Annotated in this window: 53 protein-coding genes and 1 other annotated feature (2 of these 54 cut by a window edge); of the genes, 44 read left to right on the top strand and 9 right to left on the bottom strand. The window is 34.0% G+C overall.

Annotation, left to right across the window (positions count from 1 at the left end; all coding sequences use genetic code 11):
• On the bottom strand, positions 1–369 hold the 5' portion of the coding sequence (locus tag ACFWM3_RS01950; RefSeq protein WP_390309908.1) for an IscS subfamily cysteine desulfurase. Its footprint begins 786 nt before the window's first position; 369 of the gene's 1,155 nt are visible here — the first part of the coding sequence; it begins with the start codon at positions 367–369; its stop codon lies beyond the left edge, outside the window.
• Positions 370–483: 114 nt separating this feature from the next.
• Here ACFWM3_RS01950 and nadB point away from each other — a divergent pair, with 114 nt between their 5' ends.
• The 8 genes from nadB (at position 484) to ACFWM3_RS01990 (ending at position 9,497) form a co-directional block, all read left to right on the top strand.
• Positions 484–1,965 carry an L-aspartate oxidase gene (gene nadB, locus ACFWM3_RS01955; protein ID WP_390309910.1) on the top strand — a complete coding sequence of 494 codons (1,482 nt, stop codon included), beginning with the start codon at positions 484–486 and terminating at the stop codon, positions 1,963–1,965.
• Between the two features lie 12 nt (positions 1,966–1,977).
• Positions 1,978–2,805 carry a carboxylating nicotinate-nucleotide diphosphorylase gene (gene nadC, locus ACFWM3_RS01960; protein WP_390309911.1) on the top strand — a complete coding sequence of 276 codons (828 nt, stop codon included), beginning with the start codon at positions 1,978–1,980 and terminating at the stop codon, positions 2,803–2,805.
• A 25-nt stretch (positions 2,806–2,830) separates the two neighbouring features.
• The gene (gene nadA, locus ACFWM3_RS01965; RefSeq protein WP_390309912.1) at positions 2,831–3,940 is read left to right on the top strand and encodes a quinolinate synthase NadA; all 1,110 of its coding nucleotides are present in this window, start codon (positions 2,831–2,833) and stop codon (positions 3,938–3,940) included.
• Positions 3,941–4,159: 219 nt separating this feature from the next.
• Positions 4,160–6,538, top strand: coding sequence for a LysM peptidoglycan-binding domain-containing protein (locus ACFWM3_RS01970; protein ID WP_390309914.1), 2,379 nt, complete (start codon positions 4,160–4,162; stop codon positions 6,536–6,538).
• 241 nt (positions 6,539–6,779) lie between these two features.
• Positions 6,780–7,550, top strand: a complete 771-nt coding sequence (locus ACFWM3_RS01975; protein WP_390309916.1) for a YhcN/YlaJ family sporulation lipoprotein — start codon at positions 6,780–6,782, stop codon at positions 7,548–7,550.
• Positions 7,551–7,769: 219 nt separating this feature from the next.
• Positions 7,770–8,351, top strand: a complete 582-nt coding sequence (locus tag ACFWM3_RS01980) for a TetR/AcrR family transcriptional regulator (RefSeq protein WP_390309918.1) — start codon at positions 7,770–7,772, stop codon at positions 8,349–8,351.
• 27 nt (positions 8,352–8,378) lie between these two features.
• The gene (locus tag ACFWM3_RS01985; protein WP_286131711.1) at positions 8,379–8,837 is read left to right on the top strand and encodes a GNAT family N-acetyltransferase; all 459 of its coding nucleotides are present in this window, start codon (positions 8,379–8,381) and stop codon (positions 8,835–8,837) included.
• A 150-nt stretch (positions 8,838–8,987) separates the two neighbouring features.
• Positions 8,988–9,497, top strand: a complete 510-nt coding sequence (locus tag ACFWM3_RS01990; protein WP_056472605.1) for a BofC C-terminal domain-containing protein — start codon at positions 8,988–8,990, stop codon at positions 9,495–9,497.
• A gap of 107 nt (positions 9,498–9,604) precedes the next feature.
• Here ACFWM3_RS01990 and ACFWM3_RS01995 read toward each other — a convergent pair whose 3' ends face one another.
• Complete coding sequence (locus ACFWM3_RS01995) at positions 9,605–10,180, bottom strand: GNAT family N-acetyltransferase (RefSeq protein ID WP_390309977.1); 576 nt, start codon at positions 10,178–10,180, stop codon at positions 9,605–9,607.
• Between the two features lie 194 nt (positions 10,181–10,374).
• Between ACFWM3_RS01995 and ruvA the strand changes: the two genes are divergently transcribed.
• The 6 genes from ruvA (at position 10,375) to yajC (ending at position 14,769) form a co-directional block, all read left to right on the top strand.
• The gene (gene ruvA, locus ACFWM3_RS02000) at positions 10,375–10,992 is read left to right on the top strand and encodes a Holliday junction branch migration protein RuvA (protein ID WP_056472609.1); all 618 of its coding nucleotides are present in this window, start codon (positions 10,375–10,377) and stop codon (positions 10,990–10,992) included.
• A gap of 5 nt (positions 10,993–10,997) precedes the next feature.
• The gene (gene ruvB, locus ACFWM3_RS02005) at positions 10,998–11,999 is read left to right on the top strand and encodes a Holliday junction branch migration DNA helicase RuvB (RefSeq protein ID WP_056472613.1); all 1,002 of its coding nucleotides are present in this window, start codon (positions 10,998–11,000) and stop codon (positions 11,997–11,999) included.
• On the top strand, positions 11,996–12,193 hold the full coding sequence (locus ACFWM3_RS02010; RefSeq protein ID WP_056472616.1) for a DUF2905 domain-containing protein: 198 nt from the start codon (positions 11,996–11,998) through the stop codon (positions 12,191–12,193). Before ruvB ends, ACFWM3_RS02010 begins: the two co-directional genes overlap by 4 nt.
• 87 nt (positions 12,194–12,280) lie before the next feature.
• On the top strand, positions 12,281–13,309 hold the full coding sequence (queA, locus tag ACFWM3_RS02015) for a tRNA preQ1(34) S-adenosylmethionine ribosyltransferase-isomerase QueA (protein ID WP_056472619.1): 1,029 nt from the start codon (positions 12,281–12,283) through the stop codon (positions 13,307–13,309).
• Positions 13,310–13,329: 20 nt separating this feature from the next.
• Positions 13,330–14,469: a tRNA guanosine(34) transglycosylase Tgt gene (gene tgt / locus ACFWM3_RS02020; protein ID WP_056472622.1), complete on the top strand. Its 1,140-nt coding sequence runs from the start codon at positions 13,330–13,332 to the stop codon at positions 14,467–14,469.
• 27 nt (positions 14,470–14,496) lie between these two features.
• Entirely contained in the window at positions 14,497–14,769 is a 273-nt protein-coding gene (yajC, locus tag ACFWM3_RS02025) for a preprotein translocase subunit YajC (RefSeq protein ID WP_286131712.1), read from the top strand.
• A gap of 114 nt (positions 14,770–14,883) precedes the next feature.
• On the opposite strand, the gene ACFWM3_RS02030 is transcribed toward yajC, so the two are convergent.
• The gene (locus tag ACFWM3_RS02030; protein WP_056472625.1) at positions 14,884–15,267 is read right to left on the bottom strand and encodes a TIGR04086 family membrane protein; all 384 of its coding nucleotides are present in this window, start codon (positions 15,265–15,267) and stop codon (positions 14,884–14,886) included.
• Positions 15,268–15,490: 223 nt separating this feature from the next.
• Here ACFWM3_RS02030 and ACFWM3_RS02035 point away from each other — a divergent pair, with 223 nt between their 5' ends.
• Positions 15,491–16,141: a DUF421 domain-containing protein gene (locus ACFWM3_RS02035; RefSeq protein ID WP_056472628.1), complete on the top strand. Its 651-nt coding sequence runs from the start codon at positions 15,491–15,493 to the stop codon at positions 16,139–16,141.
• Between the two features lie 563 nt (positions 16,142–16,704).
• Here ACFWM3_RS02035 and spoVB read toward each other — a convergent pair.
• Complete coding sequence (gene spoVB, locus ACFWM3_RS02040; RefSeq protein WP_390309921.1) at positions 16,705–18,261, bottom strand: stage V sporulation protein B; 1,557 nt, start codon at positions 18,259–18,261, stop codon at positions 16,705–16,707.
• A 156-nt stretch (positions 18,262–18,417) separates the two neighbouring features.
• On the opposite strand from spoVB, the gene ACFWM3_RS02045 reads away from it, so the two are divergent.
• From ACFWM3_RS02045 to ACFWM3_RS02105, 13 genes are all read left to right on the top strand, one after another.
• Positions 18,418–18,696, top strand: coding sequence for a post-transcriptional regulator (locus tag ACFWM3_RS02045; protein ID WP_098860227.1), 279 nt, complete (start codon positions 18,418–18,420; stop codon positions 18,694–18,696).
• Between the two features lie 102 nt (positions 18,697–18,798).
• On the top strand, positions 18,799–21,036 hold the full coding sequence (gene secDF / locus ACFWM3_RS02050; protein ID WP_390309923.1) for a protein translocase subunit SecDF: 2,238 nt from the start codon (positions 18,799–18,801) through the stop codon (positions 21,034–21,036).
• Between the two features lie 661 nt (positions 21,037–21,697).
• Positions 21,698–22,609, top strand: a complete 912-nt coding sequence (locus ACFWM3_RS02055) for a cation diffusion facilitator family transporter (RefSeq protein ID WP_390309925.1) — start codon at positions 21,698–21,700, stop codon at positions 22,607–22,609.
• Between the two features lie 39 nt (positions 22,610–22,648).
• Positions 22,649–25,000, top strand: coding sequence for a single-stranded-DNA-specific exonuclease RecJ (recJ, locus tag ACFWM3_RS02060; protein WP_390309926.1), 2,352 nt, complete (start codon positions 22,649–22,651; stop codon positions 24,998–25,000).
• A complete protein-coding gene (locus ACFWM3_RS02065) occupies positions 25,000–25,512 on the top strand; it encodes an adenine phosphoribosyltransferase (RefSeq protein WP_056472646.1) in 513 nt (170 codons plus the stop codon). Before recJ ends, ACFWM3_RS02065 begins: the two co-directional genes overlap by 1 nt.
• A gap of 162 nt (positions 25,513–25,674) precedes the next feature.
• Positions 25,675–27,870, top strand: a complete 2,196-nt coding sequence (locus ACFWM3_RS02070) for a RelA/SpoT family protein (protein ID WP_056472649.1) — start codon at positions 25,675–25,677, stop codon at positions 27,868–27,870.
• Between the two features lie 15 nt (positions 27,871–27,885).
• Complete coding sequence (gene dtd, locus ACFWM3_RS02075) at positions 27,886–28,326, top strand: D-aminoacyl-tRNA deacylase (RefSeq protein WP_056472654.1); 441 nt, start codon at positions 27,886–27,888, stop codon at positions 28,324–28,326.
• A 132-nt stretch (positions 28,327–28,458) separates the two neighbouring features.
• A complete protein-coding gene (locus tag ACFWM3_RS02080) occupies positions 28,459–28,638 on the top strand; it encodes a hypothetical protein (protein ID WP_390309928.1) in 180 nt (59 codons plus the stop codon).
• A gap of 307 nt (positions 28,639–28,945) precedes the next feature.
• The gene (locus tag ACFWM3_RS02085; RefSeq protein WP_088013656.1) at positions 28,946–29,119 is read left to right on the top strand and encodes a hypothetical protein; all 174 of its coding nucleotides are present in this window, start codon (positions 28,946–28,948) and stop codon (positions 29,117–29,119) included.
• Positions 29,120–29,190: 71 nt separating this feature from the next.
• Positions 29,191–29,418: a binding site (T-box leader), on the top strand.
• A 66-nt stretch (positions 29,419–29,484) separates the two neighbouring features.
• Positions 29,485–30,750, top strand: a complete 1,266-nt coding sequence (gene hisS, locus ACFWM3_RS02090; protein ID WP_056472657.1) for a histidine--tRNA ligase — start codon at positions 29,485–29,487, stop codon at positions 30,748–30,750.
• Positions 30,751–30,769: 19 nt separating this feature from the next.
• The gene (gene aspS, locus ACFWM3_RS02095) at positions 30,770–32,539 is read left to right on the top strand and encodes an aspartate--tRNA ligase (RefSeq protein ID WP_390309930.1); all 1,770 of its coding nucleotides are present in this window, start codon (positions 30,770–30,772) and stop codon (positions 32,537–32,539) included.
• A gap of 165 nt (positions 32,540–32,704) precedes the next feature.
• The gene (locus ACFWM3_RS02100; RefSeq protein ID WP_056472661.1) at positions 32,705–33,472 is read left to right on the top strand and encodes a tRNA threonylcarbamoyladenosine dehydratase; all 768 of its coding nucleotides are present in this window, start codon (positions 32,705–32,707) and stop codon (positions 33,470–33,472) included.
• A 91-nt stretch (positions 33,473–33,563) separates the two neighbouring features.
• The gene (locus ACFWM3_RS02105; protein ID WP_056472663.1) at positions 33,564–33,812 is read left to right on the top strand and encodes a hypothetical protein; all 249 of its coding nucleotides are present in this window, start codon (positions 33,564–33,566) and stop codon (positions 33,810–33,812) included.
• 67 nt (positions 33,813–33,879) lie between these two features.
• Here the strand turns inward: ACFWM3_RS02105 and ACFWM3_RS02110 are convergent, their stop codons facing one another.
• Positions 33,880–34,098: a hypothetical protein gene (locus ACFWM3_RS02110; protein ID WP_390309931.1), complete on the bottom strand. Its 219-nt coding sequence runs from the start codon at positions 34,096–34,098 to the stop codon at positions 33,880–33,882.
• Positions 34,099–34,197: 99 nt separating this feature from the next.
• Positions 34,198–34,632, bottom strand: coding sequence for an SANT/Myb-like DNA-binding domain-containing protein (locus tag ACFWM3_RS02115; RefSeq protein ID WP_056472667.1), 435 nt, complete (start codon positions 34,630–34,632; stop codon positions 34,198–34,200).
• 137 nt (positions 34,633–34,769) lie between these two features.
• Here ACFWM3_RS02115 and ACFWM3_RS02120 point away from each other — a divergent pair, with 137 nt between their 5' ends.
• Entirely contained in the window at positions 34,770–36,059 is a 1,290-nt protein-coding gene (locus tag ACFWM3_RS02120; RefSeq protein ID WP_056472670.1) for a replication-associated recombination protein A, read from the top strand.
• Positions 36,060–36,102: 43 nt separating this feature from the next.
• Here the strand turns inward: ACFWM3_RS02120 and ACFWM3_RS02125 are convergent, their stop codons facing one another.
• Both ACFWM3_RS02125 and ACFWM3_RS02130 read right to left on the bottom strand, forming a co-directional pair.
• On the bottom strand, positions 36,103–36,735 hold the full coding sequence (locus tag ACFWM3_RS02125) for a DUF2306 domain-containing protein (RefSeq protein WP_056472673.1): 633 nt from the start codon (positions 36,733–36,735) through the stop codon (positions 36,103–36,105).
• Positions 36,736–37,392: 657 nt separating this feature from the next.
• Positions 37,393–39,153: a hypothetical protein gene (locus tag ACFWM3_RS02130; protein WP_390309933.1), complete on the bottom strand. Its 1,761-nt coding sequence runs from the start codon at positions 39,151–39,153 to the stop codon at positions 37,393–37,395.
• Between the two features lie 308 nt (positions 39,154–39,461).
• Between ACFWM3_RS02130 and ACFWM3_RS02135 the strand changes: the two genes are divergently transcribed.
• Both ACFWM3_RS02135 and ACFWM3_RS02140 read left to right on the top strand, forming a co-directional pair.
• Positions 39,462–39,794 (top strand): DUF4257 domain-containing protein, encoded by a 333-nt coding sequence (locus tag ACFWM3_RS02135; RefSeq protein WP_056472677.1) that lies wholly within the window; start codon positions 39,462–39,464, stop codon positions 39,792–39,794.
• A 43-nt stretch (positions 39,795–39,837) separates the two neighbouring features.
• Positions 39,838–40,050: a hypothetical protein gene (locus ACFWM3_RS02140; protein WP_056472680.1), complete on the top strand. Its 213-nt coding sequence runs from the start codon at positions 39,838–39,840 to the stop codon at positions 40,048–40,050.
• A gap of 71 nt (positions 40,051–40,121) precedes the next feature.
• Here the strand turns inward: ACFWM3_RS02140 and ACFWM3_RS02145 are convergent, their stop codons facing one another.
• Positions 40,122–44,243 (bottom strand): S8 family serine peptidase, encoded by a 4,122-nt coding sequence (locus tag ACFWM3_RS02145; RefSeq protein ID WP_390309935.1) that lies wholly within the window; start codon positions 44,241–44,243, stop codon positions 40,122–40,124.
• A 449-nt stretch (positions 44,244–44,692) separates the two neighbouring features.
• On the opposite strand from ACFWM3_RS02145, the gene cymR reads away from it, so the two are divergent.
• The 13 genes from cymR to ACFWM3_RS02210 form a co-directional block, all read left to right on the top strand.
• A complete protein-coding gene (gene cymR, locus ACFWM3_RS02150) occupies positions 44,693–45,109 on the top strand; it encodes a cysteine metabolism transcriptional regulator CymR (protein WP_056472685.1) in 417 nt (138 codons plus the stop codon).
• A 54-nt stretch (positions 45,110–45,163) separates the two neighbouring features.
• Positions 45,164–46,309 (top strand): cysteine desulfurase family protein, encoded by a 1,146-nt coding sequence (locus ACFWM3_RS02155; protein ID WP_390309936.1) that lies wholly within the window; start codon positions 45,164–45,166, stop codon positions 46,307–46,309.
• Positions 46,310–46,337: 28 nt separating this feature from the next.
• Positions 46,338–47,456 carry a tRNA 2-thiouridine(34) synthase MnmA gene (gene mnmA, locus ACFWM3_RS02160; protein ID WP_056472690.1) on the top strand — a complete coding sequence of 373 codons (1,119 nt, stop codon included), beginning with the start codon at positions 46,338–46,340 and terminating at the stop codon, positions 47,454–47,456.
• Between the two features lie 207 nt (positions 47,457–47,663).
• Positions 47,664–48,323: a tetratricopeptide repeat protein gene (locus ACFWM3_RS02165; protein WP_390309938.1), complete on the top strand. Its 660-nt coding sequence runs from the start codon at positions 47,664–47,666 to the stop codon at positions 48,321–48,323.
• Between the two features lie 33 nt (positions 48,324–48,356).
• On the top strand, positions 48,357–50,714 hold the full coding sequence (recD2, locus tag ACFWM3_RS02170) for an SF1B family DNA helicase RecD2 (protein WP_390309940.1): 2,358 nt from the start codon (positions 48,357–48,359) through the stop codon (positions 50,712–50,714).
• A 112-nt stretch (positions 50,715–50,826) separates the two neighbouring features.
• Positions 50,827–51,015 (top strand): hypothetical protein, encoded by a 189-nt coding sequence (locus ACFWM3_RS02175; protein WP_056472699.1) that lies wholly within the window; start codon positions 50,827–50,829, stop codon positions 51,013–51,015.
• A gap of 13 nt (positions 51,016–51,028) precedes the next feature.
• Complete coding sequence (locus ACFWM3_RS02180; protein ID WP_082459514.1) at positions 51,029–51,163, top strand: DUF3918 family protein; 135 nt, start codon at positions 51,029–51,031, stop codon at positions 51,161–51,163.
• 723 nt (positions 51,164–51,886) lie between these two features.
• Complete coding sequence (locus tag ACFWM3_RS02185) at positions 51,887–52,441, top strand: GNAT family N-acetyltransferase (protein WP_390309942.1); 555 nt, start codon at positions 51,887–51,889, stop codon at positions 52,439–52,441.
• Positions 52,442–52,481: 40 nt separating this feature from the next.
• A complete protein-coding gene (locus tag ACFWM3_RS02190) occupies positions 52,482–53,549 on the top strand; it encodes an AI-2E family transporter (RefSeq protein WP_390309943.1) in 1,068 nt (355 codons plus the stop codon).
• A 356-nt stretch (positions 53,550–53,905) separates the two neighbouring features.
• Positions 53,906–56,557: an alanine--tRNA ligase gene (gene alaS / locus ACFWM3_RS02195; protein WP_390309945.1), complete on the top strand. Its 2,652-nt coding sequence runs from the start codon at positions 53,906–53,908 to the stop codon at positions 56,555–56,557.
• 114 nt (positions 56,558–56,671) lie between these two features.
• The gene (locus tag ACFWM3_RS02200) at positions 56,672–56,938 is read left to right on the top strand and encodes an IreB family regulatory phosphoprotein (protein ID WP_056472706.1); all 267 of its coding nucleotides are present in this window, start codon (positions 56,672–56,674) and stop codon (positions 56,936–56,938) included.
• A 3-nt stretch (positions 56,939–56,941) separates the two neighbouring features.
• Entirely contained in the window at positions 56,942–57,358 is a 417-nt protein-coding gene (gene ruvX / locus ACFWM3_RS02205; RefSeq protein ID WP_056472707.1) for a Holliday junction resolvase RuvX, read from the top strand.
• A gap of 123 nt (positions 57,359–57,481) precedes the next feature.
• A protein-coding gene (locus ACFWM3_RS02210) for a DUF1292 domain-containing protein (protein ID WP_056472710.1) crosses the window boundary here: on the top strand, positions 57,482–57,671 show its 5' portion. It continues 101 nt past the right edge of the window; only the first 190 of its 291 coding nucleotides appear in the window; the start codon lies at positions 57,482–57,484; the stop codon falls past the right edge of the window.

Consider the following 57,671-nt stretch of genomic DNA (forward strand, 5'->3'; position numbering starts at 1 on the left):
TACTTCATAGCCTTGTTCTTCCAATACTTTTAAATAATTACCAATAGAAGAATGCTCTAATGTTGTAGTTAAAATATGTTTTCCGACTTTTTTTGTACTCTTTAAGAGGGTTTGGATCGCAATTAAATTTGATTCAGTTCCTCCACTTGTAAAGTAAATTGAAGCGGGGCTAGCATTTATAAATCCCGCTAATTGTTTACGGCATGCTTCAAGTAGCAGTGAAGCCTTTGAGCCAATATCATGTAAACTTCGCTCATTCCCAAAGTAATTTTTAGAGGCAGTGACAAATGTCTCAATTGCTTCTTCACTCATTGGAGTCGTAGCAGCATAGTCTAAATAAATCAATTTAAAGTCTCCTTTTTTACTCATTAAAAAAAAATTTCTTGTCATTAGTTTAAATATATGTAAATATAGGTGTCAAGACAGCTTTTTTATCTATAAGATAAAATTTAAATAGAGGTACTGTAAATGGAGGGGGCAACTATGCGAACTGCAGACGTTGTCATTATTGGCAGTGGGATTGCTGCTTTAATGGCTGCTGAGGAAATTTGTCAGTCTAAAAATGTGATTCTATTCACAAAGAAAAAAATTTGGGACAGCAATTCGATGCTTGCACAAGGTGGAATTGCAGCAGTAATGTCAGAGGATGATTCTTGGGAACTTCATAAACAAGATACGCTCGAAGCGGGTTGTAATGTAAATAATATAGATGCGGTAGAAGAGCTAGTAAAGAACGGAACAAAGTCTATGAAAGATCTTGTTTCTATTGGTATGGAATTTGATAAAGATGAATCTGGCCAGTTTCATCTTGGTAGAGAAGGAGCCCATCGCAAAAATAGAATTTTACATTCTGGCGGTGATGCCACTGGAAAGCATCTAGTAGAAACTGTATATGCTCGGATAAAAGATAAAATAACGATTATTGAACATGAAATGGTAATTGATTTAATAATACATGATGGTATATGCAAGGGTATTTATATACTTAATGATAATGGTGAATTAGAATCTTGTTTTGCAAACACGACACTTCTGGCAACGGGCGGTATTGGGGCAATGTATCAATTTAGTTCTAATAATAGGGCCATAACCGGAGATGGAATTGCTATGGCATATCGAGCGGGTTGTGAGACCACTGATTTGGAATTTATCCAATTTCATCCTACCATGCTTTACATTAATGGAGCATGTAAAGGTCTAGTATCAGAAGCTGTTAGAGGTGAAGGAGCTTTTTTAGTAACGAAAACTGGTCGTCGCATTATGAAGGGAATCCATCCTTTTGAAGATTTAGCACCAAGAGATGTTGTTAGTAGGGCGATCTTTAATGAAATGCAAAACGGTGAAGAAATCTATTTATCGATCGAAATGATAGATGGATTTGAACAGCGTTTCCCAACAATTACTACAAATCTTATTAATAATGGGATTGATCTACAAAAAGGATTGATTCCAGTTGTTCCAGGTGCACATTTCCACATGGGTGGGATAAAGACATCTGCAAATGGAGAAACGACAATTCCAGGATTGTATGCAGTAGGTGAGGTTGCTTGTACCGGTGTGCATGGTGCAAACCGACTTGCTAGTAATTCTTTATTGGAAGGGATTGTGTTTGGTAAAAAGGTTGCGAAATTTATTGCTGACCTTCCTTTAGCTAAAATAGATGGGAATCAACCGAAATACATGATACCAAGATTTAGAACGTTACCTACAAAAGATGAAATTAAAGAAATAATGATGAAGTATATCGGCATTGTAAGAAAGGAAGAAGATTTAAATAAAGCAATCACATATTTTTCTTACTTTTTAGAATCTAAAACAGTAGATTCACGCCCGATGAACAAAGAGGAACTAGAAAGATACAATATGCTAATTACTGGAAAACTAATTGCAGAAGCTGCTGTAAGAAGAAAAGAAAGCATCGGCTCACATTTTATAGAATATATAGATCAACCAGCTAATATTTGAGGAGAGAAATTCATGAATACTTTAAAAGCTAAAAAAATGATTGAGCAATTTTTACTAGAGGATATTGGAGAAGGGGATTTATCCTCAATTCATATTTTCCCAATGCATGAAAGAACAACGGGAAAAGTACTTGCAAAGGCAGATGGAGTAATAGCGGGTACTGAATTAATTGAAATAACTTATAAATTACTTCATGAAGATATTAAAGTAACACTTCACGTTAAAGATGGTGAATCTGTTGTGGCAGGGCAACTACTTGCAGAAGTAGAGGGACCAGTTCAAGTGTTATTATCAGGTGAAAGAGTTATGCTTAATCTTTTACAACGTATGAGTGGAATTGCAACACTTACTTCAAAAGCAGTTGAAACACTAAGCGATGAGAAAATTAAACTAGTCGATACAAGAAAAACGATGCCAGGTTTACGTTTATTTGATAAATATGCAGTTACTTGTGGTGGTGGAGCGAACCATCGTTTCGGTTTATATGATGCAGTGATGCTTAAAGATAATCATATTGCTTACGCAGGTTCAATAAAAAATGCAGTTGAGTCATTACGAAATAAATTAGGTCATATGGTCAAAATTGAAGTCGAGACGGAAAACAAAGATCAAGTTCTTCAAGCTATTGAAGCTGGTGCAGATGTCATTATGTTTGATAATCGTACGCCAGATGAAATAAAAGAATTTGTTAAACTTGTTCCAGAAACGATCGTAACGGAAGCTTCTGGTGGAATTACTTTAGATAATTTAGCAAGTTTTCAAAACTGTGGTGTAAATGTTATTTCTTTAGGCTGTTTAACACATTCAGCAAAAGCATTAGATATAAGCTTCTACTTGTAAAATAGTAGGGATTGGAGTGGGGACAATGAACGTTTTAGATATGATACAAAAAAATGAAGGATATCAAATTCCTGATGAGTACTATACATTATCAACTGAGGAAATGGAAAAAAGAGTAAAAGATATAAAAGAGAGATTAGGTGATGCTCTTTTCATTCCAGGTCATCATTATCAAAAGGAAGAAGTTGTAGTTTTCTCAGATTCGACAGGAGATTCTCTACAACTTGCTCAAGTTGCCGCTAATAATAAAAAAGCGAAATATATTGTATTCTGTGGTGTACATTTTATGGCAGAGACTGCAGATATTTTAACGGAAGATGAACAAATTGTTATTTTACCTGATATGAGAGCAGGCTGTTCAATGGCAGATATGGCAGATCATCATCAAACTGATCGTGCATGGGTAGAGTTACAGAAGCTTTTCGGAGACACAATTTTACCGTTAACATATGTTAATTCAACTGCTGCGATTAAAGCGTTTGTCGGTAGAAATGATGGTGCAACCGTAACATCATCTAATGCTAAAAAGGTAGTTTCTTGGGCTTTCACACAAAAAGAACGTATATTGTTCTTACCTGATCAACATTTAGGCAGAAACACAGCATTTGAATTAGGTGTACCGTTAGAGCATATGGCGATTTGGAATCCAATAACGGACACTTTAGAATTTGAGGGAGACCTAAATAACATCAAAGTAATACTTTGGAAAGGTCACTGCTCTGTTCATGAGAATTTTACTGTGAAAAATATTGAGAATGTACGAAAAAATCATCCTAATATGAGGATTATTGTGCATCCAGAATGTTCTAGAGAAGTTGTAGCAGCAAGTGATGACAATGGATCTACAAAATATATTATTGACCAGATTGAAGCTGCTCCTGCAGGAAGTAAATGGGCAATTGGAACTGAGATGAATTTAGTTCAAAGAATTATTAAAAATCATCCTGATAAAGAAATCATTTCATTAAATCCATTTATGTGTCCATGCTTAACAATGAATCGTATCGATTTACCACACTTATTATGGTCTTTAGAAAATATCGAAAAAGGTAACATCCAAAATATTATTACAGTTGATAAACAAACTGCAAAAGATGCAATTAAGGCATTAGATAAAATGCTTGAGCTTGCTTAAAAATAAAATAAAATATCATAAAAAATTTAAAATCATCTAGTTCAACTTGAGCTAGATGATTTTTTTATAGAAAAAACAAGAATAAAGTAAATACTTATACAAGCTTACTCGTCATAAATTAAAATACCTTCTATCATAAATACAAATATTCAGACATACATTGTTGTGAGGTACTAATGTACAATCCAACGTAGAGGCAATTGGTCAGGAGGGGAAAAGGTGAGAATTCACATAGTAATAAAGGGCGATACCCTTAAGAGCATTGCTCAAAAATATAATATCGACTATGAAGAGATAGTTAAATTAAATGCCCAACTAAGTAATCCAGATATGATCTATCCTGGCATGAAAATAAAAGTGCCAGAAAGGGGAGAAAAACCAGCCCCATTAGGTTCTAAAAAGGAGGTACAGCAACTTAAGCCAAGTGTTGCTTTGGAGGTAGAAGAAGGAAATGTTCAACCTGTAGCTCAGACACAACCTGCTGTCATGCCGAATACAAAGCCAGTTGATAATAATTTGAATATTAATGTAGAGGTTACACCGACAGTAAAACCTGTAATTCAGATACCTATTCCACCTGCGAAACCGACTGTATCACCTGCGACAAATAATGCGAATCAACAAGTATCTCCTGTTCAAACTGGAAAACCAAATGCGAACATACCGCAAGTTGTTTCGCCAGTGGCAGTTAAAAATCCGATAAATGATAATAAATCAAATGTGAACACCAAGGGAGGACAAAGCATGTCAGAGAAAAAGAACTACTTCCCAGGATCATTGGTTTCTCCATCAACACCAAATACGCAAGTATCTCCTGTTGAAACAGGGAAACCAAATCAACAAGTATCGCCAGTAGCAACAGGCAAACCAAATCAACAAGTATCACCGGTAGCAACAGGAAAACCAAATGTGCAAGTATCACCAGTAGCAACAGGAAAACCAAATGTGCAAGTATCGCCAGTGGCAACAGGAAAACCAAAAGAGCAAGTATTACCTGTAGCAACAGGAAAACCGAATATGCAAGTATCACCAGTAGCAACAGGAAAACCGAATATGCAAGTATCACCAGTAGCAACAGGAAAGCCGAATATGCAAGTATCACCAGTAGCAACAGGAAAGCCGAATATGCAAGTATCACCAGTAGCAACAGGCAAACCAAATATGCAAGTATCGCCAGTGGCAACAGGCAAACCAAATATGCAAGTATCGCCAGTGGCAACAGGAAAGCCAAATGCGCAAGTATCACCAGTAGCAACTAATAAAGCTCAAACATTACCGGCGTATGTGGGACCAAATAATGCACCACAAACATTACCAGCGTATATGGGACCAAATGCACCACAAACACTTCCAGCATTTGCAGGACCGAATGTACCTCAAACACTACCAGCGTATGTAGGACCGAATCCAAACGCAGCCCAAACGCTACCAGCATATGTAGGACCGAATCCAAACGCAGCCCAAACGCTACCAGCATATGTAGGACCGAACGGAAACTTCCCGCAAACATTACCGGCATATATGGGACCGAACGGAAACTTCCCGCAAACATTACCAGCATATATGGGACCAAATGAAAACTTCCCAGCAACAATGCCAGCATATATGGGGCCAAACGCAAACTTCCCAGCAACAATGCCAGCATATATGGGACCAAACGCAAACTTCCCAGCAACAATGCCAGCATATATGGGACCAAATGAAAACTTCCCACAAACATTACCAGCATATATGGGACCAAACGCAAACTACCCATATTATCCACGAGGAGAAGGAGGGACATTACCAACTTTACCGAGTTTTGGAGCTATGCCGATGATGCCAGGAGTAACTGGAGAAGCACCAGTTCCGCCAACTGCGATGCCAACGCCATTACCAGCACCAGTGCCAACACCATTACCAGCGCCAATGCCATTACCTGCACCAATGCCAGGAAATAATATGCAAACACTACCAGCATATATGGGACCGAATCCAAATGTAGCACAAACTTTACCAGCATACATGGGACCGAACGGAAACTTCCCACAAACATTACCAGCATATATGGGACCAAATGAAAACTTCCCAGCAACAATGCCGGCATATATGGGACCAAATGAAAACTTCCCAGCAACAATGCCAGCATATATGGGACCAAACGCAAACTTCCCAGCAACAATGCCAGCATATATGGGACCAAATGAAAACTTCCCAGCAACAATGCCAGCATATATGGGACCAAACGCAAACTTCCCAGCAACAATGCCAGCATACATGGGACCAAATGAAAACTTCCCAGCAACAATGCCAGCATATATGGGACCAAACGCAAACTTCCCAGCAACAATGCCGGCATACATGGGACCAAATGCAAACTTCCCAGCAACAATGCCAGCATATATGGGACCAAATGAAAACTTCCCACAAACATTACCAGCCATGGACTATCCAAAGTTCCAAGGCGGTCCAGTTGTTTCACCATATGCTACTGGACCGACTCCAATGTATCGCGATTCATCTGAACCTTATTTTGATCCAAATTCGCAATTATTTACTCCTTATGCACAAAATCAGTCTTCCTACGGAGTACCATATTTTGAGGAAGATGAACAATAAAGAATTTTATTTAAAAAGGCGATTAATTACTAATCGTCTTTTTTTTATTTAGTTATTTTAATACAGGAATTAATTGGATTAGAAATTATTTCTCATGTAACAGCCTTTAAAGAGCACTTTTTTACTTAAAATGAGTTTCAAACCATCAATTAACAATTTAAAATCCACCTAAAAAGGTCAACCTAACTTTGTAATACATTTTAGTATTACAATTGGCTGTAATTAAAGGGAGGGTTTTATATTGAATAAAAAAGGTCTTATCGTTGCTACAGGTGTGCTAACAGCTTTAACATTATCTGCTTGTGGAACAAACAATAATGCCATGAATGACCATAAAAGAAATGTTGGTTATGAAAAAGTAAACTTCAATAAACCGACAAACCCTTACGCTGTTAATTATCGTTATGAAAACGTAAACTATCCTAATAACCAAGATTATTTCACAAAGAAAAATAATCACTACGGAAATGATCGTATAAATGAAGGTTTAAGTAGTGAATATTCTAATGATGGCGTAATCCATGACGGAACATATGGAAGAAATGTCAATTATACAAATAGAAACTACACGATGGATCAAGTTCGTTATAATAACGATTTAAACACAGCTCCTCTTGTACCATATACAAATATTAGTACAAACACTAATATGAATGCTGGTGAACGAAAGTTTGCGGACCAAATATCTAAACGAGTAGAAGAAATTTCAAATGTATCCAAAGCAAGCACGGTTGCTGTTGGTGATCAGGTTCTTATTGCAGTAGATCTGGTAAATAAAAATGTTGATGAAAGCGCATTTCGATCAAAAATCAAAGACGCTTTATCACCATACACGAGTGGTAAAAAAGTATATGTAACATTTGATGGAACAATTAGAAATAATTTAAATAACATGACAAATAATGTTCCAAATGCCACTAAAAATGTATTATACGATACAAAAGAAAATGTTAAACATATGTATCGTAATGTAAAAAATGATGTTAAGGATGCAACTAATCCAAACCGATAATAATCAATTTTTTACACTGAAAAGGAAGAAGCTCTTGCTTCTTCCTTTTTTAGAGCTTGTTTCTTTGTATTTACATTTTTCTTAATTCGGTGATTAAGATCCTTTTAGTTCTTAGAATAGTTTAACAATTCGTTTGATGAGGGTTAAACAATATGGTAAAGTGATTTTTATATTGACCAGAAGTTCGAAGTGGTCAATTGGTTAATAAGAGAATTTGAGGTGAGTTTTTTGAAAAAGCAAAATATTTTACAAGCTGCCACAAAGTCATTTACCATTTTTGGCTATAAAGCAACTACAATGAGTCAAATCGCAAAACAGGCAAATGTTGGAAAAGGAACGATCTATACTTTCTTCAAAAATAAAGAAGAATTATTTGATGAAATCATCAATAATTTGATTACTGAAATGAAATTTTTAGCAGAACAATCGATTCATGATGAAGATTCATTCATTGAAAAAGCTCATAAAGGAATTGAAGTATTTATTGCTTTTCATAATGAACATGAATTAACAATAAAGTTGCTTCAGGAACAACAAGAAATTGGAACGACTATAGTACATGACGCATTAAAACGATTGAATCAATCAATCATTCTATACATACAGAAAAAAATTGAAGAAGCAATAGCAAAGAAAGAAATTGTTGAATGTGATCCCAAAATAACAGCTTTGGTAATGTTTCGACTGTATACAACACTTAAAATTGATTGGGAGAAAGAGCACGAGGCGCTAAGTCCTAAAAAAATTACTGAGTTATTTAACTTTTATATCCTAAATGGTTTATCAAAAGGACTAGATTAAGTATCAGGGGATTAGGAGGAGAAAATTTTGATTTTTAAATTAGACAATAAAGATAAAAAAATGGCAAATTTAATTTTAAATGTACAGTTACCCGCATATAAGGTAGAAGCAAAGTTAATCAATTTTGAAGGAATACCACAATTAAAGGACAATGTCGAAAGCATTAGAGATTCCAAAGAAATTTTTATCGGTTATGTGATTGAGAATGAATTAAAAGGATTTTTGGCCTATACAGAAGACGATAACGAATTTCAAATATGTAGATTGGTAGTACATCCTAGTTGCTTTAAGCGGGGCATTGCAAGAAAATTAGTTAATTATTTTTTAAATGAAGTTGCCAAGAAGAAAAAAGTAATTGTTTCAACAGGATCAGATAACCTACCAGCCATTAACTTATATAAAACTTCTGGTTTTAAATTTCATAAGAAAATTGAAGTGGCACCTAATTTTTTTATATCTCTATTTGAAAATACATATGGTAATTAACCCCCTTTCCTAAAGACAACTCTTTAGGTTTTTTTGTTTAGAAGATTAATGGCCATTTACATATAAAAATTATAAATATGTTGGATAAAGATAAAAGGAATGGTCAAACTAAAAAAGCTTGTATGAATTTGTCTAAAGGAGTGGATGTTTGTGAAAAAGTTCATTTTAATATTTGTTTGTTTACTAGCTTTATTAATACCGGCACAAACTGAAACATTGGCAGCTCATAATGAACTTCAACATAGTTCTAACAAAAAGGGAATTACAATCATTTTACATAAAGTATATATAAACGGTGAAGTGATTGAGGAAATTTACATTAATCAACACAAAACGTTGGGTCAAGTAAAAAAAGAATTTAAGGGTTGGAAAGTCATAGAAGAAAATGATGATCAAATCGTACTAATGAAAAAAATTAATGATCTTTCACCTACTTTAAAGGCGAAAGGTTACTTCGGAATAAATTCAAATGGGGTTTTGAATTTATATATTGGAGTGCCAAGCGGTAATAATATTATCGAATCTTTTTTTCAAATAGATACGAATAAATTAGAAGTAAATAAACAAAAGCAACTTGAACAAGGGATTAAAATTTCGACGAAAGATCATTACGATTATCTATTACATTACTTAAAAGAGTATGAAAGAATCGTAAATTAAATTTCGGAATTTAACTGTGATCAATCGGACGTCTATCTAAAATGTCATATAAAAAAGAATCCACAAAGTAATTTATTTTCCTTGTGGATTTTTTGTATTTGGATGGTTCAAGTCATTTTTCTATCTCGAACTTCCAATTCCTCTATTCTTTCCCATTCACTTCGTAAAATTGAATAAACATAAGTATCATGCACTGTACTACCTTGTATTAAATACTGACGTAGTAGACCCTCATTCGTAAATCCTATTTTTTCAAGAAGTTTTTGGGAAGGTAGATTTTCCGGATAAACGATTGCTCCTATTCGATTTAGTTGAAGAATATTAAATCCATAAGATAATAATGCTTTTAAAGCTTCTGTCGCAAAACCTTTTCTCCAATAGTCTGGGTGTACCTCATAGCCAACTTCGGCCCTTTTGTTTCGTTCTTGGTAGGCAGTAAATCCACATGTTCCGATTAATTTGTTTGTTTCATTATCAATCATCCCCCAACGGATGCCATTGCGCGCTTCATACATTTCTCTAAAATAATGAATTACGTCCAATACTTCACTACTATTTTTTAGTGCATCTAGTCCATAATATTTGGTGACATCTTCTCTTGATAAAATATTGAACATTCGATTAAGATCAGTGACTTTAATTTCTCTTAAATAAAGTCGCTCTGTAGTTAGAATTGGAAACATGTTCAAATCGAATGGCCTCCTTATGGATTTTCTTAAGTACCGATTTTTTAAACTTTCGCTAAATTTATTAGTCATTTTTATGTAAACTTTTTCGTTAAATCATATGTATAAAATTTTTATTTTCGACAGCCGACTATTTTTTTCCTTCTTCTTTCTATGGTACAATGGAATACATGTAAAAAGGGGAGAAAACCATGTACGAATACATAATTGGAAAGATAGAATGGGTTGGACCAGAATATATAGTAATTGATCATAATGGAATGGGCTATCAATTATTTACACCTAATCCATATGTTTTTAGACCTTCAAATGAAATCTTAAAAGTTTATACACATCATTATGTAAGAGAAGATGTTATGATGTTATATGGTTTTAAAACACTAGATGAACGTACTTTATTCCAAAAATTGTTAAGTGTGTCAGGAATCGGTCCTAAAGGTGCCTTGGCAATTGTTGCGACTGGAGAACCAAATCAGATAGTTCATGCGATCGAAGAAGAGGACGAGGTATTTTTAACAAAATTTCCTGGTGTTGGTAAAAAGACAGCAAGACAAATGATCCTTGATTTAAAAGGAAAACTTGAAAAAGTCTTTGGAGCAGTTCAAGTCGATTTATTTACTGACCTAGATGCTATTGAAGAGAAAGAAAGTGCAGCATCTTCATTAGATGATGCAATTGAAGCATTAAAAGCATTAGGCTATGCAGAAAAAGAAGTTAAAAAGATCGTACCGTTATTAAAGAATGAGAAGCTTTCAACGGATGAATATATTAAAAAAGCACTTCAATTACTATTGCAAGCTAAGAGGTGATGAAAATGGATGACCGAATTTTATCTGGTGAAAGTAGTGGCGAGGAATTTGATCAAGAGCTTTCACTAAGGCCTCAATCATTAAGGGAATATATAGGGCAAGATAAAGTCAAAAAGAATTTGCAAGTTTTTATTGAAGCTGCAAAGATGCGAAATGAGTCTTTAGATCATGTTCTATTATACGGTCCTCCTGGATTAGGTAAAACCACTTTAGCAGCGATTATTGCGAATGAACTAGGTGTTGGATTCAAAACGACTTCAGGACCAGCGATTGAGCGTCCTGGAGATTTAGCAGCTATTTTGACTTCACTTCAACCTGGTGATGTATTGTTTATCGATGAAATTCACCGATTGCCTCGAACAGTAGAAGAAGTGCTTTATCCAGCAATGGAAGACTTTTTCTTTGACATCGTAATTGGAAAGGATGCAACTGCTAGGTCGGTAAGAATTGATTTGCCTCCATTTACATTAATAGGTGCAACAACAAGAGCAGGTCTCCTTTCCTCACCACTTAGAGATCGTTTTGGAGTATTAAATCGATTAGAATTCTATACTGTTGAACAACTTGCATTGATCGTGAAAAGAACAGCAGAGTTATTCGGAATGGAAATTGAAAATGACGCTGCTTCAGAAGTAGCTAGAAGATCTCGAGGTACCCCTCGAATTGCAAACCGTTTATTAAGAAGGGTTAGAGATTTTGCTCAAGTTCAAGGAAGTGGAATCATTACCTTTGAAATAGCTAAAGACTCTTTAATTCAAATGCAGGTAGATGAAGCAGGTCTAGACCATATCGATCATAAATTGTTACTAGCTATTATTGAGCGATTTAGAGGTGGTCCTGTTGGGGTTGATACGATTGCTGCTTCAATCGGGGAAGAGTCACAAACGATTGAAGATGTATATGAGCCATATTTACTTCAAATTGGCTTTCTTCAGCGGACTCCTAGGGGACGAATTGTTACTGATTTAACATACAAACATTTCGGGTTGCAGGTGCCGGAGCAATGATTGATTTGTCAAAAATTTTAATTACGTTAGGAATTATCTTACTAGTTGTTGGATTGTTTATTCGATTTGTTGGGAAACTTCCAGGCGATATTTTTATAAAAAAAGGAAATGTATCGTTTTACTTTCCGATTGTAACTTGTATTATCATAAGTATTTTATTATCACTTATTTTTTCATTATTTGGGAGAAAATAAGTGAGTAGAAATAAATAGAGTTTGGAAAAGGGAATTGTGGATAATCTCCCTTTCTCCTTACTCCTGAAATTTATGAGGTGTATAGAAATGGATGTAAATTTATTTGATTTTGATTTACCTGAAGAGTTGATTGCTCAGACTCCTTTGTTGGACCGAGAAGCATCGAGACTAATGGTATTACATAAAGAGTCAGGAAATGTAGAGCATAAACAGTTTCCTGATGTGTTAGATTATTTACAAGAGGGCGATTGTTTAGTTTTAAATGAAACAAAAGTAATGCCTGCTAGATTATTTGGTGTGAAAGAAGATACAGGTGCTCAAATTGAAGTATTATTACTTCAACAAGAAGAGCAGGATGTATGGGAAACATTAGTAAAGCCTGCTAAAAGAGTCAAAGAAGGCACAATCATTTTATTTGGAGATGGCAGATTAAAGGCAGAATGTGTAGGTTCTAGTGATCAAGGTGGAAGAAAATTAAAATTCCAATACGATGGGATTTTTTATGAGATCTTAGACCAACTAGGTGAAATGCCACTACCTCCATATATTAAAGAAAAGTTAGAAGATAAAGATCGTTACCAGACAGTATTTGCAAAAGAAATTGGTTCAGCGGCGGCGCCTACTGCAGGTTTACATTTTACAAAAGAACTTTTAGCTAAAGTTCAAGAAAAAGGTGTAAAGTTAGCATTTATTACATTGCATGTAGGTTTAGGTACATTTAGACCAGTAAGTGTAGAATCGATCGAAGAACATGATATGCACTCAGAATACTACTATATGTCTGATGAAACGGCTAAACTGTTAAATGAAACGAAAGCAAACGGTGGTAGAATCATTACTGTCGGAACAACTTCTACTCGTACAGTTGAAACGATTGCTACAGCTAATAATGGTAAGTTTGAAGGGTCTAGTGGTTGGACGTCTATCTTCATTTTCCCAGGATATAAATTTATGGGAATTGATGGGATGATTACGAACTTCCATTTACCAAAATCAACTCTAATTATGCTGATTAGCGCTTTAGCTGGAAGAGAACCAGTTTTATCTGCTTATAAAGAAGCAGTAGATCAAAGATATCGCTTTTTTAGCTTTGGCGATGCAATGTTAATACTTTAAGAATTGAAAGGAATCGAAAAATGACAGCAATTCGTTATGAACATATTAAAACTTGTAAGCAAACAGGTGCGAGATTAGGAATTGTCCATACTCCACATGGTTCATTTGAAACTCCAGCATTTATGCCTGTTGGAACTTTAGCCACTGTTAAAACAATGGCTCCTGAAGATTTAAAAGCAATGGGATCAGGTATTATTTTAAGTAATACTTACCATTTATGGTTAAGACCTGGTCATGAGATTATTAAAAAAGCTGGTGGCTTACATAAATTTATGAACTGGGATCGTGCAATTTTAACAGATTCAGGAGGGTTCCAAGTATTTAGCTTGAGTCAATTCCGAAAAATCGAAGAAGAGGGCGTACATTTCAGAAATCACTTAAATGGCGATAAATTATTCCTTTCACCAGAAAAGGCGATGGAAATTCAAAATGCATTAGGTTCTGACATCATGATGGCGTTTGATGAATGTCCACCATACCCTGCTGAGTATGACTACATGAAACGTTCAGTTGAGAGAACAAGTAGATGGGCAGAGCGTTGTTTAAATTCTCACCAAAGACCAGAGGATCAAGGATTATTTGGAATTGTTCAAGGGGGAGAATACGAAGACCTTCGTAAACAATCTGCAAGAGACTTAGTTTCTTTAGATTTCCCAGGTTATGCAATTGGTGGATTATCAGTTGGAGAACCAAAGGATGTAATGAATAGAGTTTTAGAGTTTACGACACCTTTCCTACCAACGGATAAACCAAGATATTTAATGGGAGTGGGTTCTCCTGACTCATTAATTGATGGCGCAATTCGAGGAGTGGATATGTTTGACTGTGTACTTCCAACGCGTATCGCTCGTAATGGTACATGTATGACTAGCGAAGGACGATTAGTTATAAAGAATGCAAAATATGCAGAGGACTATTCTCCGCTTGATCCTAATTGTGATTGTTATGCATGTAAAAACTATACAAGAGCATATATCCGTCATTTAATCCGATGCGAAGAGACGTTTGGAATGCGTTTGACTACTTACCATAACTTACATTTTCTGTTACAATTAATGGAACAAGTTCGCCAAGCAATCCGCGAAGACCGTTTAGGTGATTTCCGAGAAGAGTTTTTTGAACAATACGGTTTTAATAAGCCGAACGCTAGGAACTTCTAAAATTTACATATTGAAAGGAAGATTAAGATGGGTAATGGTTTAATGGGGATTTTACCTCTAATATTAATGTTCATAGTTTTCTACTTCTTACTAATTCGTCCACAACAAAAGCGTCAAAAGCAAACAGCTTCTATGCAAGCTGGAATTAGCAAAGGCGATATGGTTGTAACAATCGGTGGATTACACGGATTAGTTGATGCTGTTAACGAAGAAAATAATACAATTACATTAAAAACTGCTGATGGATCACGTATGGTATTTGAAAAAAACGCAATTCGTGAAACAAGAAATCAAGCTTAATTTTACTTAATTGTAGCGTAAGAAACGCTAGTTCCTTTTGGGAACTAGCGTTTTGTTTATTTTGTAAGAAATTTAAATTAAGTCTAAAGTGATTTAGATATAACTCAAAAAACTTTATTGATTATAAGATTTATTACTTGCCGCATTCACTCCAAAAATTGACCCTAACATACAAACACCTAAGAAAATACCATGATACATTATTTGTTCCTGTGAAAAAGTTCGATCATAGCCAAGAAACTGTACAAAAAATACAAAAATAGAATACGCTCCACTCGTTAATAATCCAAGAATCCAACCTTTTTCTTTCCCTTTCGCTCCTGTAACAAAACCACCAATTAACATAACGATAAATGAGAGGATAAGAGTAGTTGTTGTGACACTTGCTTCTGTAAGTGAAGTTAGTTTAAGTAATAATGATAAAATCAAACTAATTGACAATACTAATAATAGAATAGTTAAAAAGCCAAAAGAGACAGCTACAGCTGTTTTTTTCATTCATATTCCCCCTTGTACACTCTTTTAATACAAGCATATTCATGAGATGAATTTTTAGAATACTTATAGGGCAATTACAAATAGTAAAATTATGAACAAAATTCTACTATTATTTTCTTTATGGGAAATTAGTAGGGTTTGGATTCATATTTACAGGTGTCAGTGCTAGCTTAAGATCAATTTTTTTGAAAATCAACAAGTTTTGGATGTGAGGGTAAGTAAAATGGAATTAGGTTCTATGACGATTCGTACCATTTTAATCTATTTAATTATTGCATTTTTCTTTCGGATAATGGGTAAGAGAGAAATAGGTGAGTTAAGTTTATTAGATCTAGTCGTTTATATTTTATTAACTGAAATAGCAGCAATCGGGATCGAAAACCATAATGATCCGATCGTAAAAGTAATCTATCCAATGTTTTTAATTGTAGTTATCCAAATAATTTTTTCTTTAATTTCGCTAAAAAGTGTTAAATTTAGAAAAATATTAGATGGACATCCTGTATTAATCATTAGTAAAGGTAAAGTTTTAGAGAAAGAGATGAAAAAACAAAGATACACATTTGACGACCTATTACTCCAACTAAGAGAAAAGGATATTGGAGATGTACGGGATGTTGACTATGCATTACTAGAACCTACAGGAAAATTATCCATATTTAAAAAGGAAATAAACGGTGATATAAATTATAGCTCACTCACATTTCCACTAATATTAGATGGCATCGTACAAGAAGATAATTTAAATCAGTATCATAAAGATAAACAGTGGTTATTAGAAGAGTTAAAAAAACATGGATATGATGAATTCAAACAAGTATCTTATTGTAGCTTACGAGGCGGAGAAATATTTTTTGATAAGAAAGACGAATAATTTAGGATTTAGAAATATCAGTATCCTGTAGTGGAAATTAACTAACATATACATAAAAGAAAATTAATAAACCACAAAGAACATTTAATTACTTTGTGGCTTCAGAGTTTTGAAATATAAAACGGTCAGTAACAAGCCGTACATTAAGTGAACATTTTAATGATTAAATTACGTATAGAAAAACAATTTCAAATGATTATTATAATACGTTGGTGTTCGATCTTAATTGACCTACAAATTGATTAACAAACTTTTATGCTACCCTTAGTAAAGGATTTTAAATTAGATTTTTTAGTGTAAACTTTTTTTGATGAAAAAGTTGATTGGAGCTGATGTTGCTCGACTCCTATGGGATTAGCGGGAAGGCTGAGACCCCGCAGGCTTGCCGAGGAGGCTAAAGAATCTCGCCCCATGGAAAGCGAGCATCCTGTAGTGGAAATCAACATCAATCAACTCCTTTACGAAAATTTGATAACTAGTTTACAAAAGTGTTTTTCAACAGAGTGAAACCACAAAGTACGTTAATTACTTTGTGGTTTTGTTATGATCTATTCTATTGTCCATTATCTTGTAATTAACTTTTTAAAGAATGGGATTCGAATGATCTCATCTTTCTTAACTAGATTAAATAATAGAATTAATAAGATATACATTAAAGTGACAACCGAAATACTTGCTAAGGTTTGTACTAATAATGAGGATGAAAAAACTACGTATTCTTTGATGAATTTTCCGACATAAATACAAATTCCTAAAATGACTAGACAATAAACATAATCCTTAACGAAAATTGAAAAGTTGATGGCTTTTAATACAGTGAAATAGTGAAGTACCGTTATTGTTACAATACTAATATTCATAGCTAACGCAACGCCGTTAATACCAAACTTTGGATTTGTAGCTAGTAATAAAATACTAGCAATTTTAACGACCGAACCGACAAAGCTATTAATCATGGCTGAATTTGCAAGATTAAGTGCCTGCAATACAGCTTGTAGTGGTCCTTGGAAATAGTAAAAAATAAAGCAAGGTGCTAAAAGTAATATAAAATTTGTAGCTTGGTCACTTTTGTACATTAGTGTTAAAATCGGTGAGGCAAAGACGTATAAAATAACAACAGACCAACCACCCGCAATCATTGAGTAGCGTAGTGCTTGCTGCAATCTTCTTTCAACAGTTACACGATCTTTTTTGGCCATTGCTTCACTAATCGCTGGCACAAGTGCTGTAGATAGTGCATAAGTAATAAACGCTGGTAAAAGTAATAGAGGTAAAGCATATCCTGCAAGCAATCCATATTGTTTAGTTGCAACAGCTGCGGTTACCCCTGCAATCGCTAAACTTTGTGAGACAACTATTGGTTCTAAAAACATTGATATTGAACCAATTAAACGACTTCCAGTTGTTGGTAGAGCAATACTTAATAGGTCGCTAAGAGTTTTTCTTCCCTCTTTAATATTGTTCTTAAATCCAGAAATGAACTTTGCATTTTTTTCTTTCTTAAAAACATAAAGCATATAAATTAAAGAAGCTAATTCCCCTAATACAGAAGAGATAATGGCGCCACTAGCGGCAAATTCAACTCCATATGGTAAAAAAGTTTTAGTACAAACTGCAACTAGTACTATACGAACAACTTGTTCAATAACTTGGGAAAAGGAAGAAGGTCGCATATTCTGAACGCCTTGAAAATATCCACGTAATACTGATGAAATAGCAATAATTGGAACAACTGGTGCGATGGCAATTAGTGGGTACATAGTCCTTTCGTCCGTTAATAAGTTTTTAGCAATATAAGGGGATAAAAATATCATTGCTGTTGTAAAAATAATACTTAATATGCCAGTTATTGACATTGATACAGCTAAAATCTTTTTTATCCGATCTTGTCTATTTTGAGCAACTGCTTCTGCAATTAATTTTGAGATGGCAATTGGTAAGCCGAGCTGTGTAAGCGTCATGACCAAAAATAGTGTCGGGACTGCCATCATAAATAATCCTACGCCTTCTTCACCCATTATTCTTGCTACAACAATACGATTAAAAAACCCTAAAATTCTTGTGATGAGCCCTGCAATAAGTAAAAAAAACGTTCCTCTTAAAAACGTTTGCTTTGTCATTACTTTTACCACCTTCTCAAACAGCCTAGAATGATTTACAATTATATATATGCTATAAATGTAGGCAAGCATGACAAGTTAGTTCAACATCTAGGAAATGAATATGAAGGTCTAAAATCATTTTTCTAAAAATACAGAAAATTAGGGGGGAAGAGTATGTCGACTTTTCATCAACAAGCTGCAGAATTTAAACCTAAGCTACAGGTAGTAATTGAAAGTAAACTGGATGAATTTAGAATGCTTGGATTCGATACTGTCAGTGAGGATGAATTATGGGAATGCCTCGAAAGAACCATATGGCGAAAGAAAGAGGACGAACCAAAGCTTTTTCAACTGGTAGAAGACATACTCTCATTAACTGTAAACGATTATATGAATTATATTCGAATCGAAGCATTTAAATCACCTACTTGGCAGTTTGGGGAGTCAGTTTAACCATTAATTGACAATAAAAAAATTGCATTTGTATAATATAAGAATGAAAACATACCATTTTCGTACTAGAACTTGAACTAGTTAGAGGAGGAAATTCACAACATGGTGAAGCGTAACAGAATTGTTGCCTTCTTCTTAATTATTGCTGTATTAGCAGCAGTAATCGGCACAACTGTATTTGGTACCGCGAATAATATTAAGCTTGGTCTAGATTTACAGGGCGGGTTTGAGGTGCTTTACAAAGTTAAGCCGATTAAGAAAAGCGACAAAATTAACAAAAATGTTTTAGTAAGTACAGCAAAAGCTCTTGAAAAACGTGTAAACGTATTAGGAGTAAGTGAACCAAACATTCAAATCGAAGGGAAAGATCGTATTCGTGTACAATTGGCTGGTGTAAAAGATCAAGCTAAAGCACGTGATATTCTTTCTACTGAAGCGAACTTAACAATTCGTGACGTAAATGATAAGGTTCTGATGACTGGAGCGGATTTAAAAGAAGGCGCTTCAAAGCAAACATTTGACCAAATGGGTAAACCTAGTGTATCAATCACATTTAAGGATGCCTCTAAGGTTAAAGATGTTACAAGTAAAGTATTAAAAATGGGTGCTCCAAATAATATGATGGTTATTTGGTTAGATTTCAAAGAAGGACAAGACTCTTTCAAAAAGGAATCTGCAAAAGCGAAGCCTAAATTCTTATCAGCAGCTAGTGTAAATCAAGTATTTACAGACGATTCACTTTCTATTGTAGGCTCTACATTTACGGTTGAAAGTGCAAAAGAACTATCAGACTTATTAAATGCAGGGGCACTTCCAGTACACCTTAAAGAAATGTATTCAACATCAATCGGTGCAAAATTTGGTACAGATGCTCTTCATGAAACAATTTTTGCTGGAATTATTGGTGTGGCAGTAATTTTCTTATTTATGCTTTATTTCTATCGCTTACCAGGTTTAATCGCAAGCATCATGTTAATGGCATATACTTATGTAACATTACTAGTATTTGACGGCATGAATGCAGTATTAACACTTCCGGGTATAGCTGCATTAATACTTGGTGTTGGTATTGCAGTAGATAATAATATCATTACCTTTGAGAGATTGAAGGACGAGCTAAAACTAGGAAAATCAGTTGCATCGGCGTATCGTGCAGGTAATCAGCGTTCATTTGGAACGATTTTTGATGCTAATATTACAACTTTACTTGCTGCTGTAGTATTGTTCTCATTTGGTACAAGCTCAGTAAAAGGATTTGCAACAAGTTTAATTGTAAGTATTTTAGTAAGCTTTTTAACTGCAGTATTCGGTACTCGTTTATTACTTTCTTTATTAGTTCAAAGTCGTTACTTAAATAATAAGAAAACATGGTTTGGTATTAAACAAAGTGAAATTCTTGGTTTAAATCATAACCTAGCACATCCTCCTACAAAATATGATAAAGTCGATTTTGTAAGCGTAGGTCGAAAATTTGTTTATTTTTCAATTGTTACAGTAGTTGTCGGGGTTATTCTACTTTCTATTTTCCGATTAAATTTAGGAATTGATTTTGCAAGTGGTACACGTGTAACATTTGAATCAAAATCAGTAGTTACAAAACAAGTTGTTAATGATGAAATTTCAAAAATGAACTTGAAGCCAGAAAGTATTACTATTTCAACAAATGATGCAAAAACAGGTTCAATCGTATTTAAAGGCGTATTAACAAAAAATCAAATTAATGATTTGAAAAAAGATTTTACGACTAAATTTGGGGTAGAACCAAACGTAAGTACTGTTGATCCAGTAGTTGGTAGAGAATTAGCAGCTAATGCCGTTAAAGCATTGATTATCGCGTCAGCAGGTATCATTCTTTACGTATCATTACGTTTCCAATTCTCATATGCAATTGCTTCAGTAATTGCCCTACTACATGATGCATTCTTCATTGTTGTAGTGTTTAGTATTTTTAGATTAGAAGTAGATATTACTTTCATCGCAGCGGTTCTAACGATTGTTGGTTATTCGATTAATGACTCGATCGTTACATTTGACCGAGTACGTGAAAATATGAAGCTTAAGAAGAAAATTCGTTCTAGAGAAGAATTGAAACAAGTTGTAAATGAATCAATTCGTCAAACTTTAGGCCGATCTGTTAAAACAGTTCTTACTGTACTATTAGCAGTACTTGCATTGCTTATATTCGGAAGTCATGCAATTCTTAACTTCTCACTTGCATTATTAATAGGTTTAGTTGTTGGAACATATTCTTCAATCTTTATTGCTTCACAAATTTGGTTATTTATTAAAGGTCGCCAACTTGATAAAAACCAAGTAATTGATGTTGAAGAAGCTAAATAATTAAAAAGAGTATAAGCTCATGCTTATACTCTTTTTTTCATGTTAGCGAAAAAAAGAATTTATCAATTAAAAAAGTAAGGTCTTTTTGATTTCCACTACAGAATGCTCGCTTTCCGTGGGGCTAGATTCTTGAGCCTCCTCGTCACGTACGTTCCTGCGGGGTCTCAGCCTTCCCGCATCTCCCACAGGAGTCGAGCACCCTTTCGTTCCAATCAACTCCTCATCAAAAAAAGTTTATCTTTAAGAATTTTGGAATAATCTTTTAGAGAAAGTGCAAATAAAAGAACATTTCTTTAATAATTAGGAAAACTATAAATAAGGCCATTGAATCATGAAGAAAGAGAAAAAACAAAGGAATAGAAGAAATTACATAAAATCAAAAAATAAAAATAAATCTTCTTCTTAATTTGTGTTCATAGATTGGTTTAAACTTTTTAACAAACAATATTACATAACTAAAATCAACCCAACATATCAAAAAATTTTAGTGTTCCATTTTTCAATTGAATATATTTTATTTATAAACGTTGAAAAATAGTATAGGCGCATGCTTATACTCTTTTTTGTATTAAATTCATTATGATTTGAAGATAATAATATAATGTGTTAATAATGATTAGTGTATTTTTTAGAGTTAGAAAAAGGGAAGTAGGTAAAGTATATGGAACAGGAAGAGCGTTATAAGGAAGCCAGGAAAGGGGCTTATATCGGAATATATGGAAATTTACTTCTAGCAATTGTTAAAGCAGTTATAGGATATATTGGAAATAGTAAAGCGTTAATGGCAGATGCGGTACATTCTGCGTCAGATGTGGTCGGTTCGATCGCGGTTTTATTTGGTTTAAGAGCTGCTAAGATGCCTCCAGATGAGGATCATCCTTATGGACATGGTAAAGCTGAATCAATTGCTGCAATTATTGTTGCTGTACTATTATTTATTGTTGGAATTGAAATAACTAAATCCTCTATAACTGCATTTTTTAAACCAGTGCATCCACCAGAGCTAATCGCTTTATTAGCAGCTTTTATATCAATATTTTTAAAAGAATGGATGTTTCGCTATAAATATGCTTTAGGGAAAAGGTTAAATAGTGACGCAATCATCGCTAATGCATATGAACATCGCTCCGATGTATACTCATCTGCTGCAGCTATGGTTGGTATTGGAATTGCAATTCTAGGTACTAAATTTAATATGCCAGTACTTTTATATGCAGACCCTGCCGCTGGTCTTATTGTAGCAATTATGATTTTAAAAATGGCTTGGGATATAGGTGCAGAATCAATACATACGACAATGGATCATGTCCTTCATGAAGAAGATATTGAACCTTATAAAGAAATTGTTAGTAACGTAGAAGGAGTTAAAGAAATAAATTCTCTCTATGCAAGGGAACACGGCTATTACGTCATAATCGATATAAAAGTCTCAGTAGATCCATATATAACGGTTGAAGAAGGACATAAAATCGGTAAAAATGTTAAAGCACAGTTGATGGAACAAAAAGATGTGGAAAATGTTTTTGTCCATATTAATCCATATAATGATAAAAATAACTCTTTCATCCAATAAGTTTACTTTAGTATAATAGTACAGTTAGGGGTGAGAGTATTGTTAAAGTCAAAAGCACGTTGGAAACCGAAATTATCGAATCACCAAGAAGAGCAATTATTAAGTAAAGAATTACAGATTTCCCCTCTATTAGCTAAACTACTTGTTACTCGTGGATTTAATAAAGTAGATGCAGCAAGTAAGTTTTTATATGAAGATCAAATGAGCTTTCATGACCCGTTTTTATTAGAGGGTATGGATATTGCAATTGACAGAGTATTTCAAGCGATTGAAGAAAATGAAAAAATATTAATTTTTGGCGATTATGATGCAGATGGAGTTAGCAGTACTTCAGTATTGTATTTAACATTAATCGAACTAGAAGCAAATGTAGATTTTTATATACCAAATCGTTTTACTGAAGGATATGGTCCAAATAAGAATGCATTTAAATGGGCGAATGACCAAGGTTATTCATTAATCATTACTGTAGATACAGGTATTTCTGCAGCAGAGGAAGTTAATTTTGCAAATGAACTAGGTGTGGATGTAATTATTACGGATCATCATGAACCACCAGAGGAATTACCAAACGCTATTGCGATTATTCATCCAAAGCTAAGTCCGAGCTATCCTTTTAAAGAACTAGCTGGTGTAGGAGTTGTGTTTAAATTCGCTTCCGCATTATTAGGTAGAGAACCAGAGGAATATTTGGAACTAGTTTCAATTGGTACAGTTGCTGATTTAGTACCTTTGGTTGATGAAAATCGTTTAATCGTAAAAAAAGGTGTAAGGCAACTAAAGCAAACTAAGCGTGAAGGACTAAGAGCTCTTTTAGAAATTAGTGGAACTACAACAGATTCAATTACCGAAGAAACAATTGGATTTGCAATTGGTCCTAGAATTAATGCAGTTGGTAGACTTGGTGATGCTAAGCCTGCAGTAGAGTTAGTTTTAGAAAATGATAGAGCACTTGCTAAAAAAAGAGCAGAGCAAATTGAAATTCTAAATAAGGAGCGACAAGAATTAGTTTCACGTATGACAGAAGAGGCAATTAAGCAAGTAAAAGAGCTTGATTCATCTTGTTCAAATAAAGTGATTATTGTCGCAAAAGAAGGCTGGAATGCAGGAGTAGTTGGGATCGTTGCTTCGAAATTAGTTGATCGCTTCTACAAGCCAGTAATTGTTCTAAGTATCGATCGTGAAAAAGGAATAGCAAAAGGTTCAGCAAGAAGCATTGAAGGTTTTTCTCTATTTGAAAACTTAACAAAATGTAAAGATATTTTACCTCATTTTGGAGGTCATACACTTGCTGCTGGTATGACATTGGCAATTGAAGATGTCGAGCTATTAAGACATCGTTTAAATGAATATGCAGATCAAATTATGACAGATGAAGATTTTATCCCGTTAAAAGAAGTCGATTTAAACTGTGAGGCTAGTGAAGTTTCAATCTCATTTATTAATGAATTAAATATGCTAGCACCTTTTGGGATGCATAACCCAAAACCTGTTTTAGAAATAAACGAGGTTGATGCTCTAAATATTAAACAAATCGGTAATGAAGGTGCACATCTTAAAGTACAACTAAAAGATGAGGTTACATTCCTTGATGCCGTAGGGTTTGGATTTGGACATGTTGCTAATGAAATTGCAAGTGGATCAAAAGTATCATGCTTAGGAATGGCTTCTATTAACGAATGGAATGGTAAACGAAAGCCGCAGTTAATGATCCATGATATTAAAGTAAATCATTGGCAGTTATTTGACTTAAGAGGTCAAGAGCCACATCGATTAACTTTACCTTCAACCGAAGAAAAATTCATATTTTTACATCAATCATCAAATGAATATGAAAATTTAAAGTCTAAATATCCTATTTCTAAGTTTGTTGCATATGAAGATGTACTAAACTTAGATGTTAATATACAAAATAACTATGTGATCCTACTTGATTTACCTAGTTCTGAAAATGATTTGAAAGAAGTTTTTCGTAATGGGTTATCAGAACGTATCTACTTAATTTTTAATCAAGAAGAATTACATTTCTTCTCACCAATACCAAGTAGAGAAAGTTTTAAAAAATTCTATTCGATCTTAGCAAATACAAATCCATTTGACATGAACATGTATGAAGTGGCATTATGTCGTAAGATGGGTTGGAAAAAAGAACAAGTCGATTTTATGACAAAGGTGTTTTTTGATTTAGAATTTGTTACAATAGAGGATGGAAAAATTCGTTTGTTGCCACAAACTGAGAAGAAAGATCTCTCTTTATCTAATACGTATGCAAAAAAATTAGCTAGTATTGAACTAGAACGCTTATTTCTGTACTCAAAATGTGATGAATTAACTACATTTTTTCAAAATATGAAAAGTCATTTTTCCGAAAATGGGGAGGCACTTATTTAATGAATTTAAAAGATTATATAACGATCGTACCGGACTGGCCAAAAGAAGGCGTTCAGTTTAAAGATATTTCATCATTAATGAATGATGGAAAAGCTTATAAAGAAGCAACAGATCAAATCGTAGCTTATGCGAAAGAAAAAGATGTTGATTTAGTAGTTGGACCAGAAGCTCGTGGATTTATCGTTGGTTGTCCAATTTCTTACGCTTTAGAAATAGGTTTTGCACCTGTTCGTAAGCCAGGTAAATTACCTCGTGAAGTAATTAGCTACAACTACGATTTAGAATATGGTACAAATACGTTGACAATGCATAAAGATGCTATTAAACCAGGTCAACGTATACTGATCACTGATGATTTATTAGCTACTGGTGGTACGATTGAAGCTACAATCAAACTAATTGAAGAATTAGGTGGAATTGTAGTTGGTATTGCTTTCTTAATTGAGCTTTCTTACTTAGAAGGTCGTAAAAAATTAGAAGGCTATGATATATTTACACTAATGACATATTAATATTTAACATATGATAATGTTATCTAGACAGGGTACTCTGAATAATCAGAGTGCTCTTTTTCTATCAAAGATCTGCAAAAAAAAATGAAATTTGACGACTCCTGCTTTACAAAAAACGAAATTTTCATGATAATAGAAGAAATAATGATTTAAGGTGATTAGATGGCTACTGAGCAAGTTTTGACAGCAGAACAGGTTTTAGAGCAAGCGTCCCATTATTTAAAAGAAGATGATGTGGCGTTTATTAAACGTGCTTATGAATATGCTCGTGACGCACATAGTGAGCAATTTCGTAAGTCAGGTGAACCATATATTATACACCCGGTTCAAGTAGCAGGTATCCTAGTTGGCTTAGAGATGGATGCTACAACCATTAGTGCTGGGTTTCTTCATGATGTAGTAGAGGATACTGAAGTATCTAAAGAGGACTTAGAGAACCAATTTGGCAAAGAAGTATCTATGCTTGTAGATGGTGTAACAAAGTTAGGTAAAATCAAGTTTAAATCGAAGGAAGAACAGCAAGCTGAAAATCATCGCAAAATGTTTGTAGCGATGGCACAGGACTTGAGAGTAATATTAATTAAATTAGCCGATCGCCTTCACAATATGAGAACGTTAAAACACTTACCTCAAGAAAAACGTATGCGAATTGCGAATGAAACGTTAGAAATATTTGCACCGCTAGCTCATCGACTAGGGATTAGTAAAGTAAAGTGGGAGCTTGAAGATACAGCGTTACGCTATTTAAATCCACAGCAATACTATCGAATAGTTAACTTAATGAAGCGAAAAAGAGCAGAGCGCGAGCAATATTTAGAAGAGGTTATTAACGAAATCTCAACTCAACTTGAAGATGTCGAAATTAAAACAGAAATTTCTGGACGTCCTAAGCATATTTATAGCATTTACCATAAAATGGCTAAGCAAAATAAACAATTTAACGAGATTTATGACTTATTAGCTGTACGTGTGATTGTTAATAGTATTAAAGATTGCTACGCTGTTTTAGGCGTTATTCATACATGCTGGAAACCGATGCCAGGTCGTTTTAAAGATTATATTGCAATGCCTAAGGCGAATCTGTATCAATCTCTTCATACGACTGTAATCGGTCCAAAAGGTGAACCACTAGAAGTGCAAATTCGAACACAAGAAATGCACCAAATTGCTGAATATGGTGTTGCAGCACACTGGGCATACAAAGAAGATAATGCAAATCTTCCTTCACAAAAAACTTTAGAAAATAAATTAAGTTGGTTCCGTGAAATTATCGAATGGCAAGATAATTCTACAAATGCAGAAGAGTTCATGGAATCGGTAAAAATGGACTTATTCTCTGATATGGTTTTTGTATTTACTCCAAAAGGTGATGTTTATGAATTACCACTAGGATCTGTTCCAATCGATTTTGCTTACCGAATTCACTCTGAAATCGGAAATAAAACAATTGGTTCAAAAGTAAATGGAAAAATGGTCCCACTTGATTATAAACTTAAAACCGGTGATATCGTTGAGATTATGACATCGAAGCATTCGTATGGACCTAGCCAAGACTGGTTAAAGGTCGCTCAGTCTTCACACGCTAAAAATAAAATACGTCAATATTTTAAAAAGCAAAGAAGAGAAGAGAATGTTGAAAAGGGCAAGGAATTAGTTGAAAAAGAAATTAAAGCATTAGAATGTGATTTAAAAGAAGTATTAACGTCTGAAAATTTAAAACGCGTCGCAGAGAAATTTAATTTCTCTAATGCAGAAGATATGTATGCAGCCGTTGGATACAATGGAATTACTGCAACACAGATTGCTCACCGTTTAACAGATAAATTCCGCAAACGTACTGAAATTGAGCTAGAAGACCGATTAAAAGAACTTTCTTCGGACCTTAAAAAAGCTCCATCACGTCGTAAAGATGCTGGTATTTCTGTAAAAGGTGTAGATAATTTATTAATCCGCTTATCAAAATGCTGTAATCCTGTACCTGGTGATGATATTGTTGGCTATATCACAAAAGGCAGAGGAATCTCAGTTCATAGAAGCGATTGTGTAAACATGTTAAATGATAGTGAAGAAGATCGTTTTATTGAAGTTGATTGGGAGGAAAGCCCTACGTTCGAACGTGATTATAACGTTGATATCGAAATTTTCGGTTACGATCGTCGTGGTCTTTTAAATGAAGTTCTTTCAGTTGTAAATGAAACAAAAACAAATATCTCTTCAGTAACAGGGAAAAATGACCGAAATAAAATGGCAACTATTACAATGAGTTTGTCCATTCGTAATATAAACCACCTGCAAAAAGTAGTGGATAAGGTTAAACAAATTCCAGACATATACTCTGTGAGACGTATTTTCCACTAATAGGAGGTGCCGAAAGTGAAAGTATTATTACAGCGCACAAAAGAAGCAAAAGTCGTTGTAGACGGACAAGTAGTAGGTCAAATATCTAAAGGTTTATTATTGTTAGTTGGAATAACGCATGAAGACACGATAGAAGATGTTAAATATTGCGCTGACAAAGCAGTTAACCTAAGAATTTTTGAAGATGAACTTGGAAAAATGAATTTATCATTAAATGATGTTGGAGGCCAGGTTCTATCTGTTTCTCAATTCACTTTATATGGCGATACGAGAAAAGGTAGACGTCCAAGCTTCACAGATGCAGCCAAGCCAGAAATCGCAAATGAATTATACGAATATTTTAATTCGTATTTACGCGAACAAGGTTACGAAGTACAAACCGGTATTTTTGGTGCAGATATGGATGTAACATTTACAAACTGGGGACCAATTACAATTATGATTGAAAGTAAATAATCCAATTTTCAACCTCCTTTTCCAAAAAGGAGGCATTTTTTTTAATAAAAAAAATTATTAAAATAATAACTTCAAATAGCGAATATATTGAAGTACACGGGTTCTTTCAAAGAATTTAGAGGAGGTCATTATATGGACATAATTACAATCGTGTTAATCCTTATCGCTGGTGTAATTTTGTTTACGATCTTCAAAAGTTTCTTAAAAGCACTTTTATTTGTTATTTTAATCATCCTAGTTTATTACGGATTAATGCATTTCATAGACGGATCAGTTGAAAGCATTCAATCTACTTTGAGAATATTTATTTAAACCATGGTATGTACCATGGTTTTTTTTTGAAAGCAACTGCAAATAAATTTTCAAGACTGCAAATAAACATCAATTTGCAAAAAATATCGTTAAATTTAACTAATTATTTTCTACTTCTACTAATATCTACGTTAAAGACTACTTAAATTTAATCAATTTCCACCTCTTTTTTTCTGAATCCATAGAACTAATTAAAATTGCTTAACCCTAAAAAAACGTGCCTAAGTTTTCAACAATATTTTAATTGTTTAATCCTTTAATTATTTGGACATCCTATATAACAACATACTTGGAAGGAGACTGCAGCATGAGAATAAATAATCGTAATAGTCTAGGATCAGGTAGAAAAGGTGTCTTGAATATGGATTTTCATGAGTTTCAAAATAGGGGACAAGAGTCCAATTCATTAGAGATGGCAAGTGAGTTTGGTTTAACTTTAAGAGAAGTGCGTGATTTAAAAAGACAGTTGGAGCGTTCGTAAAAAAATTTTAACTGTTCTTGACATTTGTCGTATCCGAACGTAAGATATTAAATAACATATTGATACATAGTAATAATCCATAGACGGAGAAAAGTAGGATAGGATCTCTTGTAGAGAGAGGAAGTGCCGTGGCTGAGAGCATTTCCACAAGTAGACTATTTGAAAGACACTCCCGAGGCTTTATTCTGAACGATTTCTAGTAAGGATAAACGTAATCGGCGTTAACGATGAAAGTGGGAGAACAGTTTATTGTTCTTCAATTAGGGTGGCACCACGGGCTTATAACTCTCGTCCCTACTGTTTTTATTTCAGTAGGCACGAGGGTTTTTTGTATTTATAAAGGTTTATATTTAGGAGGATTTAAAATGTCGATTAATATCCCAAGAGGTACTCAGGATCTTTTACCTGGTACGATTGAAAAATGGCAGTATATTGAAAAGTTTGCAAGAGATTTATGCAAACGATATAACTATAACGAAATTCGTACACCAATCTTTGAACATACTGAATTATTCCAGCGTGGTGTTGGAGATACAACAGATATTGTTCAAAAAGAAATGTACACATTTACTGATCGTGGAGATCGTCAATTAACATTACGTCCAGAAGGAACTGCGTCAATCGCTCGTTCTTATGTTGAAAATAAAATGTACGGAAATAGCAATCAACCTACAAAGATGTACTATATCGGTCCTATGTTCCGTTATGAACGTCCCCAGGCTGGTCGCTATCGTCAGTTCGTACAATTTGGTATCGAAGCTTTAGGTAGTAATGATCCTTCTATCGATGCAGAAGTATTAGCTCTATCAATGGAATTATATCGTGGTCTTGGATTGAAAAATGTTAAGTTAGTTCTTAATAGTTTAGGTGACCTAGAAAGCCGTAAAGCACACCGTGAAGCGCTTGTGAATCATTTTAAACCAGTAGCACATGAGCTATGTAGTGATTGTAATAATCGTTTAGAAACGAATCCTTTACGTATTTTAGATTGTAAAAAGGATCACGATCACCCTTCAATGAAGACAGCACCATCGATTTTAGAATATTTAAATGAAGAATCTATGAACTATTTCGAAGCTGTTCAATCTTATTTAACAGCTATGAAAATTCCGTTTGAGATTGATGCAAATTTAGTACGTGGTTTAGATTATTATAATCACACTGTATTTGAAATCATGTTAGAAGGTAAAGGATTCGGTACAATTTCAACTTTAAGTGGTGGTGGCCGCTATAACGGATTAGTTGAAGAACTTGGCGGTCCTAATACTCCTGGTATTGGTTTCGCATTAAGTATAGAGCGTTTAATATTAGCTCTTGAAACAGAAGGAATCGAACTTCCAATCCAGCAAGAAATGGATGTATTCCTAATCGGACTTGGAGAAGAAGTGAAAAAAGAAGCGACTGCTATTTTATATCAATTGCGAAAAGCTGGTCTTGTTTGTGAAAAAGATTACCAAGATCGTAAAATAAAAGCTCAATTCAAAGCAGCGGAACGTTATAAAGCAAGATTTGTAGCGGTTCTAGGTGAGGAAGAATTATCTCGAGGAGTCATTAATTTAAAAGACCAAGAGACTGGTGTACAAGAAGAAGTTGCATTAGACATCTTTGTAAAATACGTAAGCTCTAAATAAACAAATGGGGGAATTGAAAATGGAACAACGAACGCATTTATGTGGAGAACTAAGGGAATCACATATCGGTCAAAGTGTAACACTTAAAGGATGGGTACAAAAAAGACGTGATTTAGGTGGATTGATTTTTATTGATTTACGTGACCGTTCTGGACTTGTACAAATCGTTTTTAATCCTGAAACTTCAGGTGAAGCTTTAGCTCTAGCTGAAACTGTACGTAATGAATTTATTCTTCACGTTCACGGGAAAGTAGTATCTCGTGGTGAAGGTACAGCTAATACAAATCTTGAAACAGGAGCAATTGAAGTTTCTGTTGAAAAACTTGAACTTATTAATAAAGCTAAAAATCCTCCATTTGCAATTGAAAATAAAACTGAGGTAGCAGAAGACCTTCGTTTAAAATATCGTTATTTAGATCTACGTCGTCCAGTTATGTATGACACATTTAAATTACGTTCAAAAATTACAAAATCAATTCGTGATTTCTTAGATGGTGAAGACTTCTTAGAAGTTGAAACGCCAATTTTAACGAAGAGTACTCCAGAAGGAGCTCGAGACTATTTAGTACCTAGCCGTGTACATCCAGGTGAGTTTTATGCATTACCACAATCACCTCAAATTTTTAAACAATTATTAATGGTTTCAGGATTTGAACGCTATTTCCAAATTGCACGATGCTTCCGTGACGAAGATTTACGTGCTGACCGTCAACCAGAATTTACTCAAATAGACATTGAAACTAGCTTCCTTTCTCAAGAGGAAATAATGGAAATGTCTGAAAGAATGATGGTTAAAATGATGAAGGAAACCAAAGGTGTTGAACTAGTTACACCACTTCCTCGTATGAGCTATGATGAAGCGATGAATCGTTACGGTTCTGATAAGCCTGATACTCGTTTCGGTTTAGAGCTAATTGATGTTTCTTCTTTCGCTAAAGAAAGTGGATTTAAAGTATTTACTTCAGCTGTTGAAAACGGTGGCCAAGTAAAATGTTTAAATGTAAAAGGTCAAGCAGCAAATTATTCTCGTAAAGACATCGATGGTCTTCAAGAATATGCTGGCCGTTATGGAGCAAAAGGTCTTGCTTGGTTAAAACTTGAAGAAGATGGTTTTAAAGGTCCAATCGCTAAATTCTTTAGTGAGGAAGAGTTTGCTACATTAAAATTAGCTGTAGAGGCAGAAGCAGGTGACTTAATTTTATTCGTAGCTTCAGATGCTTCAGTAGTTGCAAATAGCTTAGGTGCACTTCGATTAAAACTAGGTAAAGACTTAGGTTTAATTGATCAATCTAAATTCAATTTCTTATGGGTTACTGACTGGCCGTTACTTGAGTATGATGCAGAATTAGATCGCTATTTTGCGGCTCATCATCCATTCACGTCTCCTGTTCGTGAAGATATTGCGAAACTTGATACTGACCCAGGTAGTGTAAAAGCTCAAGCTTATGACTTAGTATTAAATGGTTACGAGCTTGGTGGAGGATCGGTTCGAATTTACGAAAGAGACATTCAAGAAAAAATGTTCAAATGCTTAGGATTTTCTGAAGAAGAAGCACAAGAGCAATTTGGTTTCTTAATGGAAGCATTTGAATATGGTACACCACCACACGGCGGAATTGCGTTAGGTTTAGACCGTATTGTTATGTTACTTGCAGGTCGCTCAAATTTACGTGACACAATTGCATTCCCTAAAACAGCATCAGCAAGTTGTTTATTAACAAATGCACCAAGTTCAGTTTCTTCTGCACAATTAGAAGAATTAGCGTTAAAAACAACTGTAGAAGAGTAAAATAAAGAGGAAGGGTGAAGGAATTAATTTTCTTAATCCTTTCCTTTTTCTTGTTGAAGGACTAAGAAAAATTCTGTTTTTCTTTAATTCAAGCTTGATGTAAATAGCTTGTATCATGTATATTTAAATCATTGTAATCTGATTAAGATAGTGGGAGTTGAATAAATGTTACACCAATTTTCTCGTAATGAGCTTGCATTTGGTAAAGCAGGTTTAGAGCGATTACAAAACAGTACGGTAGCTATTTTAGGTATTGGAGGCGTTGGCTCATTTTCTGCAGAAGCTTTAGCACGTTCTGGAGTCGGACGTTTAATACTAGTGGATAAAGATGTTATTGATATAACAAACGTGAATAGACAAATTCATGCTTTATTATCAACAGTTGGAGAGCCTAAAGTAGAGATGATGAAGCAACGTATTCTTGAGATTAATCCTGAGTGCGATGTAATTACACATAGAATGTTTTATACAGAAGAAACATTTGAAAAGTTTTTCGAAATTCCATTAGATTATGTAATTGATGCTTCTGATACAATTACATATAAAATTCACTTAATTAAAGAGTGTCGCCGCCTGGGAATTCCACTTATTTCAAGTATGGGTGCCGCTAATAAGATGGATCCAACTCGATTTAAAATTGCTGATATATCAAAAACAACTCACGATCCTATTGCGAAGGTTATTCGAACTAAACTTCGCAAAGAAGGCATTCAAAAAGGTGTTACAGTTGTTTATTCAGACGAAAGTCCTATTGTTATTCGTGAAGATGTACGTAAAGAAATCGTACCAGATGAAAATACAAAAATTAGAAAAGCAAAAATGCCACCGTCTTCAAACGCCTTTGTCCCATCAGTTGCTGGCTTAATCGCAGCTAGTCATGCAGTGCGTGAATTAATAAAGGATATTGAAATTAAGCGTGTAGGTAAAGAATAACCAATGCTCAAACATTGCTGACTGTAGGAATTAATTTCCTACAGTTTTTTTATTTATTAATGTAAAAACTACCTTCAATAGGAGGTGTTTGATGTTGAATAGAGCCTTGAAAGTATTTTGTACTTTCGGATTATCATTATCAATATTAACTGCTTGTAATAGTACAAGTGACGTGGAAAAAGATTCAAAACAGCATCATGTAGATAATTTATCCAATCGGATTAATGTTAAGTATAAAAAGAAAAATAATGTTGTCGAGAAAAATGGTAAGGTTGGCAAAGATGGCGTCGTTAACGATATGGAATCGATTGAAATGAATAAACGTAAGCCTAATAAATAAAAAAGACCCCCAAATTAATTGGGGGTTTCAGTCTGCTCGGACACATTGCAGGATAAGGTAAAAGGGATTACATATTTAAATCCTTCTCATTTTTAGCTCTATTTTTACGTCCTCTCACAAATTGACGTCCTATTAAAGAAATAACTAATAGTCCAACTACAAGTAGTAGAATTTGAATATATGATAAGTTAAAGTATTTAGCACCAGTAATAATTAAGAGTGTAGATAACGTACCTTTAATAATAAAAAATATAATTATCCATAAACCGCCTTTTTTCCAATTCATTTCATTATACTCCTTACTATTGCATCCATTTTGTTACTTCATTATACAATAGGACAAGTGATAATATACTGTGAATGTTTTACATTATTTTGTCCGAATTTATTCGAGTAGATTGATTAATACATTTTGTTTCTTTTGGATTAATGCCTTTAGTTTAACAATTTTTTTATTTAAATTATCATTATCAATTTTTAAAAGATCTACTCTTTCTTTTAACTGCAAATTTTCCTCCGAAGCTTGATGCATTTGTTCAAAATTCTTTAAGAATTGGATGATCATTTCTAAATTTAGTGAAGGAGGATCTATTGGCTTATTTAATCTGGTAATTTCTTCTGTGGGTGTGTTTATTTCTTTACAATGATCTTTTGATAGTTTTCGGTATCTAGAAGCACAGGCTGTCTTTGTCCGATTAATAATATTTGCTACCATTTCAAATGCTTCTTGCTTCGATTTACCTTTACTTTCATATTTTTCAACTAGTTCTATTAATGTGTTTTCATCTTCAAGTGACCATTTTGTTTTCGGAGCATTCATTTTTTCACCTTCTTTAATTCATCTATTATTATCTTGACCAAATATATTATTAGTAAAAAGAAATATTTTCGGGTGCAGATGAAAAATGTTTCCAATTCATTTACAATAGTAAAAAGAGCTATAAAGGAGGGAGCAAAATGAGCCATGAACCTCTAGCATACCGAATGAGACCAAGAACGATTGATGAATTAATTGGTCAGGAAAAAATTATCGGAAAAGAATCAGCGTTATATCGATTAATACATAACGGACGAGTTCCTTCAATGTTAATACACGGGGAACCTGGAATAGGGAAGACATCGTTTGCCCATGCAATTGCTGGTACGGTTGATAAACGTTTTGTAACTGTAAATGCGACTACTTCTGGTAAAAAAGAACTTGAGGATATCGTTCATGAGGCGAAAATGTTCGGTGAGATTATTCTTTTTGCAGATGAAATTCATCGATGGTCAAAGTTACAACAGGATTATTTATTATCATATGTAGAAAGCGGGTTTATCACGTTAATTGGGGCAACAACTGAGAATCCATACCACGACGTTAACAGTGCGATACGATCTCGCTGTAACCACATTTTAAAATTAGAACCTCTTTTACCAAAACATATTTATAAATTATTAGATAAAGCCTTAAGAGATGAGGATAGAGGATTAGGAAATTTGCAAATCCAAATTTCAGAGGAACAAATTTTAAAAATTGCTCATGGAGTAAACGGTGATGCAAGATCATCTTTAAATATTTTGGAATCAATTGTATACGGTTCTACAAAAGAGTCAGACGGTACGATTGTAGTACAAGATGAAATTATTGATGAATTTCTTCGTTCAAAAGGTTTTAATCATGATAAAAATGGAGACTTTCATTATGATACATTGTCTGGTTTCCAAAAGAGTATTCGTGGAAGTGATGTAAATGCTGCACTTTATTATTTGGCGAGGCTCATTGAAGCGGGTGATTTAACTAGCATTATTCGAAGGTTATTAGTTATTGCTTACGAGGATATCGGATTAGCTGGCGATCCATGGAAGGTTGTTCTAGCGTGTGAAGCTGCAAAGCAAGTTGGATTTCCTGAAGCAAGAATTATTCTTTCAAATGCAGTAATTGAGCTTTGTTTGTCATCTAAATCTAATTCTAGTGTGACATCAATTGATCGAGCATTAAATGATGTGAGAAGTGGGCTACATGATGATATCCCAGCACATTTAAAAGATAGTCATTATGCCGGTGCCAAGGATATGGGGCATGGGATTGGTTATATTTATCCGCATGATCATCCTTTAGGTAATTTTGGCGGTTGGGTAAATCAACAATATCTTCCAGACCGACTTGTAAATCAGGTTTACTATAAACCAAAAGAAGCAGGTAACGAAAAACGTTACGGGGCTATTTTTGAAAAACTACGGCAGTTTAAGAAAGATCGGAAATAGATCAAAACTAAACGAGAAGGTAGATTAAAGCGAAGTTTGTCGCTTAATCTACCTTCTTTTTTAATATAATCCACTCAATTATGATTAAATTTATTAATAAACCTACCCATATATTAACGTTTAGAGCTTCCTCAACCATTCTTTCTCTACCACCAGGTACATGTAATCCATTTAGCAAAAAGTAGGCTAATAATATAAATGGCACTAAAACTCTACCACTAACTGCTACTAATGTGATTCCAAAACTTCGAGTCATCCAGATTTGGTGAGCCATGTAATTTTTCTTCTTAGCGCTATGGATACCTTTAATTGTAGTGAAAATCCAAAAGATAGCTAAAACAAGAAAAGAAATTACCTTTGAAAAATTTTCAATATAGAAAATTACAATCAAAGACAAAATTCCACTTATAAAAACGCTAATATAGTAAATCTTCCCGATTATTCGATGGATTCTTGGAGAACGAGTTCTAATCTTTTTTACAAACTGTAAGAACCCAGTAATTAAAGCAATAAATGCAAAAAAGATATGTGTAATTAAAGCAGGATATTGAATTGAAGTTGAACTAATTTGGATCCGACTTTTCTCAGGATTTATTAGAAAATAAGGAGCCATAAAAGGAATAATGACACAAAGCGAAATAATAAATAAAATCCACCAACTTTTCTTAGAATTCATAAATTAACCTGTCCCCCGATATTTAGTTTGATATTTAATATGTAATTTAGTAAGAAAATCTTTAATTAATATCATAACAATCTAATATGAACGGAACATGAATAAAAAAAGTCGAGACTCAGGTCTGGACTTTTTACACGCTGTTGAAAATAATCTTGTCAATTAAATTACCAAATTTTCGTAAAAGGAGTAGAGTGAGGTTGATTTCCACTACAGGATGCTCGCTTTCCATGGGGCGAGACCTGATGTGGGGTCTCAGCCTTCCCGCATATCCCATAGGAGTCGAGCACCCCTTTCGTTCCAATCAACCTATTCATCAAAAAAAAGTCTGCAATAAAAGCTATTCAAATCGCCTTTACTAAGAGTATCCTATCAGTTGTTTATTAATCAGTTTGTAGGTCAATTAATATCGAACATTAATTATTAAACAAAACAATTGAATTTGCTTTTCTAAAAATTAGCTCATAATACTTTTAACTTCTGAAATAAACCATTACTAGTGCAATTACTCAAACATAATAACATTTAAAACCATTAATAGATCATCCAAAAATTGAAAATTTAATTATTAATAAATGATCATTTAATGTCCGTTTTCTCTATTGACCATTTTATATTTCAACACTCTAAAAAAAGTCGAGATTCGAGTCTCGACTTTTAAGCACTAACATCATTTTCAAAAACCTCAATAGTTGGAGAATCAACTAAATGACTAGTTAATAATTTTATCTCGAGGAAAAGTAGATCAGGTTTAATAAATGTAGAAGGGATTGATAATATCTCTTCGTCATCTTTATCGTAGAAAACAATATAATTTACTTTTCGTTGATATGCTGCCATTTTTCCTTCGTTTTTACCCCATTTTCGGAGTTCAATGGTCATTCTGTTTATTTTGTGAAGCTCGATCGACTTCAATTCATTACCTTTTTTTAAGGTTAGCTGTCTACTTGTTAAAATTAATTTCGACTCTTTTCGAAGTTGAATCGTTGCATACACTTTATATAAGAAAACAATCCATAGTAAAGCTAGTAATAAAAAATAAATAGGATCGTGATTTCCGAAAGCAGTACCTGTTCTAACAGCTGTTAGGAATCCAAGAAAATAGGTTCCAAAATGCCAACTTGGCTTTGATTCCAAAATGACTTCTTGACCTAATTTATCATTTTCTTCTTTATTCAATAATTCAAGTTGGCTTTTATGTTCGTCCTCGGTGTATTTGTCCCATTTTGTAAATGCCGTTATTGTTTCATCATAAAATCGTGGACTAGGAATTTGTTCAGAAATATAAGCCCCTACATATGCAGCCATCCAATCATTTTCTTCCCAATTTTCTTGCTTACTACGAAATTTAGTTAAATAATAAGTTACTTCTTGTTCATAATAGTTTGAAGTATCATAACGCTTTATAATTTCGATCTCGTCAGGGATAACACCAAAATCTTCATGAGCAATTAAGTAAAGAAATAGTCTGTTTTTCACAAAACTTAGTTGATGTTCTTCCGTAAATTGGTATATATCTTTCTTTGAAAATTCATTTAATTTTGTATAAAACCATACAGCAGATTCAATATTGTGAGCACAATAATCAAGAATTTCTTTTTCAAATTGTACGCCATGTTCCATCAGTGAGATAACAGCATCCACTTTTAGGTATGGATCTTTATACTCAAGTGCTTCTTGTAAAAATTCATGAATGCTATCATCAAAATAAAATTGCATTAATTGAAGGTAAATACCCATCTCTTTTCGAACGATGAGGTAAGATTCCTTCCAAGCCTGGTACACATATTTTATGTTGTAATCTTGATCATAAGTTAAATAGGAATCTCGCTTAAGCTTATATAAGACTTTAATTTTTTCGATTATATAATCTTTCTCATCGGATGAAAAAGGTAGAGAAATTGAATTCCTTTTACATAACAGAATTAGATGGAAAATTGAAACTGCAGTTTCTTCATTTTCGATTAAACGTAATAATTTTTTTACAATTTCAGGCGCCCAATTTGTCATTTCGAAAATGAATTGAACATCGATATCAAGCGAGAATCGATTACTATTTTTTTCAATGATTCGTATATAAGCATCTCTAGCTAACTCTGATTTAAGACTTATTAATAAATAAAGGGCTTGATGTTTAGCTCTTTCACTATATGCTTCAAAATTCTTTTCAATTGGAATTATTAATTCTTGGAGTTCGAACTCTGAACAAAATCCAACTAAGTGATAGCTTCCATCATCCCAATCTTCTATTGATTTCGGGAAATTGCTTCCCGCTTCTTCTAATAAATAAATTAATGATTCAATAGAAGCACCAGAACGAAGAGACTTTCTAAGTTGGTCTACGCCTTTTGCGCGCTGATATAGATCTTGGTGGCGTAATTGATTGACTATTTTCTTGAATTTTCTTTGTACAGCCAACTTAAAACCTCCTCTAGCTTCTTTTTAATTCCAATATATCATAATAAGGGTAATGGGAAATAGTTAAATAGTCTTGTAGTGTATTTGTTTAAATGGAAATTCAGGTCTTTTACCTTATTTATTGTCACAATTGGATAAATTTTACAAAATGTTTTGATAATTTATTTTTAAGCTTTTATAATAATAAGAACAAGCTGTTCATATTTTATATAGAACTTGTCCAATCCTAGCGATCATTTCGATTAACTTATTCTCGAAACGAAAGTAGGAATTTTTTTTGTACCTAAAATTAAGAATGGAGGATGAACATGGTTAAGCTCTATGTCCTGGCGGTTGTCATTGGTGGAGTGACCGGATTTATTTTTCACATCCTGTTTAACAAAGGTACGATTATGCTCCCGGTGAGACGAAAGAAAGGCTTTTATTTAGGTTTTCTTGCAGATATTTTATTTGGAGCAACAGCCGCGACATTATTTGTTTCTTTATTTATACCAGAAAACATGTTAAAGGATATGCGTATGGTAATCGGATACTGTATATTAGCTGGTCTCTCATCTCAAAGCTTTCTTTTAAGTAGGGCACTTAACACTGAACGGGAAAGGGTAAGTTCACTGCATAATATTTCTAAGCAAATTGTGTAGTATCTACAATAATTTACTTAGCAAAAGATGAAGGAGGCATGTAATGAGGCTAGTGCTAACACCTGAAGAGAAAGCAATTTATTTAGATTTATTAGAGGATTTATTAAATGCTGATACTGAATACGAAATAAAAAGTATCGAATTCCAAGTCATAAGCTTTTTAAATAACATAAAAGAATCTAGAAAAAATGTTGAAGATTTCGATGAAAAAGCAGCAGCCGCTCAATTCGTAAGAGCTGGTAAATTGAAAAGTTAAGCAATCATTTAATTGACTTTATTCAACAACTAAAAACTGGAACTCGGGAATTAGAGTTCCAGTTCTTTATTTTAGTTAATTCCTAGTTTTGCTTTAATTGTTTGGAGTGTTTGACCTTTAAGCTCTTGGACTGGACTCGGTGTATCTAACACATAATCATTTTCTTTTAAATAATTGGATTCTAGTAATTTAAAGTCTTTAGCATCGGTAATGCCATCAAAGTTAATATCAGTATCTCGATTATTTTTATTCCAGTTTGCTTCAATTAAAAGTGCATCATTTAGATCGACCACGTTGTCTTTATTGATGTCTCCAGCTTTCGATTTAGCAGTGTAATAATAAATACTTTCTCCAATACTTATATTTCCAGCTTTTCTTCCAACTTCAAGCGGAGTGTAAGTAGTAAAATGCCCTGGAACATCTACAATAACAGTGTAAAAAAGTTCGTCTGCTGGCAAGTTATTAATAAAGATTTGCCCGTTTTTTTGTATTTCTCCTGTATATAAATTACCTTTTGAATCTTGTGCTTTAACATTTGCACCAACAGCTGTGTAATCCGTTGAATAATTGTAAGTGCCATCTTCCTTATATAGGCCTTGGGCTCCAAGCTGAGCTTGTACTTTTGAATAGGCTGCAAAGATTGGAAGTAGACCTGTTTGAATTAGTGGTCTTACAGTTGCCCCACTCAAATCCTTGTATGCCCCTCCGTAAATACTAAATAGTTGACTAAGTACATTTATATATTCATCGGCTTTAGTATCAAATACTAGATCGATTAATGGCACATCGCCTGAAATACCATCGTTAGGCATTTTCAATGTAATATTTGAAGTTAAGCTAGTTGTACCACTAGTTGTAGAAGTAAGTTCTGTACCTTCTGGTAATGTTTTGTTTTTTACAATCTCAACAGAATCAAAATATTTATTTAAATAATTTAGCGAAAAGCTCATTTCTTTAGCGTTCTTTAATCCATGGCTATATAAAGTATAGGTTACTTTATCACCCATTGTGATAGATTCTTTATTCGGCTTAGCGTAAATGTATTGCGTTCCAGCTTTTACATAGTAAATAACTGTAGGTGCAACAGATGAATTACCGGCTCGATCAGCTCCTACAAATTGAAGCATTGTAGCGGAGGAAGACCCGGTTACAGAAATTTCTTTCGAGAATTTACCATTTTCATCTACGCTTATACTTAATGCTGGTCCATTAGAGCCGTAATATACCTTGTTATTGGATTGTGCTACATTCATTCCGTTCTTTTGCATCTCACTTACTTCGTTATCAATTACCGTTCCCGATAATGTAACTGTTTTTTGATCGGGTGCTAATTCAACAAATGGAAGATCTCCTTTTGGTAAAGCATTTGTTTGATCTAATGAAAGCGTCGCTCCGTTATTATCAATATAGACTTTATCAGTTTTTATAAATTGTTTCCCAGCTTGATTTGTTCCAATTGCTTTAATTTTATAAACGCCATCTGGAGCTGAAGTAGAAGTAAATCCAATCGGCTTTTTAGCATTTCCAGTAAACGGGAAGTATCTTCCTGCAAATCCATCTTGTAAATAATAATCATAGTCTACAGCAGCACCAGTAGTGTTAATTGATGTGATTAGCCCTAAATCTTTATCTGTTTTTGGATCGACTAAAACAAAATCGATCGTTTTCATAGGTGAATTTAAATTGAAATCTAAATCTGTATCTTTAACACTATATTGTGCGATTACGCGATTATTTGAGATAGATGGGGAGTGGACAGCAAAATATTTAAATCCTTCTTCAACAACACGTGCGCCGAATGGTATTTGATAATTCTCTTCAGGATTTTTTTCATTTTCAATACGAATGTATCCTTCATATGTTCCTTTTTCAGCTGTTTTAGGAACGATTAATGAGACAGAAAGCTCTTTTTGTGTACCTGATTTTACCTTAAAAGAGTCCTCAGATAATTTTACATTTACACCATTTTTCTCTGCATCCAATGAACCTTGCGCGCCTACGTTATATTCTACAGAAATAGCATATTTTTTCATTTTTTTGCTTGAGTTAGAGATTACTAGCTTCTTTGACTCGTTGAAAGAAGCTTCGTTATTCATAGGAATAAAACCATAGCTAAGACCACCTGTTTGCTCTTGAATGATTTGCTCTTGTCCATTTTCAATATACGGAGTTTCATCTATAACTGATATTTCTGTATCTGAATGAATAGCTTCATAAGGGTCAACCCTGCCTGCGCCTATTTCAAATACACTATTCTTACCCTTTAATGGGTCTGCTGTATTCATTAATACTGTTTTGATATCAGCAGGTGTATAGCTTGGGTTTGCTTGCAATAATAGTGCCGCAATACCTGCAACATGAGGAGTGGCCATTGATGTACCTGACATTCTTTCATATGCAGATGAATAATCATTCTTATCATTTTTATTATTGATATAGGAAGGAACTGTCGAAAGTACATTTACGCCTGGCGCTGTTATTTCTGGTTTTATATCGTATAAAGTTCCTGATGGACCTTTTGAACTGAAGTCTGCTAATACGTCACCAGGAATTTCACTCTCTCCTAGTGCACCTAATGAAACAGTTAATGGACCAGTTGGTAATAATTCCCTAACCGCTGAGCCAGTATTATTATCCAACGAAAAGACTGGAATATTGTCATTACTTTCTCCTAAGAAGTAAGGAATTTGCCCCTCGTTACTGTTGTTGTTGTATATAATAATTCCTTTTGCACCGTTTTGTTTTGCATATTGCATTTTATCGATTAGAGCATATGTACCACGTACAACAAATGCTATTTTACCTTTTACATCTTTTCCGGAATAATCATTTGGACCGCCTTCTCCAACATTGACAATATCAAATGAGGTTCCAGAAAGATTGCTAAAATCATCGGTCCATTTTTTAGTCATTAACTGTAAAGTTCCATTTATTTTTCGTTTTCCTACTTTGAAACTACTTTTAAAGGTTGTTACTTTAGTAGATGCTGAGCTTGCACCAACTGTTAATGCTAGGGCAGCTGCCCCCGGAGAGCCTAATGTAGACATCCCGTACTCGCCTGAATTTCCTGCTGCAACAACTGCTGTGACACCACTTAGTACAGCATTATCAATTGCTAGACTTGTAGGGTCTAATGGGTCATTATAATCGCTTCCTAATGAAAGGTTAATCACATCCATGCCATCTTCTACGGACTTATCAATTCCAGCAATTACTGAAGAATTTGCGCCGCTACCATATGGACCTAAAACACGATATACATATAAATCAGCATCAGGCGCGATACCTGTTACTTTGAAATCTGAATCACTTTTAGCTTGTCCAGCGATTGTGCCTGAAACGTGCGTACCATGCTCGGTATAATAAGAACTACCATTATAGAATTCCGGGTTTCCAGATTTCTTCCAATCATCATAAGTAGTTTCCATTGGATTGTGATCGTTATCTACGAAGTCATATCCACCTTTATACGCATCCTTTAAATCAGGGTGATTGTAATCAATTCCAGTATCAATTACACCAATTTTTATCCCTTTTCCAGTAAACCCTTCTTTATGAAGCTGATCTATTTTTAAAAATGGTATACTGTCAACGTTTGTTTTGTCCTTCGTTTCATCAATCTGTTTTGGAGGATTTACTCGAACTTGAGAATCGCTGTAAATTGCTTTAACATCACTAAATTGCAATAATTTTTTAATTTGATTAGCTGGGATTGTTAATGAGACCCCATTAAGTGAATGCTTATAAGTATGTTTTATCTGATAAAGAGTTCGGTTTGATTTGGTCTCTTTTCCTACTTTTTCTTGTAAATCTTTTTTAAATTGAATGTGGGATTTCTCTACTTTGGCCATAGCTGTTTCAAGTGAAATGTTTTTTCCTTCAGCTGCTGCTGTTAACTGCTCAGTTTTTGCAGGAAGAACTTTAAATTCAACAATTACAGAAACTTCTTTCGAACTATTTAAGTCTACATCTGATGAAAGATGCAATCCCGTTTTAAATTCGTTCGAATTTAATGCTTGTAGTGCCTCTCTTTGTTCTGGTGTCAGTTTAGCTAATATCACTTCACTTGAAGAAATTGTTTCTGCCTTTGCATTAAACTGATCAGTAATAGGTGCAAAGGTTCCAAACAGAAGACAAGTACTTAATCCAATGGATGTAAGGTGTTTCGTTTTACTTTTCCTTGATTTTCGCATATTTCCCCACTTCTTTCTCTATTAATAAACTACTAGTTTTTATTTTACAGAATATTCCTTGAATGGAAGGCGGGTTATTTTTGATGCATTTTTGTTAATTTTAACTGATTAAATTTTAAGGATTTTAGTGAAACCTTATATTAACAACATTTCATGTGAAAATCTGTTGGGCGGATTTTTAGGTATAGTAGATTATTTGTGAAAATGGAGGAGTAAGTCTAAAAGCTTTTATTCTTTGGTTTGTTAAAAAGTTAGAATAGTAAAACTAAAAATTAAAACATACTATTTTTTAGATTGATATTGCACTTTTCCAATTGGTTTAGTGCATTTTTTTCCTGGCATGTGAATTTATAGGACAAATAGTGTACAATAATTGTATTACTACAGTTTAAAAATAATATAAATCTGATTAAAATAAAGAGTAACAGTATATTGAACGGAGTGAATTAATGAAGATTTCAACTAAGGGAAGATACGGACTGACAGTTATGATTGAATTAGCTAAAAGATATTGTGATAAACCAATTTCACTCAAGAGTATTGCGAAAGCACAAAATCTTTCTGAGCATTATTTAGAGCAAATTATTTCATTATTACGTAATGCAGGATTAGTTAAGAGTATTCGTGGAGCATATGGTGGGTATATTTTAACAAAGGAACCAAATGAAATTTCTGCAGGTGAAGTGATAACTGCACTTGAAGGATCACTATCTCCAATCGAAAATCTTGAAGATGAAAATCCTGCACAAAGAGAGTTGTGGACTCGGGTTCAAAAAGCGATTAATGAAGTGTTAGACCACACGAGTCTTGAGGACTTAGCAAAATTAGAATCTGACGATTTAAACGGATATATGTTTTATATTTAATTTTAGTGCGTTCAAAGATAGTTGAACGCTTCATAAAGAAAGGGTTTAATAAAAATGGAACGTATTTATGTAGATCATGCTGCGACTTCTCCGATGCATCCAGAAGTTATCGAAAAGATGGTTGTAGAAATGCAAGAGACTTTTGGAAATCCATCTAGTATTCATTCATTTGGCCGACAAGCTCGCCAAAAGATTGATACTGCACGCATGATTTGTGCTAATAGTATAGGAGCAAAAGTTAACGAAATTATTTTTACAAGCGGTGGAACGGAAAGTGATAATCTTGCTGTTCGAGGCGCTGCTTATGCAAATCAAAAATATGGTAAGCACATTATTACCTCTAGCATTGAGCATCATGCTATATTACATACATGCCAGGCTCTTGAAAAGGAAGGCTTTGAGGTTACGTATTTACCTGTTGATCATACAGGGCGTGTGAATGTAGAGGATGTAAAAGCTACACTGCGTGAAGATACGATTTTAGTATCAATTATGATGGTTAATAATGAAATCGGAACAGTTCAACCAATTAAAGAAATTGGTGAACTTCTTAGTGACCATAAAGCTCATTTCCATACAGATGCAGTACAAGCTTACGGCTTAATTCCAATTAATGTTGAAGAACTTGGTGTCGACTTTTTATCCATATCCTCACATAAAATTAATGGACCTAAAGGTGTAGGTTTTCTTTATGTAAGTGAAAATGCAATTTTTACACAATTGCAATACGGTGGACAGCAAGAGCGTAAACGTCGTGCAGGTACAGAAAATGTTCCTGGTATTGTTGGATTAGCAAAAGCTGTAGAAGTTATTCACATTGAAAGAGATGACCGTGTAAAAAGTTATTTGCGTTTCCATGAAATCTTATTGAATGTTCTAAAAGAAAATGGCATTCGTTTTGAAAAAAATGGAAATGAATCGTTTTTTGCACCACATGTGTTAAACTTATCATTTGAAGATATTTCAATTGAATCATTTTTGGTAAACCTTGATTTATCAGGCATAGCAGCTTCGAGCGGGTCTGCTTGTACGGCTGGTAGTATAGATCCATCACATGTTTTAGTTGAAATGTTTGGAATAGACTCACCTAAAATACGTTCTTCGGTTCGATTCAGCTTTGGTTATGGAAATACAGACGAACAAATCCGTATACTTGGAGAACGTGTATCTTCAATTGTAAAACGATTAGTTAAAATATAAATTTTAAAAATGCGAGGGGATATCATTTATGAATAAAAAAGATCCAAAAGACACTCGCGTAGTAGTAGGAATGTCAGGTGGTGTAGATTCATCTGTAACAGCATATTTATTGAAACAACAAGGATATGATGTCATCGGTATTTTTATGAAAAACTGGGATGACACAGATGAATTTGGCGTATGTACAGCAACCGAAGATTATGAAGATGTAATTGCAGTTTGTAATCAAATAGGAATTCCGTATTATGCAGTGAATTTTGAAAAGCAATATTGGGATAAAGTATTTACCTATTTTTTAGATGAGTATAAAAAAGGTAGAACACCAAACCCAGACGTTATGTGTAACAAAGAAATTAAGTTTAAAGCATTTCTTGAACATGCCATGGAGCTTGGAGCAGATTATGTAGCGACAGGTCATTATGCTGGAGTTGAGTTTCGTGACGGAGAATATAAAATGTTACGAGGAATTGATAGCAATAAAGACCAAACTTATTTCCTAAATCAACTTGGCCAAGAACAACTATCGAAAGTTATGTTTCCACTTGGAGGCTATTTAAAGCCAGAAATTCGTAAAATTGCTGAAGAGGCGGATTTAGCAACAGCTAAGAAAAAAGACAGTACTGGAATTTGCTTCATAGGTGAACGTAACTTTAAAGAATTTCTAAGTAATTATTTACCTGCACAACCTGGTGAAATGAGAACAATGAACGGGGAAGTTAAAGGTAAACATGATGGACTTATGTATTATACAATTGGTCAACGTCATGGACTTGGAATCGGTGGAAATGGAGATCCATGGTTCGTTGTAGGAAAAGACTTAAAAAATAATGTTTTATTAGTTGAACAAGGTTTTCATAATGACTTACTTTATAGTAATGAAGTACTTGCTTCTGATATTAGTTGGACATCAGATAAACCAAAAGAAGGTTCATTTACATGTACTGCTAAATTCCGTTATCGTTCTGAAGATAACGAAGTAACAGTTCACATTTTAGATGATAACTCAGTAAGAATTCTTTGCCACGAAAAAATTCGTGCAATCACTCCAGGGCAAGCCGTTGTATTTTACGACGGAACAGACTGCCTAGGTGGAGGTACAATTGATCGCGCATTTATCGATGGTAATGAATTAACTTATTTAAGATAAATCTATTTACCCCAATCGTAATGGTTGGGGTTGTTTTTTTGAATGAAAATACTTAATTTACCGTTAGAATTTTGAAGAAACGTTCCTTTGAAATGTATACTATGGTGTGATAGTGTTAAATAGATATAGTAAGTTTCTTAAACTGATTAGTATAGAAAATGGATTCTATCCAAAATAATTGAAAGAAAATACATAGAGGTGTCATATATGAATAATTTTGAACGTGGTGTAGCAGCCCTGCAAGAGGGTAACTTAGAGGATGCAGCTAATTTTTTAACGAAAGAAATTGAAGAAAACCCTACTAATTCATTAGCGTATGTTAATTTTGGTCAGCTTTTACTATCGATGGGAGATGTAGAACGAGCTTGTCGTTTTTTTGAAAAAGCTTTAGAAATTGATCCGGAATTGGCAGCAGCGCATTATGCAGTTGGAACAGTGTATTTTGAAGATGGAAAGTATGAATTAGCTAAAAAGCATTTTCAACATTGTGTGAAACTTGGCATGAACGATAGTGATGTTCATTTTATGATTGGATTATGCTGCGTTAATAATGGAGAAGATCGTTTTGCACTTCCATTTTTTCAACGAGCGATTGAGTTAGATGATAAAGATGTAGACGCATTATTCCAATATGGCCTTACTTTAGCTAAATTAGAAATGTTAGATGAAGCAAAAATTAGTTTAGAAAAGGTTTTACAATTAGATGTACTGCATGCTGATGCACATTATAATCTAGGCATTATTGCAATGTTTAATGATCAAGTTACAACTGCGAAAGAGCATTTTAATAAAGCGATTGAAAGTCAAGATGACCATATGCTTGCTATGCATGCTTTAAAAGTAATTGAAAATAAAGACGAGGAATGAAGCTAGTTTAGTGTAAGACGGGGAGGTGGAGAAATGCAAACCCAAAGTGAAATGGAATTGTTTGTTGATGAGACACCATATATTAAAGGGCATATCACAACAATCATCTTTTATAATGCAGAAAACTTTTATACTGTTGCAAAGGTAAAAGTCGTTGATACAAACTTATCAAATTGTGAACAGGAAATGACCATTACTGGGAATATCCCAAGGATGAATGAAGATGAAACATATACATTTAAGGGGATTGTAAAAGACCATCCGAGATATGGTAAACAATTTCAAATTTCATCATTTGAAAAAGAGCTTCCATCTACTAAAAAAGGTGTTATTCAATATTTATCATCAGATTTGTTTAAAGGAATTGGAAAGAAAACAGCTGAGAAAATCGTTGACCATTTAGGTGAAGGTGCAATTAATAAAATTTTAGATAATGCGGATAGCTTAGAAGGTGTTCCCGGGCTGGCAAAATCCAAAGGTAAAGAAATTTATGAAACAATTCTATCTCATCAAGGTCTTGAAAAAGTAATCAGCTTTTTAAGTAGCTATGGCATTGGAACGGGTCTGTCGATTAAAATTTATAAGACTTATAATGAATCAACTCTTGATGTTATCCGAACGAATCCATTTAAGTTAATTGAAGATGTAGATGGGATTGGGTTTGGAAGAGCAGATGAAATTGGTCGAGCGATCGGTATTACAGGAAATCATCCAGATCGGATACGTGCCGGTTGTATTTATATTTTAGAGCATTTATCGATGCAAGAAGGACATGTTTATATAACGCAAGATCAGTTTATTGATGAAACTAGACAATTATTAATGAAACAGGATAAAGAACTTGTCGAAGCAGTCGACATTTCTCGGGAAATGAAACGATTAGTAGCAGACGGAAAGCTGGTTATGGAAGACGAGAGAATCTATCTAGCTGCTCTTTATTATGCTGAGAAAGGCATTGTCAATGCGATCCAAAAATTATTAAGCAGTGCTCCAGATTTAGGAGAAATGACTGATACTAGATTTGCAAAAGAGTTAGAAGACCTCGAATCAAAAATGAATGTAAAATATGCACCTTCACAAGCGCAAGCAATCAAAAAGGCTATGGAGTCAGCTATGATGGTTCTTACAGGTGGACCAGGGACAGGTAAAACGACAGTTATTAAAGGAATCGTTAATCTATTTTCAACAATCCATGATTTATCATTAGATCAGCATTCTTATCCGAAAGATGATCCATTCCCTTATTTGCTTGCAGCACCTACAGGTAGAGCGGCAAAACGAATGAGTGAAGCAACTGGATTACCGGCAGTAACAATCCATCGTTTACTCGGTTGGACAAGAGAAGGGGAATTTAGCCATCATGAGGAAAATCCTTTAAATGGAAAATTGCTAATCATTGATGAGTTTTCAATGGTCGATGTTTGGCTAGGGAATCAATTATTAAAAAGCATTCCAGAAGGCTGCCAAGTCATTTTTGTAGGGGATGAGGATCAATTACCTTCTGTTGGTCCAGGTCAAGTCTTAAAGGATTTATTAAACTCTGGTACAGTTCCAACGGTACGATTAAAAGACATTTACCGTCAATCAGAAGATTCATCGATTATTACGCTTGCACATTATATAAAAGATGGAACAATTTCCGGGGATTTATTTGAACAAAGAAAAGATCGTTCATTCATTGGGTGTTCAAGTCAACAAGTTGTTGAAGTCGTCAAAAAAGTGTGTGAGAACGCCAATAAAAAAGGTTTTCCTGTAAGAGATATCCAAGTATTAGCACCGATGTATCGTGGTCCAGCGGGAATTGATGCCCTAAATGAAGGACTACAAGAAGTGTTTAACCCTAAAAAAGAAAAACAACGTGAAATGAATTTTGGGGATACAACTTTCCGTACAGGTGATAAAGTTCTCCAACTTGTAAACGTTCCTGAAAACAATGTTTTTAATGGAGATATGGGTGAAATTGTAAACATTTTTTTCGCCAAAGAGAATGTAGAACAACAAGATATTATTATCGTTTCATTTGATGGAAATGAAGTGACCTATACTAGACCAGACTTTTCTCAATTAACTCTTGCCTATTGTTGTTCAATTCATAAGTCACAAGGTAGTGAATTTGATATTATTGTGCTTCCGATTGTCAAAAGTTATTATCGAATGCTTCGAAGAAATTTAATTTACACTGCAGTGACTAGAAGTAAGAAGTTTTTAATCATGTGCGGTGAACAAGATGCATTTATTCAAGGCATTGGAAGAACAGATGATGGTCAAAGGCAAACTACTCTTTGTATGAAACTAAAAGGGATTGAAAATAATGAAGTACAACTAAACGAGGATTTACCATTTCAGCTTTCAGATGAATTACCAAATCTTTCACCTTATGATTTCATGTAATTGACTAAGAATATATAGTGCAAGACGATTCCTGTACTAACGTATATTTTTATGAGAATTTGGTCACAATGCTTAGAAACATTGCCTTTTTTAGGCTAAGGGAGCGAGCGTTGTGAATTGTCCAAATTGTCATAGTAAAGACTTAGGGAAAATAGGTGTAAATCAATATTATTGTTGGGGATGTTATATTGAACTAACAATTAATAAAGGCATTATTTATACCCACCAAGTTGAAGAAGATGGTACGTTAAGTTCGTTGGATGATTTATTTGACGAAGAGGATCGAAAACTTAGTATGTAGGAGTGGGTAATTGATGGCTAGAAAAAGCTCTTTATTAGGTTTAGGTTTAGGTGCAGGTGCACTTGCGATGAAGTTAATGTACGATAATAAATGGCTTACTTCAAAGAACATGAAACGTATGAGAAAGTCATTGAAAAAAATGCTTTAATTTTTTTAAGCACATGTCTTTAGGGCATGTGCTTTTTTATTGTCAAAAAAGAGTTAGACAATTAATTACTAAACAACCTTGTCAACTAAATAACCAAATTTTCGTAAAGGAGTTTAGTGAGATTGATTTCCACTGCGGGATGCTCGCTTTCCATGGGGCGAGACCTAAGCCTCCTCGTCACGTGCGTTCCTGTGGGGTCTGTGGCTTCCCGCATATCCCATAGGAGTCGAGCACCCCTCCGTTCCAATCAATTTATTCATCAAAAAATGGTTACACTAAAAACCTATTTTAAAATCCTTTACTTAGAGTAGCATACAGCATGGTAATCAGTTTGAAGGTCCAGTTTGTAGGTCAATTAAGATCGAACTTCAACGTATTATAATAATCATTTTAAAATGTTTTTCTAAAAATAAGCTCTTAAATATTTTTAACTTCTCAAGACTAAACAATTACTTAGTTTGTTAATTTTATAAAGCCGTTCAAAGATATTAATATCATTATAGGATAAAAAAATAATTATCATATCAATAAGATGCACTTAATTTACGCTTGAATATTTTATATTTTATCACTCTGACATGTCTATAAAGGACATGTTCTAAGTTTTTTCAATGTATTTCATCCAATCCTAATCTTACATTACTCAATTATTTATAATTTTCCATTGAGAAAATGATCATCTTCTTTTATCATTTATAAAAACATGGAAAAGAGATGGTAAATGTGGGAGTGGGAGTTAGGCTTGTTAAAAATGATTTGAAGTATGCAGAGCAGGTTTTTAAGTTATCATCAGATCCAGGTGTGAAAGATGTATTGGGAATAAAAGTGGATAATATTGATGATACAATTGGATTTATTAGTTATATTGTTCAGCAGGAATTAGAAGGTAAGGTAATAAATCGGATAATATTGAACGAACAAGATGAAGTAGTCGGTATAACAACTTTAAAGCACATTGACCGAGGAGATGGGATTTGTCATATCGGTACTTGGATAGGTGTTCCATTTTGGGGGAAAGGGTATAATGAAGCTTCAAAAATGGAAATTTTAAAAATTGCTTTTAACGAGTTGAAAATGGATTATGTTTTTGCTGGTGCAAAAGAGTCGAATACTAGATCTAGGCGGGCACAAGAGAAGTTAGCTTATATGACAATTGGAGTAGAGAATGAATTTCCAAAAGAACTAACAATCGTTGAACAAGAGGCAAAAACGAAATGTGTATTGAATGTTGTGAAGAGAGAAGACTTCGCAAAATTTTTAACAAGTCACATAATTTAATTGAAATTCTCCATACTATTATCAGTATGGAGGTTTTTTTATGGACGGTTTAAAGCTGAAGTGGATATATCGATTATGTTTAATTTTGCTCATTGGATTAGTTGGAATAGTATTTTATTATTTAAAACCAGTGTATTTACATATTGTAATTGGTGTTTTAAAATCGATGGTTCCATTTTTGATTGGGTTAATAATTGCCTATTTGTTACATCCAGCAATTGAATATATTCATAAAAAAGGGATAAAACGAGTATTTGCGATTTTATTGATTTATTTATTATTTTTTGGAGGGTGTGTACTAGGGCTTTATTTACTACTCCCAATTTTTAAACAACAGTGGCAAGATATTTTAAGAGCTTTTCCTAAAGTTATGGCATTATATGATAGTTTTTTATCAAAAATCGATCGAAAAACTTCGAGAATGCCAATTTTTCTTCATAATCGGATTGATTTAATGATTAATGGCGCTGAAAGATCAGGATTATCATTATTGAATAAATCTGGTGAATGGATGAAGCAATTAGTAAATAATATGATTTCACTCTTTATCATTCCGTTTATCGTTTTTTACTTTTTAAAAGATTATAAGGTCTTATCTAATATGTTTTGGAAAATTATCCCTTACAAATGGCGATATGAAGCAAAAGGTTTAGCAAAAGAACTTAATAATACATTTGGAAAATATATTCGTGGTCAAATATTAGTTTGTTTTTTACTGTTTGTACTAGCAACAATATTTCTTTGGATTGTTCGAATGAAATATGCTCTAGTATTAGGAGTGGTCATAGGTATTACAGATATCATTCCGTATTTTGGACCGGTTATTGGAGCTGTACCAACTCTGTTTTTAGCCGCTTCAGGAGGGACAAGTTTATTAATTAGAGTAGGTATTACATTAATTATTTTACAATTGATCGAAGGTAACGTCCTTTCTCCGCTCATAATTGGAAAATCAATTCATACTCATCCGGTTATTATTATGTTTTCATTATTAGTTGCAGGTGAAATAGCTGGTTTTATAGGTTTGTTAGTTGCTGTACCGGTATTAGTGGTCATCATTTCTGTTATTCGCTATTACAGTAATAGAAAAGAGCGTCTCTCAACTTGACTTTCATTTTTGACAATGATACTATTTTTTCATACAATTTATATTTGCAAAATTTTGAAGGAAAAAGTATGTCACTAAACCATTTAAGCTTATGCAAAAGAGAGAAGTTTCCTAGGCTGAAAGAAACTTTAATGAAGGGTGACAGAAAAGCTACTCCTGAATGCAGCTAATCACTGACGCGTCAGACCACGTTACGGTCTCTTGAGGTGATGAATAGACTTCGAGGCATTTTGCCTAAGCAACAGGCTTTCTATTCATAATCAGGGTGGTATCGCGAGTACATCTCGTCCCTGTTTTAGGGACGGGATTTTTTTGTTTTTATAACATTATAAATTTACTAAATGGAGGTTAATATAATGAAAAAGCTAACTGCTGCTCAAATTCGCCAAATGTACTTAGACTTCTTTAAAGAAAAAGGTCACTCTATTGAGCCAAGTGCATCTTTAGTACCAGTAGAAGATCCAACTTTATTATGGATTAATAGTGGTGTAGCGACATTAAAAAAATATTTTGATGGTCGAGTAATTCCAGAGAATCCAAGAATAACAAATTCACAAAAATCAATTCGAACAAATGATATTGAGAATGTTGGGAAAACAGCTCGTCACCATACATTTTTTGAAATGTTAGGTAATTTCTCAATCGGAGATTATTTCCGTGAAGAAGCTGTAACATGGGGTTGGGAGCTTTTAACTTCATCTGAATGGTTTGGTTTTGAAAAAGAAAAATTATTCGTTACAGTCTATCCTGAGGATAAAGTAACGTATGATTTATGGATTAAATTAGGATTAGATCCTGAGCATATTATCCTTTTAGAAGGTAACTTCTGGGAAATTGGTGAAGGACCATGTGGACCATGTACAGAGATTTTCTATGATCGTGGAACAAAATATGATCCAGAAAACATTGGAATTAAATTATTAAAAGAGGATTTAGAAAATGATCGATATTTAGAAATTTGGAATATTGTATTCTCTCAATTTAATTCAAAAGATGGTTTAGACCGTAAAGAATACCCTGAATTACCAAGCAAAAACATTGATACTGGTATGGGCTTAGAACGTATGGCAAGTGTACTACAAGAAGTAGACACAAATTTTGACACTGATTTGTTTATGCCAATTATTAATGTTGTTGAAACAATTTCGGGTCAAAAATATCGAAATGGACAATTAGATCAAGATACTGCTTTTAAAGTAATTGCTGACCATATCCGTACGGTATCATTTGCTGTTGCAGATGGCGCTCTTCCTTCAAATGAAGGTCGCGGATATGTATTACGTCGTTTAATCCGTCGTGCTGTTCGTTTTGCTAAAAAATTAGGTATTGAACGTCCATTTATGTTTGAACTTGTTCCAGTTGTTGCAGAAATTATGGAAAGCTACTATCCAAATGTGAAAGAAAAAGTACCGTTCATTCAAAAGGTAATTAAAAATGAGGAAGAACGTTTCCATGAAACATTACATGAAGGGTTATCACTTCTTACAAATGTAATGAAGGATGCAAAAGCTAAAGGCAGTACTGTAATTAAAGGTGAAGATGTTTTCCGTCTTTATGACACATACGGTTTCCCAATTGAATTAACAGAAGAGTATGCAGAAGAAGAAGGATTAACAGTTGATCATGACGGTTTCGAAGTTGAAATGGAGAAACAACGTGAACGTGCGCGTTCTGCAAGACAAGATGTTGACTCAATGCAAGTACAAAGTGAGGCACTTCGTGAAATCAAGGAAACTTCAGTTTTTGTAGGTTATAGCGAAGGTTCGGTTGAATCTACAGTTCTTGTTCTAGTACAAGACGGAGAAAAAGTTGAAGATGTAGCAAATGGAGAAGAAGCTCATTTAATTCTTGATGTAACTCCTTTCTACGCTGAAAGTGGCGGTCAAATTGCAGACTGTGGAACTTTAACTGCTCCTGGTTTAAAAGTAGAAGTACTTGATGTTCAAAAAGCTCCAAACGGACAAAATTTACATCGCGTAAAGGTTGTTGAAGGTGCTTTATCAGTTGGTGCTAAAGTTGATTCAACAATTAATAAAGCTAACCGATCAAGTATTGTAAAGAACCACACAGCTACTCACTTATTACACCAAGCATTAAAGGATGTACTTGGAACTCATGTAAATCAAGCTGGTTCATTAGTAAACCAAGAACGCTTACGTTTTGACTTTTCTCATTTCGGTCAAGTAACGTCTGAAGAACTTGAAACAATTGAAAAAATTGTGAATGAAAAAATTTGGGAAAGCATCCCAGTTCAAATTTCTGAAAAAGCAATTGCTGAAGCAAAAGCAATGGGAGCAATGGCATTATTCGGTGAAAAATATGGGGATGTAGTACGAGTAGTACAAGTTGGAGATTATAGTCTTGAGCTATGTGGTGGATGTCATGTTGATAACACAGCATCGATCGGTACATTTAAAATAATTTCTGAGTCAGGAATTGGAGCTGGTACGCGACGTATTGAAGCAGTAACTGGCAAATCAGCTTACGAATATATGCAAGAACAAATTGGCCAACTAAAAGAGGCAGCTGGTCTATTAAAATCAAATACGAAAGACGTTGTTGCTCGTATTGAAACTTTACAATCAGATTTAAAACAAGTTCAAAAAGAAAATGAATCACTTTCTTCAAAATTAAGCAATATTGAAGCAGGAAATATTAGTAATAACGTAAAAGAAGTAAATGGAGTAAAATTTGTAGCTGCTAAAGTAAATGGAGCAGATATGAATAGTCTCCGCACAATGGTTGATGACCTTAAAAATAAAATTGGTTCTGTTGTTGTATTACTTGGTTCTGCTAATGAAGGTAAAGTAAACTTAATTGCTGGTGTTACAAAAGATTTAGTAGGTCAAGGATATCATGCAGGAAATCTAATAAAAGAAGCTGCTTCAATTTGTGGCGGAGGAGGCGGAGGCCGTCCTGATATGGCTCAAGCTGGCGGTAAAGATCCTTCGAAATTAGACGAAGCTGTTGCTTTTGTTGAAAAATGGATGAACACGATTTCAAAATAATACAAAAATCGTGTACAATAACAGATATAAAATTTTTTAGCTGATTCGTAACTGCGTAATAAAAATGGTACAATGTAATTAGCTAAAAATATACGGATAAGTGGGGTGCTTTGTATGGATTCATTTGATAAAACGATGAAGTTTAGTTTGCAAGATGAAGGTCAAGATATACGAGTTAATGAAGTTTTATTAAAGGTTCATGACGCGTTACAAGAAAAAGGCTATAATCCAATCAATCAAATAGTAGGATACTTATTATCAGGTGATCCTGCATACATTCCTCGTCACAATGACGCAAGAAGTATGATGAAAAAACTAGAACGTGATGAAATCATTGAGGAATTAGTTAAATCTTACTTACAACAACATCGTGGAGAATAATTAATGAGAGCACTTGGGCTAGATGTAGGTACTAAAACAATTGGTGTAGCTGTAAGTGATGCTCTTGGTTGGACGGCTCAAGGTATTGAGACAGTCAAAATTGATGAAGAACGTCAGAAATTTGGACTAGACCGACTAAAAGAAATCATCGACAGCTACGAAATCGAAAAAGTAGTGGTAGGTTTACCTAAAAATATGAACGGAAGTATTGGAGAACGCGGTGAAGCATGTACGCGTTTCGGAAAAATGATTGAAGAAGAATTCAATCTTCCGGTTATACTATGGGATGAAAGACTTTCAACAATGGCAGCCGAACGATTTCTAATCTCTGCTGACGTAAGTCGCAAGAAAAGAAAACAAGTAATCGATAAAATGGCAGCAGTAGTTATTTTACAAAACTACTTAGATAGTATAAAGTGATAAAGAAGAATGGAGATTGGCCGACAACAATGGTATTTGCAGAAATAACTTTTTGTGCGGCCCCTCCACCTCTTCACTTTTATACTAATACATAAAAGGATTAAAATAATAGAGGTGATATAAATGGAACACGGTGAAGACAGACAAATTACAATCATCGATGAGGAAGGTAATGAGATTCTTTGTAATATTATCATGACTTTTGAATCAGATGATTATGGTAAATCATACGTAATTTATAGTCCAGTTGGACAAGAGTTTGATGAAGATGGAGACCCAATCTACCATGCATCTAGCTTCATTCCTGCAGAAG

The organism is Gottfriedia sp. NPDC058432, from assembly GCF_042721555.1.
Taxonomy (GTDB): Bacteria; Bacillota; Bacilli; order Bacillales; family Bacillaceae_G; genus Gottfriedia.

What these genes read in the sequence shown, in the direction of transcription:
- nadB (WP_390309910.1), top strand. Translation starts at nt 484, where the DNA reads ATGCGAACTGCAGACGTTGTCATTATTGGCAGTGGGATTGCTGCTTTA.
- nadC (WP_390309911.1), top strand. Translation starts at nt 1,978, where the DNA reads ATGAATACTTTAAAAGCTAAAAAAATGATTGAGCAATTTTTACTAGAG.
- nadA (WP_390309912.1), top strand. Translation starts at nt 2,831, where the DNA reads ATGAACGTTTTAGATATGATACAAAAAAATGAAGGATATCAAATTCCT.
- ACFWM3_RS01995 (WP_390309977.1), bottom strand. Translation starts at nt 10,180, where the DNA reads ATGTTTCCAATTCTAACTACAGAGCGACTTTATTTAAGAGAAATTAAA.
- ruvA (WP_056472609.1), top strand. Translation starts at nt 10,375, where the DNA reads ATGTACGAATACATAATTGGAAAGATAGAATGGGTTGGACCAGAATAT.
- ruvB (WP_056472613.1), top strand. Translation starts at nt 10,998, where the DNA reads ATGGATGACCGAATTTTATCTGGTGAAAGTAGTGGCGAGGAATTTGAT.
- ACFWM3_RS02010 (WP_056472616.1), top strand. Translation starts at nt 11,996, where the DNA reads ATGATTGATTTGTCAAAAATTTTAATTACGTTAGGAATTATCTTACTA.
- queA (WP_056472619.1), top strand. Translation starts at nt 12,281, where the DNA reads ATGGATGTAAATTTATTTGATTTTGATTTACCTGAAGAGTTGATTGCT.
- tgt (WP_056472622.1), top strand. Translation starts at nt 13,330, where the DNA reads ATGACAGCAATTCGTTATGAACATATTAAAACTTGTAAGCAAACAGGT.
- yajC (WP_286131712.1), top strand. Translation starts at nt 14,497, where the DNA reads ATGGGTAATGGTTTAATGGGGATTTTACCTCTAATATTAATGTTCATA.
- ACFWM3_RS02030 (WP_056472625.1), bottom strand. Translation starts at nt 15,267, where the DNA reads ATGAAAAAAACAGCTGTAGCTGTCTCTTTTGGCTTTTTAACTATTCTA.
- ACFWM3_RS02035 (WP_056472628.1), top strand. Translation starts at nt 15,491, where the DNA reads ATGGAATTAGGTTCTATGACGATTCGTACCATTTTAATCTATTTAATT.
- spoVB (WP_390309921.1), bottom strand. Translation starts at nt 18,261, where the DNA reads ATGACAAAGCAAACGTTTTTAAGAGGAACGTTTTTTTTACTTATTGCA.
- ACFWM3_RS02045 (WP_098860227.1), top strand. Translation starts at nt 18,418, where the DNA reads ATGTCGACTTTTCATCAACAAGCTGCAGAATTTAAACCTAAGCTACAG.
- secDF (WP_390309923.1), top strand. Translation starts at nt 18,799, where the DNA reads ATGGTGAAGCGTAACAGAATTGTTGCCTTCTTCTTAATTATTGCTGTA.
- ACFWM3_RS02055 (WP_390309925.1), top strand. Translation starts at nt 21,698, where the DNA reads ATGGAACAGGAAGAGCGTTATAAGGAAGCCAGGAAAGGGGCTTATATC.
- ACFWM3_RS02065 (WP_056472646.1), top strand. Translation starts at nt 25,000, where the DNA reads ATGAATTTAAAAGATTATATAACGATCGTACCGGACTGGCCAAAAGAA.
- ACFWM3_RS02070 (WP_056472649.1), top strand. Translation starts at nt 25,675, where the DNA reads ATGGCTACTGAGCAAGTTTTGACAGCAGAACAGGTTTTAGAGCAAGCG.
- ACFWM3_RS02080 (WP_390309928.1), top strand. Translation starts at nt 28,459, where the DNA reads ATGGACATAATTACAATCGTGTTAATCCTTATCGCTGGTGTAATTTTG.
- ACFWM3_RS02085 (WP_088013656.1), top strand. Translation starts at nt 28,946, where the DNA reads ATGAGAATAAATAATCGTAATAGTCTAGGATCAGGTAGAAAAGGTGTC.
- hisS (WP_056472657.1), top strand. Translation starts at nt 29,485, where the DNA reads ATGTCGATTAATATCCCAAGAGGTACTCAGGATCTTTTACCTGGTACG.
- aspS (WP_390309930.1), top strand. Translation starts at nt 30,770, where the DNA reads ATGGAACAACGAACGCATTTATGTGGAGAACTAAGGGAATCACATATC.
- ACFWM3_RS02100 (WP_056472661.1), top strand. Translation starts at nt 32,705, where the DNA reads ATGTTACACCAATTTTCTCGTAATGAGCTTGCATTTGGTAAAGCAGGT.
- ACFWM3_RS02105 (WP_056472663.1), top strand. Translation starts at nt 33,564, where the DNA reads ATGTTGAATAGAGCCTTGAAAGTATTTTGTACTTTCGGATTATCATTA.
- ACFWM3_RS02110 (WP_390309931.1), bottom strand. Translation starts at nt 34,098, where the DNA reads ATGAATTGGAAAAAAGGCGGTTTATGGATAATTATATTTTTTATTATT.
- ACFWM3_RS02115 (WP_056472667.1), bottom strand. Translation starts at nt 34,632, where the DNA reads ATGAATGCTCCGAAAACAAAATGGTCACTTGAAGATGAAAACACATTA.
- ACFWM3_RS02120 (WP_056472670.1), top strand. Translation starts at nt 34,770, where the DNA reads ATGAGCCATGAACCTCTAGCATACCGAATGAGACCAAGAACGATTGAT.
- ACFWM3_RS02125 (WP_056472673.1), bottom strand. Translation starts at nt 36,735, where the DNA reads ATGAATTCTAAGAAAAGTTGGTGGATTTTATTTATTATTTCGCTTTGT.
- ACFWM3_RS02135 (WP_056472677.1), top strand. Translation starts at nt 39,462, where the DNA reads ATGGTTAAGCTCTATGTCCTGGCGGTTGTCATTGGTGGAGTGACCGGA.
- ACFWM3_RS02140 (WP_056472680.1), top strand. Translation starts at nt 39,838, where the DNA reads ATGAGGCTAGTGCTAACACCTGAAGAGAAAGCAATTTATTTAGATTTA.
- ACFWM3_RS02145 (WP_390309935.1), bottom strand. Translation starts at nt 44,243, where the DNA reads ATGCGAAAATCAAGGAAAAGTAAAACGAAACACCTTACATCCATTGGA.
- cymR (WP_056472685.1), top strand. Translation starts at nt 44,693, where the DNA reads ATGAAGATTTCAACTAAGGGAAGATACGGACTGACAGTTATGATTGAA.
- ACFWM3_RS02155 (WP_390309936.1), top strand. Translation starts at nt 45,164, where the DNA reads ATGGAACGTATTTATGTAGATCATGCTGCGACTTCTCCGATGCATCCA.
- mnmA (WP_056472690.1), top strand. Translation starts at nt 46,338, where the DNA reads ATGAATAAAAAAGATCCAAAAGACACTCGCGTAGTAGTAGGAATGTCA.
- ACFWM3_RS02165 (WP_390309938.1), top strand. Translation starts at nt 47,664, where the DNA reads ATGAATAATTTTGAACGTGGTGTAGCAGCCCTGCAAGAGGGTAACTTA.
- recD2 (WP_390309940.1), top strand. Translation starts at nt 48,357, where the DNA reads ATGCAAACCCAAAGTGAAATGGAATTGTTTGTTGATGAGACACCATAT.
- ACFWM3_RS02180 (WP_082459514.1), top strand. Translation starts at nt 51,029, where the DNA reads ATGGCTAGAAAAAGCTCTTTATTAGGTTTAGGTTTAGGTGCAGGTGCA.
- ACFWM3_RS02190 (WP_390309943.1), top strand. Translation starts at nt 52,482, where the DNA reads ATGGACGGTTTAAAGCTGAAGTGGATATATCGATTATGTTTAATTTTG.
- alaS (WP_390309945.1), top strand. Translation starts at nt 53,906, where the DNA reads ATGAAAAAGCTAACTGCTGCTCAAATTCGCCAAATGTACTTAGACTTC.
- ACFWM3_RS02200 (WP_056472706.1), top strand. Translation starts at nt 56,672, where the DNA reads ATGGATTCATTTGATAAAACGATGAAGTTTAGTTTGCAAGATGAAGGT.
- ruvX (WP_056472707.1), top strand. Translation starts at nt 56,942, where the DNA reads ATGAGAGCACTTGGGCTAGATGTAGGTACTAAAACAATTGGTGTAGCT.